The organism is Nitrosomonas sp. ANs5 (genome assembly GCF_050584665.1).
GTDB lineage: Bacteria > Pseudomonadota > Gammaproteobacteria > Burkholderiales > Nitrosomonadaceae > Nitrosomonas.
Genome location: NZ_JBEUDO010000003.1, coordinates 1 through 57,671, shown reverse-complemented (window position 1 = coordinate 57,671; position 57,671 = coordinate 1). Strand labels below are relative to the sequence as shown.

At 52.6% G+C, this 57,671-nt stretch carries 47 protein-coding genes (1 of these 47 running past the window's edge); 34 read left to right on the top strand and 13 right to left on the bottom strand.

Translation table 11 applies throughout. From position 1 onward, the window contains the following. Together ABTW62_RS01460 and ABTW62_RS01455 are read right to left on the bottom strand one after the other, a co-directional pair. On the bottom strand, positions 1-223 hold the beginning of the coding sequence (locus ABTW62_RS01460; protein ID WP_430902802.1) for a TonB family protein. Its footprint begins 671 nt before the window's first position; the window shows 223 of its 894 coding nt (coding positions 1-223); the start codon lies at positions 221-223; its stop codon lies off the left edge, out of view. A gap of 6 nt (positions 224-229) precedes the next feature. Then, the gene (locus tag ABTW62_RS01455; RefSeq protein ID WP_430902801.1) at positions 230-2,086 is read right to left on the bottom strand and encodes a ribonuclease catalytic domain-containing protein; all 1,857 of its coding nucleotides are present in this window, start codon (positions 2,084-2,086) and stop codon (positions 230-232) included. A gap of 532 nt (positions 2,087-2,618) precedes the next feature. Between ABTW62_RS01455 and gltX the strand changes: the two genes are divergently transcribed. From gltX to gdhA, 5 genes are all read left to right on the top strand, one after another. Continuing rightward, the gene (gene gltX / locus ABTW62_RS01450; RefSeq protein WP_430902800.1) at positions 2,619-4,010 is read left to right on the top strand and encodes a glutamate--tRNA ligase; all 1,392 of its coding nucleotides are present in this window, start codon (positions 2,619-2,621) and stop codon (positions 4,008-4,010) included. Positions 4,011-4,461: 451 nt separating this feature from the next. Continuing rightward, complete coding sequence (gene metH / locus ABTW62_RS01445; protein WP_430902799.1) at positions 4,462-8,178, top strand: methionine synthase; 3,717 nt, start codon at positions 4,462-4,464, stop codon at positions 8,176-8,178. A 99-nt stretch (positions 8,179-8,277) separates the two neighbouring features. Continuing rightward, positions 8,278-10,077 (top strand): SLC13 family permease, encoded by a 1,800-nt coding sequence (locus tag ABTW62_RS01440; RefSeq protein ID WP_430902798.1) that lies wholly within the window; start codon positions 8,278-8,280, stop codon positions 10,075-10,077. A 258-nt stretch (positions 10,078-10,335) separates the two neighbouring features. Next, positions 10,336-11,562: a hypothetical protein gene (locus ABTW62_RS01435; RefSeq protein WP_430902797.1), complete on the top strand. Its 1,227-nt coding sequence runs from the start codon at positions 10,336-10,338 to the stop codon at positions 11,560-11,562. A 281-nt stretch (positions 11,563-11,843) separates the two neighbouring features. Beyond that, positions 11,844-13,187, top strand: a complete 1,344-nt coding sequence (gene gdhA, locus ABTW62_RS01430; RefSeq protein ID WP_430902796.1) for an NADP-specific glutamate dehydrogenase — start codon at positions 11,844-11,846, stop codon at positions 13,185-13,187. A 36-nt stretch (positions 13,188-13,223) separates the two neighbouring features. Here the strand turns inward: gdhA and ABTW62_RS01425 are convergent, their stop codons facing one another. After that, the gene (locus ABTW62_RS01425; protein ID WP_430902795.1) at positions 13,224-13,403 is read right to left on the bottom strand and encodes a hypothetical protein; all 180 of its coding nucleotides are present in this window, start codon (positions 13,401-13,403) and stop codon (positions 13,224-13,226) included. Between the two features lie 22 nt (positions 13,404-13,425). On the opposite strand from ABTW62_RS01425, the gene ABTW62_RS01420 reads away from it, so the two are divergent. Continuing rightward, complete coding sequence (locus ABTW62_RS01420) at positions 13,426-15,333, top strand: transglycosylase SLT domain-containing protein (RefSeq protein ID WP_430902794.1); 1,908 nt, start codon at positions 13,426-13,428, stop codon at positions 15,331-15,333. A gap of 11 nt (positions 15,334-15,344) precedes the next feature. Further along, the gene (locus ABTW62_RS01415) at positions 15,345-16,598 is read left to right on the top strand and encodes a multifunctional CCA addition/repair protein (RefSeq protein ID WP_430902793.1); all 1,254 of its coding nucleotides are present in this window, start codon (positions 15,345-15,347) and stop codon (positions 16,596-16,598) included. Here the strand turns inward: ABTW62_RS01415 and ABTW62_RS01410 are convergent. Continuing rightward, entirely contained in the window at positions 16,558-18,306 is a 1,749-nt protein-coding gene (locus ABTW62_RS01410; protein WP_430902792.1) for an ABC transporter ATP-binding protein, read from the bottom strand. The two genes, ABTW62_RS01415 and ABTW62_RS01410, sit on opposite strands and share 41 nt — an antisense overlap. Positions 18,307-18,523: 217 nt before the next feature. Further along, positions 18,524-19,378 carry a diaminopimelate epimerase gene (dapF, locus tag ABTW62_RS01405; protein ID WP_430902791.1) on the bottom strand — a complete coding sequence of 285 codons (855 nt, stop codon included), beginning with the start codon at positions 19,376-19,378 and terminating at the stop codon, positions 18,524-18,526. Positions 19,379-20,631: 1,253 nt separating this feature from the next. On the opposite strand from dapF, the gene gspG reads away from it, so the two are divergent. The 12 genes from gspG to ABTW62_RS01345 all read left to right on the top strand — a co-directional run bounded on the left by gspG (position 20,632) and on the right by ABTW62_RS01345 (position 32,364). Next, a complete protein-coding gene (gene gspG / locus ABTW62_RS01400; protein WP_430902790.1) occupies positions 20,632-21,066 on the top strand; it encodes a type II secretion system major pseudopilin GspG in 435 nt (144 codons plus the stop codon). Positions 21,067-21,085: 19 nt separating this feature from the next. Further along, complete coding sequence (locus ABTW62_RS01395) at positions 21,086-22,270, top strand: type II secretion system F family protein (protein ID WP_430902789.1); 1,185 nt, start codon at positions 21,086-21,088, stop codon at positions 22,268-22,270. Continuing rightward, positions 22,270-23,958: a GspE/PulE family protein gene (locus ABTW62_RS01390; protein ID WP_430902788.1), complete on the top strand. Its 1,689-nt coding sequence runs from the start codon at positions 22,270-22,272 to the stop codon at positions 23,956-23,958. The genes ABTW62_RS01395 and ABTW62_RS01390 overlap by 1 nt, the downstream gene beginning before the upstream one ends. Beyond that, on the top strand, positions 23,939-24,799 hold the full coding sequence (locus tag ABTW62_RS01385; RefSeq protein WP_430902787.1) for a hypothetical protein: 861 nt from the start codon (positions 23,939-23,941) through the stop codon (positions 24,797-24,799). The genes ABTW62_RS01390 and ABTW62_RS01385 overlap by 20 nt, the downstream gene beginning before the upstream one ends. Then, the gene (locus tag ABTW62_RS01380; RefSeq protein ID WP_430902786.1) at positions 24,792-25,328 is read left to right on the top strand and encodes a PilN domain-containing protein; all 537 of its coding nucleotides are present in this window, start codon (positions 24,792-24,794) and stop codon (positions 25,326-25,328) included. Before ABTW62_RS01385 ends, ABTW62_RS01380 begins: the two co-directional genes overlap by 8 nt. 17 nt (positions 25,329-25,345) lie before the next feature. Beyond that, positions 25,346-25,864, top strand: a complete 519-nt coding sequence (locus tag ABTW62_RS01375; protein ID WP_430902785.1) for a hypothetical protein — start codon at positions 25,346-25,348, stop codon at positions 25,862-25,864. 78 nt (positions 25,865-25,942) lie between these two features. Next, complete coding sequence (locus ABTW62_RS01370) at positions 25,943-26,515, top strand: hypothetical protein (RefSeq protein ID WP_430902784.1); 573 nt, start codon at positions 25,943-25,945, stop codon at positions 26,513-26,515. Then, positions 26,512-28,800 carry a secretin N-terminal domain-containing protein gene (locus ABTW62_RS01365; RefSeq protein WP_430902783.1) on the top strand — a complete coding sequence of 763 codons (2,289 nt, stop codon included), beginning with the start codon at positions 26,512-26,514 and terminating at the stop codon, positions 28,798-28,800. Before ABTW62_RS01370 ends, ABTW62_RS01365 begins: the two co-directional genes overlap by 4 nt. Positions 28,801-28,912: 112 nt before the next feature. Continuing rightward, complete coding sequence (locus ABTW62_RS01360) at positions 28,913-29,449, top strand: type II secretion system protein (protein ID WP_430902782.1); 537 nt, start codon at positions 28,913-28,915, stop codon at positions 29,447-29,449. Positions 29,450-29,543: 94 nt separating this feature from the next. Then, on the top strand, positions 29,544-29,918 hold the full coding sequence (locus tag ABTW62_RS01355; protein WP_430902781.1) for a type II secretion system protein: 375 nt from the start codon (positions 29,544-29,546) through the stop codon (positions 29,916-29,918). Beyond that, the gene (locus ABTW62_RS01350; RefSeq protein ID WP_430902780.1) at positions 29,918-30,541 is read left to right on the top strand and encodes a type II secretion system protein; all 624 of its coding nucleotides are present in this window, start codon (positions 29,918-29,920) and stop codon (positions 30,539-30,541) included. Before ABTW62_RS01355 ends, ABTW62_RS01350 begins: the two co-directional genes overlap by 1 nt. Before the next feature lie 92 nt (positions 30,542-30,633). Further along, positions 30,634-32,364, top strand: coding sequence for a tetratricopeptide repeat protein (locus tag ABTW62_RS01345; RefSeq protein ID WP_430902779.1), 1,731 nt, complete (start codon positions 30,634-30,636; stop codon positions 32,362-32,364). Between the two features lie 197 nt (positions 32,365-32,561). Here ABTW62_RS01345 and ABTW62_RS01340 read toward each other — a convergent pair whose 3' ends face one another. Beyond that, a complete protein-coding gene (locus ABTW62_RS01340) occupies positions 32,562-33,629 on the bottom strand; it encodes a PEP-CTERM sorting domain-containing protein (RefSeq protein ID WP_430902778.1) in 1,068 nt (355 codons plus the stop codon). A 495-nt stretch (positions 33,630-34,124) separates the two neighbouring features. On the opposite strand from ABTW62_RS01340, the gene ABTW62_RS01335 reads away from it, so the two are divergent. The 3 genes from ABTW62_RS01335 (at position 34,125) to ABTW62_RS01325 (ending at position 38,953) form a co-directional block, all read left to right on the top strand. Further along, on the top strand, positions 34,125-35,234 hold the full coding sequence (locus tag ABTW62_RS01335; protein WP_430902777.1) for a hypothetical protein: 1,110 nt from the start codon (positions 34,125-34,127) through the stop codon (positions 35,232-35,234). A gap of 426 nt (positions 35,235-35,660) precedes the next feature. Further along, positions 35,661-37,778 (top strand): 5-histidylcysteine sulfoxide synthase, encoded by a 2,118-nt coding sequence (gene ovoA, locus ABTW62_RS01330; protein WP_430902776.1) that lies wholly within the window; start codon positions 35,661-35,663, stop codon positions 37,776-37,778. Continuing rightward, positions 37,775-38,953, top strand: a complete 1,179-nt coding sequence (locus tag ABTW62_RS01325; protein WP_430902775.1) for a MalY/PatB family protein — start codon at positions 37,775-37,777, stop codon at positions 38,951-38,953. The genes ovoA and ABTW62_RS01325 overlap by 4 nt, the downstream gene beginning before the upstream one ends. Positions 38,954-39,048: 95 nt before the next feature. Here the strand turns inward: ABTW62_RS01325 and ABTW62_RS01320 are convergent, their stop codons facing one another. Beyond that, positions 39,049-39,441, bottom strand: a complete 393-nt coding sequence (locus tag ABTW62_RS01320) for a TIR domain-containing protein (protein ID WP_430902774.1) — start codon at positions 39,439-39,441, stop codon at positions 39,049-39,051. A gap of 625 nt (positions 39,442-40,066) precedes the next feature. Between ABTW62_RS01320 and ABTW62_RS01315 the strand changes: the two genes are divergently transcribed. Further along, on the top strand, positions 40,067-42,064 hold the full coding sequence (locus tag ABTW62_RS01315; RefSeq protein WP_430902773.1) for a cation:proton antiporter: 1,998 nt from the start codon (positions 40,067-40,069) through the stop codon (positions 42,062-42,064). 329 nt (positions 42,065-42,393) lie between these two features. Here the strand turns inward: ABTW62_RS01315 and ABTW62_RS01310 are convergent, their stop codons facing one another. From ABTW62_RS01310 to cutA, 5 genes are all read right to left on the bottom strand, one after another. Continuing rightward, complete coding sequence (locus ABTW62_RS01310) at positions 42,394-42,687, bottom strand: P-II family nitrogen regulator (RefSeq protein ID WP_430902772.1); 294 nt, start codon at positions 42,685-42,687, stop codon at positions 42,394-42,396. 190 nt (positions 42,688-42,877) lie between these two features. Then, positions 42,878-44,428: an MraY family glycosyltransferase gene (locus ABTW62_RS01305; protein WP_430902771.1), complete on the bottom strand. Its 1,551-nt coding sequence runs from the start codon at positions 44,426-44,428 to the stop codon at positions 42,878-42,880. A gap of 723 nt (positions 44,429-45,151) precedes the next feature. After that, positions 45,152-45,697, bottom strand: coding sequence for a redoxin domain-containing protein (locus tag ABTW62_RS01300; protein ID WP_430902770.1), 546 nt, complete (start codon positions 45,695-45,697; stop codon positions 45,152-45,154). 106 nt (positions 45,698-45,803) lie between these two features. Beyond that, on the bottom strand, positions 45,804-47,735 hold the full coding sequence (gene dsbD / locus ABTW62_RS01295; protein WP_430902769.1) for a protein-disulfide reductase DsbD: 1,932 nt from the start codon (positions 47,733-47,735) through the stop codon (positions 45,804-45,806). Positions 47,736-47,747: 12 nt separating this feature from the next. Continuing rightward, complete coding sequence (gene cutA / locus ABTW62_RS01290) at positions 47,748-48,065, bottom strand: divalent-cation tolerance protein CutA (protein ID WP_430902768.1); 318 nt, start codon at positions 48,063-48,065, stop codon at positions 47,748-47,750. A 115-nt stretch (positions 48,066-48,180) separates the two neighbouring features. Here cutA and ABTW62_RS01285 point away from each other — a divergent pair, with 115 nt between their 5' ends. Continuing rightward, entirely contained in the window at positions 48,181-48,372 is a 192-nt protein-coding gene (locus tag ABTW62_RS01285; RefSeq protein ID WP_430902767.1) for a hypothetical protein, read from the top strand. 135 nt (positions 48,373-48,507) lie between these two features. Continuing rightward, positions 48,508-49,191, top strand: a complete 684-nt coding sequence (locus ABTW62_RS01280; protein ID WP_430902766.1) for a TIGR04211 family SH3 domain-containing protein — start codon at positions 48,508-48,510, stop codon at positions 49,189-49,191. A 567-nt stretch (positions 49,192-49,758) separates the two neighbouring features. On the opposite strand, the gene ABTW62_RS01275 is transcribed toward ABTW62_RS01280, so the two are convergent. Further along, entirely contained in the window at positions 49,759-50,634 is an 876-nt protein-coding gene (locus tag ABTW62_RS01275; RefSeq protein ID WP_430902765.1) for a thermonuclease family protein, read from the bottom strand. Positions 50,635-50,684: 50 nt separating this feature from the next. Between ABTW62_RS01275 and ABTW62_RS01270 the strand changes: the two genes are divergently transcribed. The 9 genes from ABTW62_RS01270 (at position 50,685) to ABTW62_RS01230 (ending at position 57,398) form a co-directional block, all read left to right on the top strand. Continuing rightward, positions 50,685-52,130 (top strand): alanine/glycine:cation symporter family protein, encoded by a 1,446-nt coding sequence (locus ABTW62_RS01270; RefSeq protein WP_430902764.1) that lies wholly within the window; start codon positions 50,685-50,687, stop codon positions 52,128-52,130. Positions 52,131-52,217: 87 nt separating this feature from the next. Further along, positions 52,218-53,045 (top strand): ABC transporter ATP-binding protein, encoded by an 828-nt coding sequence (locus ABTW62_RS01265; protein ID WP_430902845.1) that lies wholly within the window; start codon positions 52,218-52,220, stop codon positions 53,043-53,045. Between the two features lie 88 nt (positions 53,046-53,133). Continuing rightward, entirely contained in the window at positions 53,134-53,931 is a 798-nt protein-coding gene (mlaE, locus tag ABTW62_RS01260) for a lipid asymmetry maintenance ABC transporter permease subunit MlaE (RefSeq protein WP_430902763.1), read from the top strand. Continuing rightward, positions 53,931-54,398, top strand: coding sequence for an outer membrane lipid asymmetry maintenance protein MlaD (gene mlaD / locus ABTW62_RS01255; RefSeq protein WP_430902762.1), 468 nt, complete (start codon positions 53,931-53,933; stop codon positions 54,396-54,398). The genes mlaE and mlaD overlap by 1 nt, the downstream gene beginning before the upstream one ends. Before the next feature lie 34 nt (positions 54,399-54,432). Further along, positions 54,433-55,053 (top strand): MlaC/ttg2D family ABC transporter substrate-binding protein, encoded by a 621-nt coding sequence (locus ABTW62_RS01250; RefSeq protein ID WP_430902761.1) that lies wholly within the window; start codon positions 54,433-54,435, stop codon positions 55,051-55,053. A gap of 1 nt (position 55,054) precedes the next feature. Continuing rightward, positions 55,055-55,372, top strand: a complete 318-nt coding sequence (locus tag ABTW62_RS01245) for an STAS domain-containing protein (protein WP_430902760.1) — start codon at positions 55,055-55,057, stop codon at positions 55,370-55,372. Between the two features lie 60 nt (positions 55,373-55,432). Further along, positions 55,433-56,347, top strand: coding sequence for an ABC transporter ATP-binding protein (locus ABTW62_RS01240; protein WP_430902759.1), 915 nt, complete (start codon positions 55,433-55,435; stop codon positions 56,345-56,347). Beyond that, positions 56,344-57,099 (top strand): ABC transporter permease, encoded by a 756-nt coding sequence (locus ABTW62_RS01235; protein ID WP_430902758.1) that lies wholly within the window; start codon positions 56,344-56,346, stop codon positions 57,097-57,099. Before ABTW62_RS01240 ends, ABTW62_RS01235 begins: the two co-directional genes overlap by 4 nt. Positions 57,100-57,143: 44 nt before the next feature. Continuing rightward, positions 57,144-57,398, top strand: coding sequence for a BolA family protein (locus ABTW62_RS01230; protein ID WP_430902757.1), 255 nt, complete (start codon positions 57,144-57,146; stop codon positions 57,396-57,398). Positions 57,399-57,671: the final 273 nt, after the last annotated feature.

Sequence of the window (57,671 nt, the reverse complement as noted above, 5' to 3'; positions counted from 1 at the left end):
GGTTGGCCTGGGCCAACACATGGGTGTCGACCGGTTTGGATCCGGATTGGCTATTGACCAGAATCACATCTATTGATTTGGCCACCTTGGTAGATGTTGGCTCGGGAAGCTTGAACGATACGCTCAGCAGGATGAATGCATGGAGTATCAGGGACAGCAGCAGTGCAATATAAATCTTGCGATGTTGCCGAGCTGAATCATTCACAATATCCGTATGCAACATAGGGTGTTAATTTTCACTTTTACTGCGGAAAGTGGCGTTCAATGAGCGTTCGATTAAATCGATTTGTGAAATTTCCAATACGACTGCTGTCCCGGGCGCCAGATCCGGCAGCGAGGGAACCCGGATCGTCAATGGCAAGCGATCAAGTCTAACCAGATTCTCTTTGATGACCACAGCGTCAGCGATATGGATATTTTCCTGCAATAGCCAGCGCAGGCACCAATAACGCTCCATGCCGCGCTGAAACTCCGCATAAGTCGCGTAAGCCAATTCGAAATCCCGCATGGCGATTAATATCGCATCACTGTCCCGGGTGTAGGGGGGAGGCGTTTCGGATACAAACGCGATCAGCTGACGCTGGTTGATGAGATCAACATAGCGGCGCATGGGCGAGCTGCTCCAGGCATATTGCGATACGCCCAGGCCTTGATGCGGAGCGGGAGAGAGGCTCATTCTGACCTTGCCGTTACCCTGGCTGCGATAAATGCCCGCGAGCCCCGCATCCGCAAGCTGTTTGCCCCATTCGGCATTTGCGAAAATCATCAGTTCCGACACCACTCTGTCGATGGGTGCCCCGCGGCGGCGTTCGTAAATCATGACATGATCTTGCTCAACAACAAAACTATAATCGACTTTATCGCTGTTGCTATCCTGTTCCTTGCCGCGCAGTTTTTCCATTTTGCAAGCAAAATTCCAGAGCAACTGAAGTTCACGGGCAAAAGGATAATCCAGTTGATTGTCTCTGAGCGTGTCCTCGTTGAATTGCTGTTCGAGGGTATCGTGGCGCAAATTGGTGGATACCTGGATGGTCTCGATCTTGCTGAAGGTCTCGGTGACGGTAAAGTCATCTGCAACATTAAGATAAAGCGAAAGCACTGGGCAGCGGCGTGATTCACCCAATGTGTAATGCTGAATTACTTCCTCGGGCAGCATGGTAATTTTATGACCAGGCAGATAGACCGTCGATAAACGTCTGGCAGCTGCTTGGTCGAGATTGGATCCCGGCGTGATGCCCAATGCGGGCGCAGCGATATGGATCCCGATCCGGAAACTGCCATAGCTCAGCGGGGTGACTGAGAATGCGTCGTCGATTTCGGTGGTGGCTGCATCATCGATACTGAATGCAGTGACATCTGCCAGCGGCAAATCTTCCAGGTCGGTTCTGATGAAATCTGCAGCATGCGGATCAAACGCGGTCCCTTCTGGGAAGTGCTCATACACGAACTGATTGAAATGATAATCATGGGCTGACGGAATCGCGCCGCATTCCTTCAGCAGTTTGGGTACACTTAATTTGGTGGCATTGCAGGCTGACTCAAGCGCTTTCCATTCAATTGTATTTTTGTCGGGCCGGTAAAGCAGATCGTTCACGAGCGGCTTGAATGCATCCGGAAGCTTGAAGGCCGTCAATTGTTCCACATAACTCGCCTGTTTTTCCGCAGCCAGGCGTTTTTTTTCCTGACTGGCCAGCGCCGCCTGCAAAATTTCCGGTGGCGCAGCCTTGTAGCGGCCGTGCCCCTTTCTGTGGAAATAGATCGGGTGGCTGTTCAGCAGCATCATGACGGCGGCGATTTCCACAGGGCTGGGTGTATGGCCAAAATATTCGGTCGCCAGATCGGCGCCAGTAAATTCCTGGTTCTCCTCACAACATTCCCAGAGGAAATCTACATCCAAGTCATCGACGATCTCTTGTGCCTGCTGCATGAATTCGCACAGAGACGGCGTTTCAAAGCGTAGCAGTACCGCGGCCGCTTTGATTTTCGAGCGCTTGCCATGCATGGCTTCAATTTGTAGCGAGGTCGTATTGTCGGCAAGTATACCGCCAACCTTGAAGCCCCCGGCTTCTTCATAAAAAACGTTCACCAAATCAATCCTCAGGGCGGGCCAGAAATGCAGGTATGTGAGTCATTGTGTTAATAATATGATGCTGACGCGAGTTTAATTCAAAAGATAGATCATAGCGGGAGTGGCGTTGTTCGCAAGGTCGATTGCAGCGGCTGAAACATGCCGAATTCACCCGTGCGCGCGGAGTGAAAAGAAATCCTGCCGTTCATGTTAACATAATGGCCATGAGACAAAAAAATCCATAATGGCAAAAGGGCGTCGGCTGTTTGCAAGTGCAGAATGGTCCTGCATGGCCGACATCGAGGCAGGGCGCGGCCTCGGGATGGATTGCCAGGACATTGGGAGTAAGTGGCGGCTATGTTAAACGGAAACAAACGGATGATCGGGGCGAAATGCGCTTTTGAAGCGAATGTTCCAATTATGAATGGCTTTGCCGCCTATTTCAATGATGTCCTTTTTTTGCAGGTCAGTTTCTATGAAACAATGATCAGCGTCTCCTGAATTAAGTAAACTACTGCATTTTTCTAAACTCCAATCTCATTCTAAGCTGATGGTAAGAACGCGTTTTGCTCCCAGTCCCACTGGCTATCTTCATATTGGCGGTGCACGCACCGCCCTATTTTCCTGGGCATTCGCCCGCAACCAGGGCGGAAAATTCATTCTGAGAATAGAGGATACCGATCTTGAGCGCTCCAGCCAGCAATCTGTGCAAGCCATTCTTGATGGGATGGCCTGGCTCGGTCTCGATTATGACGAAGGGCCCTATTATCAAATGGAGCGCTTGAACCGCTATCAGGAAGTCGCTGAGCAGCTTCTGCAGCATAATCTCGCTTATTATTGCTATGCCAGCAAGGAAGAACTTGATATCTTGCGGGAACAGCAGCGTGCAGCTGGTCTCAAACCCCGTTATGACGGGCGCTGGCGTGACAGCAACCAGTCTCCTCCGGCAGGGGTCAAGCCGGTGATTCGCTTGAAAACGCCCCGGGAAGGGCATGTGGTGTTCAATGATCTGGTCAAGGGTAAAGTCGCTGTGGCCAATCACGAGCTGGATGATTTGGTGCTGGTGAGAAGCGACGGCACTCCGACCTATAATTTTGGTGTGGTGCTCGACGATCTGGATATGGGCATTACGCATGTCATCCGGGGTGATGATCATGTCAATAATACGCCCCGGCAGGTCAACATCCTGAAAGCACTGGGTGCGTCCATTCCTGAATATGCGCATGTGCCGATGATCTTGGGGGCCGATGGCGAGCGGCTTTCCAAGCGGCATGGTGCCGTCTCTGTGACGCATTACCGCGATCAGGGCTATTTGCCGGAAGCGCTGATCAATTACCTGGCCCGTTTGGGCTGGTCGCATGGAGACGAAGAAATCTTCAGTCGTGGACAGTTGATTGAATGGTTTGATCTGGCTGCAATTAATCGTTCGCCTGCAAAATTCAATCCGGAAAAACTAGGCTGGCTGAATCAGCAATATATCAAGGTGGCAGATGATGCGCGTCTGGCGGCATTGGCTATGCCTTTTCTAAAAGTAAGAGGATGCGATCCGGCGGGTGACCCTGATTTGGCCAGGATTATGCATCTATTGAAAGAGCGCGTAAGCACCATCGAGGAATTGGCTGATGCAGCGGTTTATTTTTTTCGACCGATCGAGCCAACCGAAGAACTTAAATCACGCCATTTCAAGGCCGGGATCTATCCGGCTCTGCAGCATTTGATCAGTCAACTTGCTTCGATTGAATGGAAACGGGAGGCCATTCATGGCGAGATCAAGGAAACTATTGCCCGGCATGGCCTGAAATTTCCAAATCTGGCCATGCCGCTGCGCGTGATGGTGACGGGCGAAGTGCAGACACCTGCCATTGATGCGGTGCTGGAGCTGCTTGGGAGAGAAGAGACGCTGAAACGCATGCAGCATCAACTCGACATGTTTCCAAAGTGACATGTAAGCCTGAACCACAGATTGTGGACCACACTGAGATGTTTATAACACGCTGCTTTTTATTTTTTGCTGCGTTGCAATGCGTCTTGCAATTCGATACCGCTGTTTGGCTGGAGGGCGTGTGAGCATTTCCGGCAGTTTTCTCCAGATCCGGACCCTGTTTGTCATGGTTTCTGGTTAACGTTACGTCTTAATACAATTTTTAAATCTGCGCTCCTCAGTTAACAGCTCCATCAAGCGGCAACAACATAAATTTATCCTTTGCGGAAAATGCTCAGGCTAGCTTGCAAGTGTGCTGGATACAGTGAGGATTCACGATCTGGCAGATCCAGGGTTGTCTGGCGATAGCTGGCAATACACATCTCCTGGCAGAGCATGATGTCTTGATCAGCGCCCGCAGTCTGCGCATGCCGGCCAGTCCGGCTGAGGAAGCTAAATTAAAAGGTTTTTTATGACAATGCATGAACAACGTACGGCTTTGCTTAAACAATTGCTTGCTGAGCGGATACTCTTGCTGGATGGCGCGATGGGGACGATGATCCAGAGCTACAAGCTGAGCGAGTCGGATTACCGGGGGGAGCGTTTTGCTGATTTTCCGCACGATCTCAAGGGCAATAATGATTTGCTGTCGCTAACCAGGCCGGACGTGATTCGTTCGATTTATCGTGCCTATCTCGAAGCCGGGTCGGATATCATCGAGACCAATACCTTCAGTTCCAATGCGCCGTCGATGGCCGATTACCACATGCAGGATCTGGTCTACGAGCTCAATCTGACTGGTGCGCGTTTGGCATTTGAAGAGGCGCGGGCGATGGAGAGCAAATCGCCCGGTCAACCCCGTTTTGTGGCCGGGGTGATTGGCCCGACCACCAAAACGGCCTCTATTTCACCTGATGTCAATGATCCCGGCTTCCGTGCGGTTACTTTTGACCAGCTGGTCGACAGCTATTCCGAATCGGTGCGTGGGCTGGTCGATGGCGGGGTGGATATTCTGCTGGTCGAGACCATATTTGATACCCTCAATGCCAAGGCGGCATTGTTCGCCATCGATCAATATTTTGAGACCCATGGCATCCATCTGCCGGTGATGATTTCTGTCACGATTACCGATGCCTCAGGACGCAATCTTTCCGGGCAAACGCCGGAAGCTTTCTGGAATTCAGTGCGTCATGTGCAACCCCTGTCGGTCGGAATCAACTGCGCGTTGGGCGCAGAGCTGATGCGTCCTTATGTCGAGGAAATGTCGAATGTGGCCGAAGTGTATACCAGCGCACATCCCAATGCCGGTTTGCCGAATCCACTGGCGGAGACAGGTTACGATGAAACGCCCGAGTATACCGCGCGTTTGATCAAGGATTTCGCGCAATCAGGGTTTGTCAATATAGTGGGCGGATGCTGTGGGACAACACCGTCACATATCGCAGCCATTGCGCAAGCCATAGCTGGCGTACCCCCCCGCAAGCTGCCGGATTTGCCCAAGAAACTGAGGCTATCCGGGCTGGAGCCACTCAATATCGACGAAGATTCGCTGTTTGTGAACGTCGGGGAACGTACCAATGTGACCGGTTCCAAAGCCTTCTCACGCCTGATTCTGAACGACAATTATGCCGAAGCGCTGGCCATCGCGCGCAGTCAGGTAGAAAACGGGGCGCAGATCATCGATATCAATATGGATGAAGCGATGCTCGATTCGCAGAAAGCGATGGTGACCTTTCTCAATCTGGTCGCAGCCGAGCCGGATATCAGCCGGGTGCCGATCATGCTGGATTCCAGTAAATGGTCGGTGATCGAAGCGGGCCTTAAATGCGTGCAAGGTAAGGCGATCATCAATTCCATCAGCCTCAAGGAAGGCGAAGCGGAGTTTCTGCACCATGCCAAGCTGGCGCGCCGTTACGGGGCAGCGGTGATCGTCATGGCCTTCGATGAGAGCGGGCAGGCTGATACCCTGCAGCGTAAAGTGGAGATTTGTACGCGGAGCTACCAGTTGCTGACTGAACAAGCTCACTTGGCGCCAGAGGATATTATTTTCGATCCCAATATTTTCGCCATTGCCACCGGTATCGAAGAGCACAACAACTACGCGCTCGATTTTATTCAAGCGGTTCAGATTATCAGAAAGACTCTGCCGTATGCCAAGATCAGCGGTGGCGTGTCCAACGTCTCATTCTCGTTTCGTGGCAATGAACCGATTCGTGAAGCGATACACACCGCGTTTTTATATCACGCCATCCAGGCTGGCATGACCATGGGCATTGTCAATGCCGGGCAACTGGGCGTCTACTCGGACATTCCTGCAGATTTATTGGAGCGTGTTGAAGATGTGCTGTTGAATCGGCGGCCTGATGCGACCGAACGGCTGGTGGAATTTGCGGAACATTTCAAAGGGCAGAAAAAAGAACAGGTCGAGGATCTTGCCTGGCGCGAGGAACCGGTGCGTCAGCGTTTGACGCATGCGCTGGTCAAGGGTATCAGTACCCATATCGTTGAGGATACCGAGCTTATCCGGCAGGAAATCGAGCAGCAGGGCGGCAAACCGATTGAAGTCATTGAAGGGCCGCTCATGGATGGCATGAACGTCGTGGGTGATTTGTTCGGAGCGGGCAAAATGTTTTTGCCGCAAGTGGTCAAATCCGCGCGCGTGATGAAGCAGGCAGTGGCTTATCTGTTGCCATATATCGAGGCTGAGAAAAAAATTTCCGGGGATAACAAGCCCAAAGGCAAGATTGTGGTGGCTACGGTTAAGGGGGATGTGCATGATATCGGCAAGAATATCGTGGCGGTGGTCCTGCAATGCAATAATTTCGAAGTCGTTAATATGGGGGTCATGGTGCCCAGCGCGAAGATTCTGGAAACCGCGCGCCAGGAAAAAGCCGATATTATCGGCCTGTCAGGATTGATTACCCCATCTCTGGAGGAAATGGCGCATGTCGCCAAGGAAATGGAGCGCGAAGGGTTTACCGTGCCACTGCTGATCGGCGGAGCGACCACCTCGCGCGTGCATACGGCAGTTAAAATTGCGCCGCACTACAGTGGCGTGACGGTATGGGTGCCCGATGCCAGCCGTGCCGTGGGCGTGTGCAGCAATCTGATGTCGCAGGATCTCCATGCCGGCTATATCGAGCAAGTCAAGGCCGAGCAGGAGAAAAACCGCGCGCAACACAAAAACAAGAAAGGGCCTTCCAAATTATTGTCACTTGAGGAGGCTCGGGCCAATGCATTCAAGACCGACTGGAAAGCGTGCGCGCCCCGGGAACCAAGTTTTTTGGGATTGCGGACCCTTAACAATTATCCACTGGAAACCTTGGTGCCCTATATTGACTGGACACCCTTTTTCCAGGCATGGGAGCTTTCGGGGCGCTACCCGGCGATCTTGCAGGACGAAATTGTCGGCGAGGCGGCCAGCAATCTTTTCCGGGATGCCCAGGCCATGCTCAAAAAAATTATCGAGCAAAAATGGCTGTCAGCCAATGCCGTGATCGGCCTCTTCCCCGCCAATACGGTTAACCAGGATGATATCGAAATCTATGCTGACCGGAGTCGTAGTCAAGTATTGATGACGTATCACACACTCCGGCAGCAAACGGTCAAACCTACTGGACGGCCTAATCTGGCACTGGCCGATTTCATCGCGCCACGCGAGACGGGGGTTGCGGATACGATAGGCCTGTTCGCGGTCAGCGCTGGTTTCGGTATCGACGAACGGGTGCAGGCTTTCGAATCCGCGCATGATGATTACAGTGCCATCATATTGAAGGCGCTGGCTGACCGACTGGCAGAAGCCTTTGCCGAGCATATGCATGCCCGTGTCCGCCGTGAATTCTGGGGATATGCGAGCGCGGAGGATCTTGGGAACGATCAGCTGATTGATGAACAATATCAGGGCATCCGCCCGGCGCCAGGCTATCCTGCATGTCCCGATCATACCGAGAAAGGGCCACTGTTCGCGCTGCTTGAGGCGGAGAAACGGACCGGCATCATCGTGACAGAGTCTTACGCAATGGTGCCGACCGCCGCAGTGTCCGGTTTTTATTTCGCACATCCGGCATCCTCTTATTTTGCGGTGGGAAAAATCGGCAAGGATCAAGTAGAGGATTATGCAAAACGAAAAGGTTGGACGCTGGAAGAAGCAGAAAGATGGCTGGCGCCGGCACTGGCTTATGAACGTTAAGCCCGGATTCTCCGGTGGGCGATCATGCTGCTGCCCATCCAACTGGGGAATCTGGGTGCAATTTGTCCAGAACGAACCAACTTGACTATGATTTGAGGGGTGAATTTGACGGCTGAATGGATAAATCCACTGCTGGTGGGGCTGGTTATTCTGTTTCTTCTACTGACCTTTGTGCGGGAATGGACCAAGCCGGATATCGCAGTGATTCTTGCAGTGGCGGCATTGCTGATACTGGGCCTGCTGGACAGCAACCAGGTGCTGAGTGTTTTCAGCAACAGTGCGCCGATTACGATTGCAGGGTTGTTTATCATCAGCGCGGCGCTTGAAAAGACGGGTTGTGTGGGTAAACTCGTGCAGTGGATAGGCGGGGCGGCAGGAAAGAGTGAACAGAAATTGCTGGCCATCATCATGCTCACGGCGCTGTTGGTTTCTCCCTTCATCAACAACACGCCAGTCGTGATGGTGATGATGCCTGCCATCATTACGATGGCCACGCGGCTGCAGGCAGCGCCTTCGCGTTTTCTGATTCCGCTTTCTTATGCGACGATCCTGGGCGGCATGATGACCATGGTCGGTACTTCGACCAATATTCTGGTCGATGGTGTCGCGCGCGATATGGGATTGGCCGCCTTCGGTGTTTTTGAAATTACCGTGCCAGCCGCCTTTCTTGGCCTGCTGGGGTGTTTGTTCATTTACTTTTTTGCGCCCAAAGTGCTGCCTGTGCGTGAAACGCTGGCCCAGCAGTTTGTCGGGATGAGCGACCGGGCCTTCATGACCGAACTGTTTGTGCCCGAGAACTCGAGGCTGGCGGGAAAAACCCTGGCTGAAGCCAAACTGGGGCAGGCGGGTGTATCCGTGCTCAAGCTATTTCGTGGCGATGAGATAATTTCCTCTCCGCTGGTTGACACCCGCCTGCAGGTTGGCGATCGGCTGGTGGTTCACAGCAAAAGCAGTGCGATGATGGATCTGCATTCGTCCGACCTGGTCGGGCTGCAGGGTAATGCGGGGCATGATCTTGAGACATTGCGGCGCAAGGATGCAATTGTCATCGAGGCGATTGTGGGCTCAAGTTCGCGTTATACACAACGGCCAATCCGTGATCTGGATTTGCTAGCACGTTACGGCATCCATTTGATTGCGGTGCATCGTAAAGATGCCAGTATCGGGGATGTGGTCGATGACTTTCAACTGCAGTTTGGTGATGTGTTGCTGGTGGAGGGCACGGCGACACAGATCAGGCGGTTTTGTGAGAATGGGGACTTGTTTGCATTGACGGAAGGCAAGGTGACAACGCCCCGTCAACATAAGGCGCCCATTGCCCTGGCTGTGATAGCGGGTGTCATGCTGCTGGCCGCTTTCAAAGTGATGCCGATCGAAGCGCTGGCAATCATAGGGGTGGCGGTTGTGCTGGCGACAGGCTGTATTCGTTCGGACGAGGCCTATAAAGCGATCGAATGGCCGCTGATCGTGATGATTTTCGGTATGCTGGCAATCAGTATTGCTATGCGCGAATCGGGCTTGGCCGATATGGTGGCAGGCTGTCTGTTATCGCTGGGCATTGGGCTGGATCCTTGGTGGATGTTGCTGGTGGTGATCTTACTGACTTCCACGTTGACTGAAATGTTAAGCAACAATGCCGTGGCTGTGTTGATGACACCGGTCGTGATCGGTCTTGCGCAACAAATGGGCGTTGATGCACGGCCTTTCGTGGTGGGCGTCATGTTTTCTGCCAGTATGAGCTTTGCGACACCGATTGGCTATCAGACCAATACGCTGGTGTATAGCGCGGGTAATTATAAATTCAGTGATTTTGCGCGATTAGGCTTGCCGCTCAACATACTGCTGGGATTAGGTGCAGCCTGCCTGATTCCATTCTTCTGGCCGCTGACGGGACCTTAATACCATTTTGGCCGGCGGCTGTGCCGGCATTCCGCAGGCTTGGCTGCGACAATTTGTCGCATTCTCAGCGCATGACTCTTGGGTGATAATGAGTTGCCATTTTTTCAGCACGCTTGACAAGCGTGCTGAAAAAATGGCTTTGCAAGCTGGCTCATTTACCCTGGAATTCCTGGTGGATCGCGATTTCACATTTGAAAGCCGTACATGCCAGCCTCTCAAACCGGGATTTTCAGGTTCACTTAAATTAGGTATAGCAATATGCTGCGACTGATTAAGGTGTTGATGCTCGTGTCAGGCTTGTCCTGCATGGTTTTGATCCGCAGTGATGCGCTCGTTCATGCCGGCAACAGCGCGCTGGTCATGGATAATCCTGCCGGAATAGGCGCAAGGTTGCCACGTTTGGCGCCATTGGCGGATGGTTCAACCTTGTTGAGTTGGATCGAGGATGATGAAGAGGGTCATATCTTGAGATTCGCCGTGCATGAGCAAGGTCGCTGGGTTAGACAGGGCGTCGTTGCGCACGGTCAGAACTGGTTCATTAATTGGGCTGACTTTCCTTCCGTGACGGCGATTGACGAGACTTTCTGGGTGGCGCATTGGCTGCTCAAAACGCCTGGTGGGGGCAGTTATGATTACGATATACAGCTGTCGTTTTCCAGGGATGCTGGCCAGACATGGAGCAAACCCCAAACGCCCCATCGGGATAACATCGCGGCGGAGCATGGGTTTGTGTCGATTTTCCCAGTCGAAGGGGGTGTGGGTATCATCTGGCTGGATGGACGAGCTTATAAACAATCACAGCCGGGCAAATTTGCATTGCGTTATGCACAACTCAATGACAACGGTGTGCTAGGACCGGAGGTAGTGATCGACGATGATACTTGCACTTGTTGCTGGACTGCGGCCGTTACTACCTCATCCGGGCCAGTCGTTGCCTGGCGCGGGCGACGTGCAGGGCAAGTCCGGGATCATTACACGGCTCGCATGATGGGGGATCGGTGGACGGCGCCTGCCGGACTCGGTGGCGAAGGCTGGTCGATCGACGGCTGTCCGGTAAATGGACCTGCCTTGGCGGCCAAGGACAATCAGGTAGTGGCTGCATGGTATACTGCACAGGGTGACCGCCCAAGGATTAGCGTGGCTTTTTCCAATGATGCCGGCCGACATTTTTCGAGAGCGATTGATGTCGATGCCGGCAAGCCTGTAGGCCGGGTGAGTCTGGCCTGGTTGGATCAGCAGACGGCGCTGGTGGCATGGCTGACCGCAGTGGACCGGGAGCATAAACAATCGTGGCTGGCCGTACGCAAGCTGACATCCGACGGCTTGATGGGCGCAGTCGTTCCTTTGGCGCCTGTCAGTGCCGGGCGTGGCGCCGGTGTGCCGCAGCTGGTTCGTAACCAGGCAGGATTTATGTTGGCGTGGACGGAGTCCACGCCCGAGTACCGAGTACGCACCATGCAGTTCTCCCCAGGGATCCTGGAATAATGTTTTGTTTCGATTGATTATCCTGGGAACCTCGTTTGGATGAGGTTCCCAGGATAATGCCAGGTCGGCGCTTGCTCGTCGTGCCGGGCTGCCCGTCTCTTGGTTTTATCCATCTTTTGGGTAGAACGGTTTTCTGCAATTTGTCATTGGCATGGCTTCCGGAATTATTTTCAGAAATGGCTTGCAATCCTCTGCGAAATCAGTGAAATTTCATGGTTATCGGCAATATGAGTCATCAGAAGCCGGTTTTTTTTAGACAATTTCATCAGGGAGGGTAAGAAATGCAATACAAGAGTATCGAAGAATTCAGAAACTATGTTGCAGACAGGAATCCGGGGCAGCCTGAGTTTCTGCAGGCCGTTACCGAGGTTATCGAGAGCCTGTGGCCGTTCATCACGGATAACCCACGTTACGCCGAGCATGGTTTATTGGACCGTTTGGTCGAACCAGAGCGCGTGATTATGTTTCGCGTGGCCTGGGTGGATGATCATGGCGATGTCAAAGTCAACCGCGGCTACCGTATCCAGCATAATTCAGCTATCGGGCCCTACAAGGGCGGGACACGTTTCCATCCCTCGGTCAATCTTTCCATTCTGAAGTTTCTTGCGTTTGAACAGACGTTTAAGAATGCGCTGACAACGCTGCCCATGGGCGGGGGCAAGGGCGGGTCGGATTTCGATCCCAAGGGCAGGAGTCCGGGTGAAATTATGCGCTTCTGCCAGGCATATGTGAGCGAATTGTTCCGGCATATCGGTTCGGATACCGATGTGCCAGCAGGAGATATCGGTGTGGGCGGACGGGAAGTCGGATACATGGCCGGGATGGTAAGAAAGTTGACCAATCGTTCCGATTGCGTGTTCACCGGCAAGGGGCTTAGCTTCGGCGGATCGCTGTTGCGACCGGAAGCGACAGGCTACGGTGTCGTCTATTTTGTCGAGGAAATGTTGAAGCATGCCGGCCGTTCTCTGGATGGCGCGCGTGTAGCGGTATCCGGTTCCGGGAATGTGGCGCAATATGCGATCGAGAAGGCCATGGCATTTGGGGCCAAAATTGTCACGATTTCGGATTCCAGTGGCAGTGTTGTCGACGAAGATGGCTTTACACCCGAGAAGCTGGCTGTGCTTGCGGAAGTCAAGAACCACCTTTACGGGCGGGTGAATGAATATGCCGAGCGGGTCGGCGCCAAGTTTCTGCCTGGCGAAAAGCCCTGGCATGTGCCAGTGGATGTCGCACTGCCCTGCGCGACTCAGAACGAAATCAGTGATGACGACGCGGCTATCTTGATCAAGCATGGCGTAAGCTGTGTGGCCGAAGGTGCAAACATGCCTTGTACGGCAGGGGCTGTGGCACGTTTTGAACATGCGAAAGTTATTTTCGCTCCGGGGAAAGCCAGTAATGCCGGCGGGGTTGCGACATCAGGCCTTGAAATGAGTCAACAGGCCATGCGGCTTTTCTGGACACATGAAGAAGTGGATATGCGATTGCAGGAAATCATGAGGGCCATTCATCAATCCTGTATCGATTATGGCACTAAAAACGATGGAAGCGTCAATTATGTGGATGGCGCGAATATTGCTGGTTTCGTCAAGGTTTCCGATGCAATGCGGGCTCAAGGTGTCATCTGACGGTGGATGAGCGGTTGTACGCTTCCCGGCATTGCATCAAACTGATCCGAGCAAATTGGTGATAACCTCTTTTATCCAGACATCGATGCATAATTTTCCCTGTAGGCTAAAGTGTGCAGCAAAGACAACCCCGGAGAAAACCGGGGTTGTCTTTGCTTGACGGCCGGAGATTGCCACAATCGAGCAGGTGGTGGATTGGGTGATGGTTTGTGTCATGGTTTTAACCGATGGATAGGTGATGAAAAAAATTCTAGCTGGATTTATGCTGATATTTTGGGTCGAGACGCTGGTTGCAGGTGTTGACGATGATTTTTTGGCGATCCGGGAAGCGTTCCGAGTGGGTGATGCGGTGCGTGTCGCCAAATATGCAGACCGCATGAAGCATCATGTGTTGTCGCCTTATGCTGAATACTTTCAGTTGCGTTTATCGTTGGAAGACAGCAATGTCAGTTCAATCAGAGCATTTCTGGCGCGACATGAGGGCAGCCTCGTGGCCGATAAAATGCGAGGAGACTGGTTGCGTTTGCTGGGAAAACGCCAGCACTGGGCAGTTTTTGCCGAAGAATATCCGAAACTGGTCAATCAGGATGATACGTTGAGGTGCTACGCCTTGCAGCATCGGCTACTCAACCAGGATGAGGCGGCTGTCGAGGCGGTGCGTGCACTCTGGCTGACGGGACGCAATATGCCGGATAGTTGCATCGCGACTTTCGATAAGCTGATCAAGGCTGGCAAAATATCGATAGAGGATGTCTGGTCCAGAATCAGATCGGCGCTTGAAGCCGGCAATACCGGTGTGGCTAAATATACAAACAAGTATCTGCCGCGTAACCTGGCGCTCAATTTACAAAAAGTCAACGCCGCAGCCAAGGATCCCAGGCACTTTTTCGACAAGCAGGCCAGCTACGGGTCGCGTGCTGAACGGGAGGTTGTATTGTTTGCGCTGCTGCGCCTGTTGCGTAGCGAGACCAATCAGGCTTTCGCACGTTGGCACAAAGTTCGCGATCGTTTTCCGGCAGTGGATCAATCCTATTTCATGGGTAATCTCGCATATTGGGCTGCGATCAGGCAGGATGAGCGGGCCCTAAACTGGTTTGCGGAGGCTACGCGCGGCAAACAGGTTTATCCGCTTTCCGATGTCAAATTGGCCTGGCAGGCCAGGGTGGTCCTGCGTGCGGGCAACTGGACATTGTTGCTGGACAGTATTGATCATATGCCGGACGAGATGCGCCAGGAAGATGTTTGGCGCTACTGGCGTGCGCGGGCGCTGAATACCACTGGCAAGCATGCAGAGGCCAACGCGTTGCTGGCGCCTTTAAGTCATGAACATGGCTTCTATGGACTGATGGCCAAGGAAGAGCTCGGCGCGATGTTCAGCGTGCCGGCAACTGCATATCAGCCCCGGCCGAATGAAGTCAGTGCCATGGAAAAAGTCCCTGGAATCCGCCGGGCCCTGGCGTTGTACCAACTGAATCAAAGGATCGAAGCAAATCGTGAATGGATCTGGACGATACAGGATTTCACGGATGAGCAACTGCTGGCAGCGGCCAGGGTAGCCCAGCGCCATGGCATCTATGACCGCGCCATCAATACGGCAATCAAGACAGTGTCACGCCATGATTTCAGTTTGCGTTATCTCGCACCTTACCGTGACCAAATGCGCGCGGTGCTACAGCAGCATCAGCTGGATGAAGCATTTGTGTACGGGCTTATCAGACAGGAAAGCCGGTTCATCGCGGATATCAAATCGGGTGCGGGCGCCATGGGTCTGATGCAGCTCATGCCGGCCACGGCCAAATGGGTGGCTGGCAAACTCGGGGTGAAGCATTTCAAGGTCAATGCGGTGACCGATATCAATACCAATCTGCAACTGGGTGCTTATTATCTGAAGCATGTGCTGACCCAGTTTGATGATCAGCCGTTATTGGCCGCTGCTGCCTATAATGCCGGCCCGGGCCGGGCAAAACGATGGCGGGATTCGACGCCGTTGGAAGGCGCAATCTACGCAGAAACGATTCCTTTCAATGAGACGCGGGATTATGTCAAGGTGGTGCTGAGTAATTCAATGTATTACGCCAGTCATTTCGAACATCAGCATCGGCCGACTTTGAAACAGCGACTTGGCATCGTCGCACCGAAAAATTAGTCATTTCATCTATGAAGGTTTATCGAGTAGGGGGTTCCGTACGGGATGAATTATTGGGACTGCCGATAAAAGATCACGACTATGTCGTGGTGGGGGCGACACCGGAAAAAATGGTGCAACTGGGTTACCGCCCGGTGGGCAAGGATTTTCCGGTGTTCCTGCACCCCGGAACGCAGGAACAATACGCGCTGGCAAGAACCGAACGCAAGATTTCCAGGGGCTACAAGGGGTTTGAGGTCTACGCCGCGCCGGATATCACATTGCAGGAAGACCTGGCCCGGCGTGATTTGACTATCAATGCCATGGCCAAGGACGAGGAGGGCAATATCGTCGACCCCTTTGGAGGGGTTGCCGATCTGCAGGCCGGTATTCTGCGTCACATAGGTCCAGCGTTTGTCGAGGATCCTGTGCGCGTGTTGCGGGTCGCGCGTTTTGCCGCGCGTTTTGGGTTCCAGGTTGCGCCAGAGACGCTCGCGCTGATGAGCGAGATCGTGCATAACGGCGAGGCCGAAGCCTTGGTGGCAGAGCGTGTCTGGCAGGAGATTGCCCGTGGATTGATGGAGCGGCATCCATCGCGCATGTTTTATGTGCTGCGGGAATGCGGCGCGCTGGCGCGCATCCTGCCCGAAGTCAATGCCCTGTTCGGTGTGCCGCAGCCTGCGCAGGTGCATCCCGAGATCGATACCGGTCTGCATGTCATGATGGTCATTGATTATGCAGCCTCGCAGGACTATCCGCTTGAAGTTCGGTTTGCGGGATTGATGCATGATCTGGGCAAAGGCATCACGCCGCCCGATGAATGGCCGCGGCATACCGATCACGAAGCGCGGAGTGCGGCACTGGTGGCGGCGCTGTGCGAACGTATGCGGGTGCCTAAGGATGTGCGTGATTTTGCTTTATTGGTGGCACGTTACCATGGCGACGTGCATCACGCATTGGCGCTTTGTCCGGTCACGATAGCCGATATGCTGCAAGCAACTGATGCCTATCGCAAGCAAGAGCGCTTCAAGACATTCTTGCAAGCCTGTGCCAGTGATTTTCATGGGCGCCCTGGTTACGCAGAAAAAGCTTATCCGCAGTCGGAGCGTCTGAAACAAGCTTTCCTCGCTGCACATAGCGTCGATGCAGGGGCTATTGCCATGCAATTAGGCCGCCAGCACCCAAATGATCAAGCCTTGCCCAGGCTGATCAATCAACGCGTGCGCGAGGCGCGTATCGAGAAAATCAGATCGTTTCTTGACCCTGTGCCGCATCCCGCCCAATGAGCGCAGGATTGGCGTCTGGATGAGTATTTGACAATAATTCCGCCCGACCGTCAGAGAGGATGAATACCCGGTCTGCCGCTTGAATGACCGCAGGCTGATGGGAAACGGCGATGATTGTAAATTCTTGCGCCAGTTTTTGCAGTGTTTCACAAATGACGCGTTCGCTTTCTGGATCCAGCGCGCTGGTGGGCTCATCGAGCAATAACAATTTGGGCCGGTGGGCAAGCGCCCTGGCAATGGCAATACGTTGACGCTGTCCGCCCGAGAGCAATCCGCCTCGCTCGCCAACGATGGTATGAATGCCGTCCGGGAATGCGCTGATGAAATCCCAGGCACCAGCTTGTTTCAGCGCATGTTCCACATCTTCAATCTGGAGGGTGGGTTCGCCAACGATGATATTGTTCAGGATGGTATCGTGCAGCAATACAGTGTCCTGGGAGACATAGCCTATCATGTGCCGCCATTGGCGAAGATCAATGTTGTGCAGCGCGACACCATCGACCAGAATTTCACCCGATTTGGGTTCGGCCAGTCCACAGAGCAGATCGAGCAGCGTGCTTTTGCCCACTCCCGAAGAGCCAATCACAGCAGTAAAGGATCTGACCGGTACTTCGATACTCAAATCCTTGAAGATGGGTTTCCGGTCGTAATAAAAGGCGATATGGCGTAGACTCAGCCCCTGTTCCAAGGTTGGGGCCAATGTGCCGGTGGTGCGCTCGGCTTCTTTGCGCGCATCTTCGGCTGCATGACGCAGCGCCCAGTAGGCGCTTTCCTGAACTGCAAGTTGCTGGTAGCGGCGTTGCATCTTGTTGAGCAATCCCAGGGTTCTCGTCAGTAGAAATACCATGACCATGACTTCAGGCAACGAGAGATTCCAGACTATCAGCGCAATATACAGGCCGCTGGCGGTCAGGGCTGCGAGTATGGGTTCTTGCAGGGCAAGCAGTGCGGCCCGGTTCGTGACCTCCTTACGGGTGGCCTTTTCCAGTTGCTGGGTTTGATCATGCAAAATGGCATCGGCCACATTATCGCGGGCCATCGCTTTCAAGGATTTGACCGATCCCAGCACATCGGACAGATAAGTCAGCAAGTGACGCAGGAGTTGTGTCTGTTTCGCACCCGCCCGTTTGGTTGCCCTGACCAAGCGATGTAAGACCATGAACAGAGTCATGCCGATAATCAGTGAACCCAGTGTCGCTTCCCAGGATATGAACAGGGCAACGATGCTATAGACCAGGACCTCGATGGCCAGCGCCAAGACATTGACGCTGTGCTCAAAACCGTTGGCCGCCCGATAGGCTTCGGTCGCGACCGAATTGGCCAGTGCGCCGACGGGCTGGCGCAGGTAATATTGCCAGCGGCTGGCGAGCAGTGCCTCGATCAGATTCAACCGCAAAGCAGTCGCGACATGTGCCACCGTATGGCCCACCTGTCGATTGGTCAGAAGCAGGATGCAGCCTTTGACCAGCATCCCGCTGACGATGAACAATAGTATGAATTCCAGAGTGGGTTCGATGCCAACCCGATGGAAAATTTGAACGATGAATTTCCCAATATTGGAATCGATCGATTCTCCCACGGCAATGGAGAGCAGTGGCAGCAGTGCAGTCAGGCTGAGTGCTTCTGCGACGCCTGCCAGCAGTAGTGCAATCAGTACAAATGCACTACGCTTGGGAAAAACCATGATATACGTAATCAGAGTGCGCATGACGGGCGTGGAGGTTTGTTGACTATATTCAGAGGATTGGCCGGAATTCTACAGATATTTGCAGGAAAAAGCAGGCATGGCTGGCCCGTTGATGATTCGCTCATGGGGCGAGTATGACAATAACCGCTTATTCTTCTCATTGCAGTATGCGGTCTAACTAAAGGACGGTTAACCAGGCGATCCAGGTTCCGCTCAGGGTGATATGTCGATTTATAAGCTAATCGTGCCGGTGTTGCCCGCTGTCCTGTAAATCAATGACGCCCTCAAATACAGTGACTGCCGGGCCGGTCATCCAGACCGGCTGATTCTCTCCCAGCCAGCGAATCCGGAGATTGCCACCGCGCATGCTGACGTGGACCTGGTTGTCCAATACGCCGCGCAGGATACCGCTGACAACTGCTGCGCAAGCACCGGTGCCACAAGCCATTGTTTCACCAGCTCCGCGTTCGAATACACGCAGTCGGATATGGTTGCGATCGATAACCTGCATGTAACCCGCGTTGACCCTTTGCGGAAAAGCAGGATGAGATTCGATCATCAGCCCTTCACTCGCTACCGGTGCTAGCTCGATATCGGGCACGATTTGCACCGCATGCGGGTTGCCCATTGACAGCACCGTGATCTCGACGCTGTGGTCATTAATTTTCAGGGGATAGGTTGGTGCGCGTTGTTGGGCGGCAAAGGGTACTTCTGCAGGATCAAATCGCGGAATGCCCATATTCACGCTAATCTCGCCATTTGTTTCGAGCGTTGGCGTGATGACGCCCCGGATGGTCTCGACGCGAATAGTCTGCTGGTCGGTCAGGCCATGGGCATGTACAAAACGGACAAAACAGCGGGCGCCATTTCCGCATTGCTCCACCTCGCCCCCGTCGGCATTGAATATACGATAACGAAAGTCCGCATCTCCCCGGGCCTTTTCAACCAGCAATAATTGATCAAAACCAATTCCCAAGTGGCGGTCTGCCAGCTGCCGGATGACTTCGGGGGAGAGCGAGACAGACTGGCTGATGGCGTCTATCACAACGAAATCATTTCCTAGTCCATGCATTTTCGTGAACTTTAGTTTCATGGGGGTGATTCTATCCCAGAATTTCTGGTTGGACGGACTGAAATATGCGGTTTCCAAAATCATAACCATTGTAGCGAGATATGATTGCCAAAAAGCATCTGGATGGCCGCGGCCCGTTGGGCCTCGCCAAGACGGTGGTCAAGTTGTGTGTGGTGGTCATTTCTAGCTGCCTTGGCGAGCGCTACGAAGCCATCTAGGAGGCTGTCCGAGAATAGCGATCGTAGCGAGGGCGGGGCTGATTGAGTTGGATTTTTCGATCATTTGAGGCGAATAGTCGTTCTATTTAACGAAAAGGATCGTAAAATCCGGCCAATCAGGCTCGTCCGTAGTAGATCAGACTATTCTCGGACAGCCTCCTAGTCCAACGTCAGTCTGGCCTTGATGATGAGTGTATCGACATGTGTCATTGCTGTATGATCATTCAAATTCAGCATTTCCAAACAGCTTTTTAGTAACTAACTGTGCAAAAATCAGCTGGTAGCGCCATTGCCAATCGGCTGAGTGTGAAAACAACCATCTGCAGCTGACAGCCAGAATCAGGGGCAGCGATCGTGACATGTGAAATAATCAGGTAATATTTGCCCGGTAGACTACCGGTACCGATCGTAAAGTGGTTTCAGGCATTATCGAGCCGAATGGCAACCAACCATGCAGCCAATTGCATAGGGCAAATGCTTGCCGGGCACGAGTGTCGCGATCATGAACTAGCTGGATGGAAAACTTGTCGTATCATACGTTGGCGTTTGCTTGATGAGAATCACGGTTGAGCTTTCCTAAAGCCAGTCTGTGCGGGACGCATGTCTACATTACGAGTTGACCCGGACAGATCAGCAGGCAGTGGCGCGCTTGTTTTCAGAACAGCTTGGAGGTGCCCTTAATACTGCCGGGCAACCGTAAAGGCAGTGGATTGTTCTCGGACAGCCTCCTAGAGACAGAGCTGGCAAAACAGGAGAATCGCCATGGGTAGAAAACCATGGCTTATTCCCGCTTGACCAGGATTGGTCGCAACTCTACTATATGGCGCAAACAATAATGTAATGTCCTACGTTGCCGTATGTGACAAAACGCTGGACAGGTCTGGCGATGTTGCTAGCTTGGCAGTCTTGTCGCTTGCAGATGCAGGATATAGCGCTTAGCCAGTGTTCCAATAAAGTGATCAGCCCCGTCTATTTCGGTATCATACTTCTTTTGCTTGTGTATTCTCTGTCGAGAGATTTTCTGAGAAAAAATCTAAATTCAAAGGTTGTTAAAATATGAAGCATGTATTTGTTCGGACGCGTTTGGGTCGTATGCGTGGGTTTACATTGCTGGAATTGCTGGTGGTCATGGTGATTATCGGTTTACTGGCCGCTTATGTAGGGCCCAAGTATTTTTCACAAGTGGGTAAGTCCGAGGTCAAAATGGCGCAGGCCCAGATCGATTCCCTGGAAAAAGCCCTGCATCAATACAGACTGGATGTGGGCGCTTACCCTTCCACTGAGCAGGGTTTGAATGCCCTGGTGATGGCGCCTGGCAATGAACCCAGATGGCAGGGGCCTTATTTGAGCAAGCGCATCCCCGAAGATCCATGGGGTAGGCCATACCAATATAAATATCCCGGCGAGCAAAATGACTTCGATTTGTTTTCATATGGCAAGGATGGTCAAGCGGGCGGTACTGGCGAGGATGCGGATATCACTAACTGGTAACGGCAAGTAGTCCCGACGCATGCGATATACGGTCAAAGCGCTGCTTGCCAAGCAGGGCACTGTGTCACTCGAGCTCGAAGCCGCCAGCGAGGCGGAGGTTCGCAGCCAGATCAGTGCGCAAGGCGGAGTGGTATTGAGCATCAGGCGGAAGTTTACCAGCCTGCTGCCCCAAACCGGTTCAAGATTTCCGCTGAGCCATTTTTCGCAGGAATTGCTCGCGTTACTGACGGCCGGACTCAGTCTGGTGGAAAGCATAGAAACGCTGGCTGAGAAAGAAGAGGACAGTTCGGTACGTGAATTACTCCACAAATTGCTGGCGAGACTGTACGAAGGGGTAACTTTCTCGCGGGCGCTTGCATCCTATCCGCAAGTATTTCCCGCTTTATACGTGGCGACAATCCGGGCAAGTGAACGCACCGGTGATTTGGCCGAAGCCTTGACACGTTATCTGGTGTATCAATCACAAATGGATTTGGTCCGCAAAAAGCTGGTGGGCGCCTCCATTTACCCAGTCTTGCTGTTGGTGCTGGGATTACTGGTGGCGATGTTTCTGCTGGTTTTTGTCGTGCCCAAATTTAGCGCGATTTATGAGGATATCGGCTCGGATTTGCCCTGGATGTCAATGCTGCTGATTAAGTGGGGGCATCTTGTGCAGGAGCATGGCTGGATATTGGCGGGTATCGTGACAGTACTGCTGGCAACAAGCTTTTACGCGCTGGCGCAGCAACAAGTGCGCGCACGCTTATTGCAAACGTTATGGCGCATACCGGCGATTGGTGAAAGAATGCGGGTGTATCAACTTGCGCGCTTCTACAAAACGCTGGGGATGTTATTGCGCGGCGGTATTCCTATTACCCAAGCGTTGGAAATGGTTAGCGACCTGCTGCAACCACACTTCCGGCCCCGAGTGAAAATAGCCGCTGCGCTCATTCGGGAAGGCCGGCCGATTTCCACTGCCATGCAAAGTGCCGATTTGACGACTGCAGTGGGCAGCCGTATGTTGCGAGTCGGCGAGCGCACAGGGCTCATGGGTGACATGATGGAACGTATAGGTAATTTCCACGACGAAGAAATTGGGCGCTGGGTCGAGTGGACGACCAAGCTGATCGAGCCGGTGCTGATGGCGGTGATTGGAACGGTCATCGGCGGTATCATCATCCTCATGTATCTTCCAATTTTCGAGCTGGCAGGAAGTATCAATTGATGCCGACAACTGCAGCGCTTACGGAAGTGCCCCGTTTTGATTCAGGTCAGCTCGCACTGGCACGCGAGCAAGCTTTGGCGCGTGGTGTCTCGTTGATCAAGGCGCTTGAGGAAACGTTCCAGGGCACACCAGATGAGTTGGTCGCCGCATTGGGCCAGGCCTTGCATATGCCTGTCTTGGCCATGGAAGATCTGCACAGCCTGCAACCGGCTTTTGACCGTCTGCCGTTTGCGCAAGCGGTCAAACAGGAATGTGTGTTGCTGCAAAAAGCGCAAACCTACCTGCTGGCGACAGGCGACCCATTCCGTCCCGGTTTGCGTGCCTGGGTGGAGGAGTATGTGCCGGTAGATGCGCTCTGGCACCTCGTGCATCCTGCCGACCTGGCCGCATTCTTTGTGCAGCAAGAACAGAATATGCGCGCGATGGATAATGTGCTGCCTTCTGCGCAAGAGCAACTGATGCGGACCGGCGTTGAGGAGCTGTCGCTCAAGACGATACATGAAGGCACCAGCCAGGTGGTGCGCCTCGTTCATTCGACCTTGTACGACGCGCACAAATCGCAGGCCAGTGATATTCATCTCGAGACAGCACCGGGTGCGTTGTCTATCAAATATCGTATCGACGGGGTATTGACTACGGTTGGGGTCATGCGGGGGGCAGATCTGGCCGAGCAAGTAATCTCCCGTATCAAGGTCATGTCCGAACTGGATATTGCCGAGCGCCGTATTCCGCAGGATGGGCGTTTCAAGGTTTCGATCCAAGGGCGAGAAATCGATTTCCGGGTGTCCGTCATGCCCAGTATCTTTGGTGAGGATGCGGTACTGCGGATTCTCGACCGTCAGGCGCTGACCGATCATGTTGAAGGGCTGACACTCAATCAGCTTGGGTTCAATACAGTAGCGATTACCAGTATACGCCGCCTCAGTTCAGAGCCATACGGCATGCTGTTGGTGACTGGCCCGACCGGCAGCGGCAAGACAACTTCGCTGTATGCTGCGATTTCGGAAGTCAATCACGGCAACGACAAAATCATCACCATTGAGGATCCTATCGAATATCAGTTGCCGGGCGTATTGCAGATACCGGTCAATGAGAAAAAAGGCCTGACTTTTGCGCGCGGCCTGCGCTCTATTTTGAGACATGATCCCGATAAGATCATGGTTGGTGAAATTCGCGACGCCGAGACCGCGCAGATTGCCATCCAGGCAGCCCTCACAGGGCATCTGGTTTTTACAACCGTGCATGCCAACAATGTATTTGACGTGATTGGGCGCTTTGCCCATATGGGTGTGGATCCCTACAGCTTTGTTTCTGCCCTCAACGGTATCGTTGCGCAACGCTTGGTGCGCCTGCTGTGCCCGCATTGCACTGTGACGGAGCGGCCTGACGATCAGCTGATTGAAGAATCGGGCATCACGCTGGAAGAAGCGGAACAATTTATTTTCCGATCGGCGAAAGGGTGTGGCCAGTGTCGGGGGAGCGGATATCGGGGGCGCAGCGCGATTGCCGAGATCTTGTTGTTGAATGATGAAATTCGCGAGCTGATCATCGCCCAGGCGCCGATACGCCGCATCAAGGAGGCAGCGCGGCGCAATGGCACGCATTTCCTGCGGGAAGCGGCGCTGGAGATGGTCAAGGCAGGGCAAACCAGTTTGCAGGAGGCCAATCGTGTCACCATTGTGGCGTAACCAGATCCAGGTTTTCCTGGCACCGGGCGAGGTGAATGTTGTGGGTCTGTCTGCCGGCATCAAACCCGTGCAGTTGTTCAAACAGACACGAACATGGACGCCAGCGGCTGACCCTGCGCAATGGCAAGCGCCCTTGCAGGCGCTGGAAGAGTTGATTGGGGAAATCCGCGAGGACGCCAGTATGCCCGCCATCAAGCGCGGTAGCGAGTGCACCTTCACGCTATCGAATCATTTTGTCCGCTACGGTATCGTTGCGCCGCAACCATCACTGGCAGATTCCGAGGAACTGTTGGCGTATGCAAATTTCCAAATGCGCGAAACTTACGGTGAGCGTGTGGATGACTGGGCCCTCAGTGTGAGTCTGTGGGATCCTTGCCACGGAGCATTGTGCGCAGCGATTCCGCTCAATTTGCTGTCGGATCTCGAGGCACTCACGTTGCGTCATGACATCAGACTCCGGCAGACCGAGCCTTACCTCGCCGCCGCCCTGGACCACTGGTCAAGCGAGTTGCCGGGTAAACGATTATGGTTTGTCTTGATCGAGCCGGGACGCTTTTGTCTGGTTTTGTTGGTGAACGATAGCTGGCGTTGTGTGCGCAATCAGCGTATTGTGCAGCCTCTTGAAGAGGAATTGTTGTCGGCACTGGAACAGGAAGCGATCATTTCGGGCCAGCGGGAATCGATCGAGCAAGTATATGTCTATGCACCGGCATACATGAATTGGGAATTGACCAATGTTGGCGGCTGGCAATTCACCTGCTTGCCGAGCGAGAAACAATCCGCGCCCGCTTGTTTCCCCCAGGCCGTAGAGACTGATCATAGCGGGCGGAGTCATGCGTAAGCTCAAGCTAACATTTCCCTATAGCGGGCAGCGCAGTGCGGCGGTGGAGTATCTTTTGCTGGCGATGGGATTGCTGGCGTTGCTTGCAGTCATCTATCAGCTCAAATCGACCATGGCGGACATCACTTACTGGGAGGCACGCGAAGCGCGCATGACCCAGCAGCAGCAACATCGCAAGCTGCCTAGAACCCCGGCTGCGCGCATCAGCCAGACAACTCAGCAGGAAATCAAACTGGCCAGCGAAATTCTGCACCAACTCAACCTGCCATGGGAAAAGTTGTTCGATTCCCTGGAGCTTGCCGCCAGCAAAGAGGTGGCGCTTTTATCCTTGCAGCCCAACGTGGCCAGCCGCGTGATCCGCATGTCGGGCGAGGCGAGAAATCTCACCGGGCTGGTTGAATATGTGGAGGCCCTGGAGCGCGAGCCTGTTTTCAAGAATACGCATTTGCTTAATTATAAAGTGCGGCGGGATCATCCACGCCGCCCGATCATTTTTTCTGTTACGACAACGTGGCGCGATTCATATTAGAACAGTGGCAGCCCAGGATGCGCTGGTATATCGCGCGTCTGGGCAATATTGGAAAATTCGGGGTTGGACTGTTCGTGTTGGCCTTGATACTGCTATTTGCGGCGGTTGTTCCCCAGCGGGAAGCATTGCAACAACTCATCACCAAAGTGGAAACGATGCAGCGGCTACAAACCGATGTGGCAGGACCGCTCAAACTGGATGATAACCAGGCTTTGCAGGCTTTCTACGATTTCTTTCCGCGCAGCGATTCCTCGCCTTACTGGGTCAGTGAGCTGGATAAAATCGCCAAGCAACGCGGCGTGGAGTTGAGCAGCAGCGATTACCGCCTGGTCGCAGAGCAAAATTCGAAGTTGGCACGCTATGAAATCCAGCTGCCGTTGCAAGGGAGCTACCCGCAAATTCGCGGATTTATCGCCGATGCGCTGCGCGCCATTCCCGCCTTGGCGCTGATTGATATCACTTTCAAACGTGAGGCGATCCAGGCAGGGCGACTCGATGTCCGCCTGGGTATGCATTTATACTTGAAAGTGGATTGAGGCCAGCATTTTTCTTGGCATATGAACACACACAGCCTTTTCTCGTTTATTTGATATCAAAAATTGTGATGACTCCATATGGCTAGTGAAAGCACTCGCAAACTCATACTCTGGGGGGCATTGGCGCTTACCCTGCTGGCAGTGATATGGGTGGAAGATGAACCGGAAATGGAGGAGCCGATCGAGACGATACGGCCAGCAAAACGTGTTGCAGGAAACGCGTCTGGAACGGCAAAATCCCATGAATCACTCCCCGTCGAACAATTAGGGAAGCGCGCATTCAGTGCCGAGGCGGATGATATTTTTGCGGTGACTTCCTGGGAGCCCAAACGACCGCCTGCTGGCAGTGGTGCTTCATCCCCATTTGGCGCCGAGCAGTTGATTGTGCGGCCTGCTGCGCCTGCACCTGCACCCGCGCCGACGGCCCCCCCCTTGCAATTCAAATACCTCGGCAGAGTCAGCGAGGGGCAAAAAACCCGCATTTTTCTCACACAGCTGGATAAAAACCATGTGGCCGCAGTGGGCGAGCGTATCGATGACAAATATCGGGTCGATAGAATCAGGGAAGATGCCATCGAACTGACCTATCTTCCGCTGGGAATCAAGCAAACACTACTGATTAACGATAAAAATCCGGGAAGGATTCAATGACTATCGGGAAATATATTTCCATGCTGCTTATGTTCGCCCTGCTTGCCAGTTGTGCGACCTATACCACCAGAAATCCGGCTTTTATCGAGGGGAAACAGCTGATTGCCGAGGGCAAGCTGGAAGCTGGCCTGGGTAAACTCGAGCAGGCTGCGCAGGAGGAACCGGAGAATGTTGAAATACGGACTGTTCTTTCCCGGGAGCGGGATGCGATTCTAGGGCAAATTTTGTTCGAGGGGGACAACGCCCGGGCAGCCGGTGATTTTGAAGTGGCCGAGCGGCACTACCAGCGCGCGTTGGAAATCCATCCGAGAAGCGAGCGTGCACAGGTCGGGCTGTCCGGTATCGATCAGGACCGTGGCCATAGCATACTGATCAAGCAGGCGAAAGAATTGCTCGCGCACGATGATCTTGAGGGTGCCGAAAAGATTGTCCGGCATGTGTTGGCGGAGAATCCAGTGCAGGTCGAGGCAAGACTGTTCATTAAACAATTGAGCGAACGGATCGCGCGTGCCGAGAGTTCGGAGCTGGCATTGATTTCCGAATTCAGCAAACCGATTACCATGGAGTTTCGCGATACGCCGCTGAAAACGGTCTTCGAGCTGATTTCCCGCACGGCTGGCATTAACTTCGTGTTTGATCGCAACGTGCAGCAGGAGGCCAAGACTTCAATTTTTGTACGCAACAATCCCATCGAAGACGTACTCAAATTGTTGCTCATGACCAATCAGCTGTCTTATAAAGTGCTCAACGAGAATTCGTTGCTGATTTACCCGGATACACCCGCCAAGCACAAGGATTATCAGGAATTGGTTATTCGTAGTTTTCATATCGCTAATACGGATGCCAAGCAAATGGTGGCCATGATCCGGGGACTGGTCAAGGCACGTGATATCTACGTCAACGAAAGGCTGAACCTGTTTGTTATCCGCGATACGCTGGAAATGGTTCGGCTGGTGGAGCGATTGGTTGCGATCAATGATTTTCCCGATCCTGAAGTGATGCTGGATGTCGAGATATTGGAAATCAACCGCAATACCTTGCTGAATCTGGGTCCGAATATTCCCGACCGGGTTGGTTTCAGTGCGGTGCCCGGCGTGCCGGCGGTGCTGGACCGGGGGGGCGTCAATCCTGCACAATTCAATCAGCTGGGATTCGATGGACTGAAAAGTTTTACAGTCAATAGTCAGATGGTTATCGATCTCAGGAAAGTGTTGACCGTGAATGATATCCTTGCCAATCCGCGGATTCGCGTAAAGAGCCGCGAAAAGGCAAAAATCCTGATCGGTGACCGGATTCCGGTGATCACATCCAATGTGACGGGTGTGGCCGCGACCGTTTCGCAATCGGTGACTTTCGTCGAAGTGGGGCTTAAGCTGGATGTGGAGCCCGTTATTTCCCAAAATGACGAAGTGTCGATCAAGGTTTCACTGGAAGTGAGCAATGTTACCGATACCATCAATCTGGATAATGGCGGACAGGTGCCTGTTGTGGGGACGCGGACCGCAGAAACACTGCTTTCGTCCAAAAATGGTGAAACCCAAATACTCGCCGGGCTGATCCAGGATCGAGACAGGAAAGGCTTTACCGGGTTACCGGGGTTGATCGATATACCGGTACTGGGCAGATTATTTTCTAACCAGAGCTTGAACCGGGAAAAAACTGAAATTGTGCTCTTGGTGACACCGCGTATCGTGCGTAATATCATTCAGCCCAATCATTTCGAGAGCGAGTTTCATTCCGGGACAGCCAGTACCGCTGGCAGGATGCCCGTGAAGATTCGTAAAACCTCGCCACAATCCCTGGCCATGGCAGCCTCCGGTGCCGCGCGCGGTGGTGGCCGCACGATGTTTGAGCAAGCAGTGCAATCCGCCGGGCTTGGCGATGCATCCGATCCAGCGCTCAATCCGTTTGCGGCCGCTGCTGCACAAGCCCGTGCCGCCACGCCTTCTGTGACCCTGATGGCGCCAGCAAGCGTGGCAATGGGCCGGGAGTTTACCGCGACCGTCCGGCTGGTGACCCAGAATACGATGCTAACTGGTGAAATGGATCTGACCTATGATCAGGACATGCTGGAGTTGATGGATGGTGGCGAGAAATCCGGATCACGCAATCTCAAGCTGGGGCGGGAGCAACCGACAGGCATGACGACCGTGCTACGTTTCAAGGCGATCAGTGCCAATCCGGGTGCGACTGAAATTTCTCTCCAGAATCTGCAGGTGCAGGATGAAAAAGGTCAATCGGTTGAAACTGAACTGCCATCGGCGGTCAATGTCGAAATCCAATGAGGCACAACATCATAGGCATAGCCGGGTGATTGGCAGTGCCAGGCAGGGTGGGGCGATACATATTTCGATGGAGAGCCATTATTGCTGTTGGAACAAGGAATAGAGGAGCCCCATGCTGCACAATGACCCACGGCTGGCCAGCCGGCGATGGCTGAAACGTCTTCCGCGGCCACTGCACACAACCTGTCGTGGGTTCACGCTGGTTGAGTTGATGATCGTGGTTGCCATTATGGCAATACTCGCTTCTGCTGCCATGCCGCTCCAGGAGATGACCGTCAAGCGGGAGAAGGAGCGAGAGCTGCGGGTTGCATTACGGCAAATCCGGACTGCGATCGATGCCTACAAGCTGGCAGCAGATGAAGGGCAGGTGGAGAAAAAGGCTGACGAAACCGGCTACCCCCGGAAGCTGGAGGATCTCGATATGGGGGTGCCGGACATCAAGGATCCGAACAAAAAGAAAATATATTTCTTGCGCCGTCTGCCGCGTGACCCCATGTTTCAGGATCCGGATGTCCCCGCTGCGGAAACCTGGGGGAAGCGAAGTTATGGGAGCGCGCCAGATAGTCCCGAGGAAGGGGATGATATTTACGACATTTACTCATTTTCGGAGCGGGTGGGGCTGAACGGGATTCCGTATAATCAATGGTGAGTGCCGGCAATATTATTGCTCTCTGGTCGGTATGCGCGATATCAGACGATGCCCGTTCATTTTTCATAGCAACTAATGAGTAGGTGAATTTTTTATGCGATTACGTGCGCCCGGCTTTACCTTGATCGAATTACTGGTGGTCATGGCCATTATCGCCACCTTGCTTACGATTGTTGCGCCGCGCTATTTCGCTTCTGTCGACAGGGCCAAGGAAACCGTGCTCAAGCAGAATCTCAGCATCATGCGCGATGCAATCGATAAATATTATGCTGATACCGGCAATTATCCGGATGATTTGCATCAATTGGTTGAGGAGCGCTATATTCGCGCGATACCGGTTGATCCGATTACCGATCAGGCTGTCTGGGTGGAGATTCCACCACCCGATGACGAGATGGACGGTGTGTACGATGTGCGCACCATTTCCGATCGACAGGCACTGGATGGTACATTCTACGAATCGTGGTGATGAAGCGGTCTGCAGCAGTTCAGGGATATATTTATTTGTGGACATTGTTTGCCGTCATGTTGGCCGGCGTCATGCTGGCTGGTGCGGGGCAAATGTGGCAAACTGCAGCCAAACGGGAAAAAGAATTGGAACTGCTGTTCGTGGGGGATCAGTTCCGGCGGGCAATCGAATCCTATCACGATAGCTCCCAGGCCGGGGGAACCAGCCGTTACCCGGAATCACTCGAGCAATTACTCAAGGACGAACGTTCGCCGGCAATCCGGCGGCATCTTCGAAAAATTTTTATCGATCCAATGACCAACAGTCATGAGTGGGGATTGATCGAGCAACAGGATGGTGGCATTACTGGTGTGTATAGCTTGTCTACCGGGACACCACTCAAACGTGCCAATTTTCCAGAGGAATATTCCATTTTCGAGAAGGCCAAGAATTATCAGGATTGGAAATTTTCTCATGCCAAGGGTGCGGCTGCAGGACAAGCTGACCAACCTGCGGCAACACCGGAATCTGATTCGCCGGCAACACCTTTCAATCCTTTTTCCCAGAGTCAACCTGCAGCGGATGCTGACCCCTTTGCGCCAGGTCAATCTCCTGCTGGCGGCAATCCTTTTATTCAAGAATAGCGCCAAAATCAGTTAGACTGCCAGCAAGTGAGAACTAGGCTTGCTGTCCGGGAGTCTCAATATTATTTATGGTTGCAGAAGGCTGAAACAAGATGAATGTCATATTGATTAGCGTAATGTTATTGTTGAGCGTGGTGGGATGTACCCAAATGCCGAAGGCGGGAAATAGTGCCACGACGAATTCGAGCCAATCCAGTTTGGCGGTATCGGATCAGGCTGCTGCGCCTTCAGAGCTGACTGCCGAGATCCTGTTTGATTTTTTAGTGGGGGAAGTTGCGCTGCAGCGCGATCACCTGGATGTCGCGGTCGAGAGTTACACCCGGCTGGCCAGACATACGCGTGACCCAAGAATCGCCGAGCGCGCAACCGATATCGCTTTGCATGCGCGGCGGTTTGACGAAGCCCGTGAATCGATCAATTTGTGGGTGGAACTGGAGCCTGATTCAATTCATGCGCGTCAGGCTGCCGTGGTGCTGTATGTAGGCGCTGGCCAGCTTAATTACGCGCGCCCTCATCTCGAGAAATTACTGATTTCGGAGCCGGAATCGATCGACAAGGCTTTCATGCAAATTAACAAGCTGCTTTCCCGTCACGGCGACAAGAACGAAACCTTGAAACTCATTCGTCAACTTGCCTCGGTGCATAATGAGCTGCCGGAGGCGCATTTTGCCGTTTCCCAAGCAGCATGGGCCGCCAATCAGCTCGAACTTGCATCCGATGCCATGAAGCAGGCACTCAGGTTGCGCCCCGGCTGGGAGATGGCTGCGATTCATCAAGGACGAATTCTGCAGAGAATTGCCAATGCTGAAGCATTTGCATTCTATGAGCAATATCTCAAGCAATTTCCCAAGGCCAATGACATGCGCATTTCCTATATCCGCATGCTCATGGAAGATAAGGATTACAGTCAGTCACGGCAGCAATTCCAGAAACTGGAAAAGGAAAATCCGTCCAATCCCGATATCGCGCTGGCCATCGGTTTGTTGTCCGCAGAGTTGAATGATTTCGATCGCGCGGAAAAATATTTCAAGCAAGCGCTGCAACTCGGTTTTGAAGACACAAATAGCGTGAATTTCAATTTAGGGCGTGTCAATGAGATCACTCAACGCGATAGCGCTGCGATGGATGCATACCGCAGGGTAACGGGCGGGGAGCGCTATATTCCAGCCCAGATCCGGTATGCGTTTTTATTGGCCAAACAGGAGGGTATTGCACCAGCCAGACAGCATTTGCAAACAGTGCGCGCGAGCGACGAGCAGCAATATATGCAACTGGTTTTATCAGAAGCGCAATTGTTGCGGGAGAACCATGCGGATCACGAAGCCTACGATTTGTTGAGCAAGCACTTGCAAAAAAATCCTGATCAAGCTGACTTGCTTTACGAGCGGGCGCTGGTGGCGGACAAAATCGGCAAATTGGATGTGCTGGAGCGGGATTTGCGCCGGCTGATCGAATTAAAGCCGGAGAGTGCGCATGCCTACAATGCATTGGGCTACAGTCTCGCCGAGCGTGGCCAACGCCTGCCGGAAGCGCTGGAATTGATCCAGAAGGCGATTGCACTGTCGCCGGATGATCCTTATATCATGGATAGCCTGGGGTGGGTGTATTACCGCATGGGCAACTTGAAGAAAGCACTCAATTATTTGAATCTGGCTTTCGCGGCACGCCCGGATCCGGAAATTGCGGCTCATCTGGGTGAGCTGCTATGGATGAATGGGGAAAAGGACAATGCTGAGAAAGTGTGGCGCTCGGCACTGGAAGCCTATCCTGGCAATGAAGTCCTGCTGGATACCATGCAGCGATTTTTGCAGCCGCGTAGGTGATTGGCCTGTGAAAGTAAGTGCGGCAGCAGGGCATAGGGGTGCGCTTGTGTGCACCATAGCTCGCGCTGGGTATTTTTGAATTCATGTTTCCTAGTGAAGATTGCAGGAAAGATAAACCGCATGTCTGAGATGCCGGACACTACTGGCTGCAATGCCAGTGTCCGGCAGTTTATCACCGTTATGTTTTAATCGATGTATTAAAACCTGCCTTGATTGGCAAGGCGGCGTCGATAAACCAGCATCAATCCCAATGCCAGCGCAACCAATGCCAGACTGCCTGGTTCAGGCACTTGACCGGCGGGTGGCAGCGGATCTTGAATTGCCTCCATCATCGCGTAGGAGTGCGAAATGATGATATCGCCATTAAGTGTCAATGTGTTTTCAACTGTGGCGCCAAGTAATGGTGCTAGACTCGCAAATAGACCGGTATGGCTGAAGTTATCGAACGAAATGCGCATTGCATTGACTGCTAACGAGCAGAAGCCGTTCGTGCAATCTTCAATCTGTTCGTTCAGAATGATGCTGAGTCCACTGAGAAGGCTGCTGGTAATGCCCGCAGTGCCGCTGGTCAGTATATCCGCGATCACATCGATATTGACATCCAGAATTTGATTGTTCTCGCCAGTATAAGCACCCAGATCCAAGCTGACAAGGCCGCCTAATAAGTTCAGGTTGGTTTCTTGCAGTATGGTATTGCCGGTTGCCATCAGGCTGCCAAAATCTCCCGTAACCTGGGCAGTCGACTGGAGTGTTGTGGCGCTCAGGCCCAGAAGATTGAGAAGGGGAACGCCGATATCAAGCTGGTTGACCGCTGCACTCGCTCCGGTTGTGAGATTGCCTGGCAGGCCGTCAACATTGGAGTTGGCTTGTGTGGTAAGCAGGCCGGTATTGACATTCGCGACGCCCGACAGGGAGGCATTGATTGTTGCCAAGCTGTTGGAATCGCTGCCAGGCACAGGAGATGAGACGGTCGATGGTGCTACCGGGCCAAGTGTCGCGTTGGCATCGATAGCAGCCAGCAGATTATGGGTTATTGGCTGAACGATAGGACCTATGATTGGGAGATTGCCTGTGACAGTATTAATTGTCGTGCTGACAGCGGGAGCGCTGGCATGTAGATCGATATATAAAGCGTAAGCATCGCTTTCACCCCGAATAACTGTTGCTTGGCTGGTTGTGCTGCCGATCAGCAGGCAGATGCCGGAAAATGCCTGAAAAGCTTGGCTCCGGTATTTCCGCCTGTTAGATTTAACAGTAGATTGCATGATTTTTCTCCTGACGAAGAGGGTTAAAAATATTTTATTTTTTGTAGCTAACAGATTTCTGTTGCCAATAAGAAGTAAGCAATATATATGCCAGTAATTTTAATTCTCTGATTCGGAGAGTGTTTTTTTATGTGAGCAATTGTTGATCGGCTTGTGCCAAGGGGTCTGTGTAAAAGAAACTGACATCAATTCTGTGGCGTACGCCAACGGGCCGGATTTCTGCAAAGCGGACATTTATTTAACCCGAAGAATTTGAGCGCAAAATCCGTGAATTAATTTTTTTGTGAATTTTGTGCTATTGCATTAAACGACGAACACCGCGTAAGCTTGAGTGTTGCTATAGAACAAGTCTTCTCACAACCTGTTTGGTAAAAAAATTGGGAATATATACAATTCTCTGCAGTCATTTTGACCTGTTTTTGTAACTTTGCTACATTGGTTGCGGGCAAGCGGGGGAGTATTTCTTGAATAATCCAGATAATATAGAGGATCTCCATGAATCTAAAATCGCTCCTGAATCAGCTGGGCCAGCGCAAGAATGGTCTGGCAATCAGCATCTTGCTGCCGACGCATCGTACTTTTCCGGACAACAGACAAGACCTCATCACACTCAAGAATCTTATCAAGGAAACCGAGGAGCGGTTGCAGACCCACCTGGATAAACGTGAAGTCAAGGCAATTATCGACGCCATCAACGCAAAGGTGGATGGGCTTAACCATAACTACAATCTTGATAGTCTAGGTATTTTTGCCGACCGTGAAGAAGTGGCGCTCATGCATTTTCCATTCACGGTCAAGCAGCGAGTTATTATCGATGACACATTCGCCATCCGTGATTTGGTGAGGGAAAGCAATAGCTCGATCAATTACTACATACTGGTTATTTCACGGGCAACGGTACGCTTGATAGAAGCCTTCGACGATCGGTTGGTTGCGGAATTCGATTCTCAGACTGCGTTGCGAGCGGGCAGTTTTCCGATCGACAATACCCTGCTCTTTGCGCCACATGGCCTTGATCGGGCTCAGATGCCCAATGATGCCGGCAATCTCAAGCAATTCTTCAATCGTGTAGATAAAAGCCTGCAGGAAGTTCAGAATCATCAGGAGCGTGAGCGTTTGCCGGTCATTGTGGTCGGTGATGTCCGTAATCTGGCATTCTTTAAGGAGGCCTGTGACCGGCCGGGCGATATTGTTGGAGAGGTCGATAATGTGCCCGAGTTAAAGGCGCCCGCAGAAAAAATCATAGCGGATGTGCAGACCACAGTGGCCGACTATCGCAGGCGCAGAGCCGAAATCGCATTGCAGCATATCGCGCAGGCACGTGGTGCACATCAATTACTCACGGATTTTTCTACCATTTATCGTGCCGTCGACGAGGGGAACGCATTCCGTTTATTCGTGCGCACCGGTTATGCGCAGCCGGGCATTATTGATCTTGCGAAAAAAACGGTTATGCCGCAAGCTGACCCAGCTGCGCCAGGTGTCACCGATGACGTTGTGGATGTATTGATCGAACAGGTGCTTCAGAAAGGTGGAGAGGTCTGTTTCCTATCTGCTGAACAATTGGGCGACGAAAAGCCAGTCAGCCTCCAAACGCGATACTGATCCATCCATCGATAGACCCGGGGCCCAAGCGCGCAGGTCTTCGTCGTTACCGGTGAGAAGCATCGAGTGATGCTTCTCACCGGCATGCGCCTTGCCGATACAGCACCGCTTTCAAGGATGTGCTGAATGATTTTGGTAATCTCAGTCGATCGCTGTTTGATATCACGGCAGCCAGAATGGCCCTCGCGCACAACGTTACCGCCGTTATGGCGAGGCCCAACGGGCCGTGACCATCCAGACTCGGTAACTAACTTTGTCTCGCCGTAATGGCTGTGGTGTTGAAGGGGCGGACCTGAAACAGGCATTCCCAAATAGCTTCTAAAAACAAGAATTGCTGTCACGCCTCCTGCTGCCCATGACCCGGGCGGCGGGAGGCGTTATAATCTCTAGTTTTGAAAAGTGCAAGAGCATTGCCACAAGTGACCTATGTCTTCCAAAAATGATCTTTTTCAACGAACACCGCTGCTGAATGGCGAATCTATCGACGCCAAACGTGAGGTGTTGCGCGCGTATTTTCACACTACCCTGGATCGCTATGAGCAACTGTTTGAGACTTTGCGTAGCCAGGAAGCCTACTATGTTAAACCCATCACATTGCGTCACCCTCTGATTTTCTATTTGGGACATACAGCAACTTTCTTCACCAATAAGCTGGTGTTAGCCGGATTGTTTACCGAGCGCATCAATCCCAAACTGGAGTCGATGTTTGCGGTGGGCGTCGATGAAATGAGCTGGGATGATCTGGATACGACCCACTACGATTGGCCAACTGTCGAAGAGGTCATGGCCTATCGTCGTACCATGCGCGCCAGAGTCGACCAGCTGATCACTACCATGCCGTTGAAACTGCCAATTTCATGGGACAGTCCATGGTGGGCCATTGTCATGGGGGTGGAGCATGAACGGATTCATTTGGAAACATCGTCCGTTCTTATCCGGCAGCATAAACTCGGTTACGTACAGCCCCATCCGGCATGGCAACCTTGCCGCATAAGCGGGAACGCGCCGGAGAACCAAATGGTCGAGGTGGCGGCCGGTAAGGTGGTGATTGGCAAGAGCAAAAACGATCCTTATTATGGATGGGATAACGAGTATGGCCATCATGAGGCCGAGATACCTGCTTTTCAGGCCAGCCGCTATTTGGTGAGTAATCAGGAATTCCTGGCATTTGTCGAGGCAAAGGGCTATGAATCGGATGCATGCTGGGAAGAGGAAGGGCTGGCCTGGAAGCGGCATATGCAGGTTACTTGCCCGACCTTCTGGGTACGAAAAGGGGAACAGTGGTGGCTGCGTCTGATGGCGGAAGAGGTGCCCATGCCTTGGGATTGGCCGGTAGAGGTCAACTATCACGAAGCCAAGGCCTTTTGCAACTGGAAGGCGAGAACCACCGGGCAGTCGGTACGCCTGCCGACGGAAGATGAATGGTATCGGCTGTATGATGTTGCCGGCCTGAGCGAAGTGCCCGCCGATACGCCGGCGAAAGGTAATATTCATCTCGATTACTATGCATCCAGCTGCCCCGTCAACGAATTTCAGCAGGGGGATTTTTTCGATATTGTGGGAAATGTCTGGCAGTGGACGGAAACGCCGACTTATCCTTTCGCCGGTTTCGACGTGCATCCGCTTTACGACGACTTTACAACGCCCACTTTTGACGATCGGCACAATCTCATCAAAGGCGGATCATGGATTGCCTGTGGCAACGAGTCTCTAAAATCGGCGCGTTATGCTTTCCGGCGGCATTTTTTTCAGCATGCGGGGTTTCGTTATGTAATATCCGATGCGCCCACCACCTTGCCCAGTTCGCATTATGAAACCGATAAACTGCTATCGGAGTATGCGGAATTTCACTATGGAGATAACTATTTCGATGTCCCCAACTTCCCGGCGGCCCTGGCTAAACTGGCAATCAGTGCCATCGGTAGCCGACCGGCGCACAAGGCGCTCGATCTAGGGTGTGCATCCGGCCGTGCCACCTTTGAACTGGCCCGGCATTTCGAGCATGTCACTGGCGTGGATTTCTCGGCGCGTTTCATCAACCAGGGTGTCCAGCTGGCCCAGCATGGTGTTTTGCGTTATACGCTGACGGATGAAGGTGAGCTGGTCTTTTATCGTGAACGCACACTGGCCAATCTGGGGCTGGAAGCTATCAAGCACAAGGTTGAATTCTTTCAGGGGGACGCCTGCAATCTCAAGCCGATTCTGACCGGTTATGATTTGATTCTGGCGGCCAATCTGATCGATCGTTTGTATGATCCCGCCAAATTCCTGAGTATGATCCACGAGCGGCTCAATTCGGGCGGGCTGCTGTTGATTGCTTCACCGTATACCTGGCTGGAGGAACATACCAAACGGGAAAACTGGGTGGGTGGCTTCAAGCGCGATGGCGAAAGCTTCGGTACACTCGACGGGCTCAAGGAGATTCTGGGCAAACATTTCAAATTGATTCAGGGACCATTGGAAGTTCCGTTCGTGATTCGTGAAACTCGCCGTAAATTCCAGCATACCTTATCGGAAGCGACCATCTGGGAGAAAATCGATTGAGTGATGGCTTCGATCGCGAGATCGACCGGACAGGCACATCGAGCACAAAATATGATGGTCGCTCGATGATGTTCGGTCATGCAGAGGTAATGCCGATGTGGGTGGCGGATATGGATTTTGCCGCGCCTGCTGCAGTCACTGAAGCATTGGCCGCGCGTGCGGCCCACCCGATCTATGGCTATACGTTGTTTCCTGACAGTTTATACGCTGCCCTGATCGACTGGCTGAAAGTGCGCCATGGCTGGCGGGTCGAGCGGGACTGGATTGTTTTTTGTCCGGGTGTGGTACCTTCGCTCACTACCGCTATTCTGGCGCTTACCCAGCCAGACGAGCCTGTCATTATTCAACCGCCCGTATATTTCCCATTTTTTTCCGCTGTGACAAAAACCGGCCGGCAGCTCAATGCCAGCCCATTGCGGCTCGAGCAACAACGCTACAGCATGGATTTCGAGGGCTTGGCCAAACAGGCCGAGACGGCACGTATGTTGTTGTTTTGCTCGCCGCACAATCCGGTCGGCAGAGTCTGGCAGCGGCCGGAGCTGGAACAGCTGCTGGCTATCGCCAAACAGCATGAGTTGATTGTCGTGTCGGATGAAATTCATGCCGACTTGGTCTATCCGGAGAGCAAACATCATATGTTGGCCAGCCTGGCTGACTGCCCCGAACAGATTATTACCGCGGTCGCTCCCAGCAAGACCTTCAATATTCCTGGGCTCAATCTGTCCGCCTTGATCGTACCCCATACCAAGTACCGGGCGGCAATCAGCGAGTATCTGGACATGATTCATGTCAGTGCTGCCAATCCTTTCAGCATCGTCGCGTTCGAAGCCGCTTACCGTCACGGCGGCGCGTGGCTGGACGCGTTGATGGCCTATCTCGCCGAAACACGTGATTTCATTCGGCAATATCTGGCCGAGCATCTTCCCGAAATCAGGCTGATCTCTCCCGAAGGCACGTATCTGGTCTGGCTCGACTGCCGGTCGCTGAGTTTAAGCGACGATATGCTTGCGCAGTTTTTTGTATCGCAGGCTGGAATCGGCCTCAGCCCCGGGATTTTGTTCGGTAAGGAAGGCAGCGGTTTTATGCGCATGAACATCGGCGCACCCCGGCATCAGGTCAGGCATGCACTGGAAAAGATAAGGCAGGCCGTTGACCAGAGAAAACAGCGATCCTGACGGTCGCATTAATGCTGCCCGGCTGGCTCTGTCAGCAGGATATTTAGTCCCACAGTATGCTGAACAATTGCCAGCATGCTGTGGGACTAAATATCCTATAGCCTATTCAGGAACAGCTTGACGGTGGACATATCCCATGGACTGATATCCTCGTCTCTGATCAGGTCGGGGAATTTTTTCGCGGGAATATCACATGCCTCATCGTCGCCGACCAATAACACGCGCATTTGTGCATCATAGGCGCAACGCAATTCCCATAGCTGACCATCTGCCCGGATCGTATTGGCTGTAATGATCCCGATCGCACCGTCACAACCGCTTACGACCTCCTGGCATTCAGCTTTCCATGCGCTTTCCCATGATTTCTTTTGTGGCATGAAGACACATTCCCATTGCTCGTTAATTTTTTTGATTTCGTCGATCAGCTGGTCCTTGAGTTCGGTATCCTTGAGTGGAAAGCTGATAAAAACCCGGTTGGTTGAAGCCACGGTGATATCCTCCCTGTAATAATTGTAGATTGTAATCAAGGGATATAGACCTTTATCCCCACTTTGTCTGCTAATTGGCAAAAAATATAGCACCCCCTCCAAGCGAACGTCAATCGATACGAGACGTCCGGGATCCGTAAAGCGACTCATTGGGGCAGGTCAACAGTGGCTGGGCATGAGGCAGGTATTCTCGATTCCCTGATTGTCCACATTATTTATGGTCCACATATTGTGATCAAAGGCATAAGTGATTATCTTCAATGTTCACCCGGCTGGGATCAAATGCCACAGGCCGAGCGGTACGCTTTGCAAAGCAAGGGACAGCGCCTTTGCAACGTTCTGAAAGGGAGCGGCTATTGCAGAGCTGCGGTGCTTTGCCCTGCAGCTTGAAAACCGTACATTTCAGCCTGTCCAGCTGATCTAGGAGGCTGTCCGAGAATAGCGATCGTAGCGAGGGCGAGGCTGGTTGAGTTGGATTTTTCGATCATTTGAGGCGAATAGTCGTTCTATTTAACGAAAAGGATCGTAAAATCCGGCCAATCACGCTCGTCCGCAGTAGATCAGTCTCGGACAGCTTCCTAGGATCATCGCATGCAGCCCGAATCAAAGATAAGATATATTTACAATGCTAGATGAAACACTGATTCAATTATTGCTCTTGTTGGGTGCGACCGTCGCGGTCGTGCTGAGCTTCCAGAAAATACACATCCCTCCCAGCCTAGCCTACTTACTGGTGGGTATCTTGCTGGGACCTCACACGGCCGGACCAGTGATCGATAATGGTTATATTGGGCTGATCGCCGAATTTGGTATCGTGTTCCTGCTGTTCACGATAGGTCTCAGTTTTTCTTTGGCGCATATCTATTCCTTGAGGCATATGATACTGGGATTGGGTTCTGCACAGGTCATGTTGACAACCATCATTGTTGCAGCGGGACTGTGGTTGCTGGATGTCGATGCCCAAGTCGCGTTTGTGATCGGAGCCGTATTTGCGCAATCTTCTACAACTATCATTGCCAAGCAACTGAGCGAGGTGGGGGAGGAGCATGCTCGTCACGGCAGGCTGGGGATTGCGTTATCGGTATTTCAGGATATTACAGCCGTACCGTTCGTGATCATCATCCCCGTTCTGGGGGTCGCGGCCTCCGATGCGGTTATTGGTGCGCTTGGCTGGGCGCTGATCAAGGCGATATTGGCGATAGCCATCATGATCTTCAGCGGCCGATACCTGCTCAAGCCTTTGTTTCACCTGGTCACTCAGAAGCGCTCGGCGGAATTATTTACACTGACAGTTTTATTTGTCTGCATTCTGTCTGCCTGGATTACCAAGAGTTTCGGCTTGTCGATGGCATTTGGCGCATTTCTGGCGGGTATGATGCTTGCTGAAACCGAGTTCAGACATCAGGTCGAAGCCACCATCCGCCCGTTTCGCGATGTGCTGCTGGGGCTTTTCTTTATCAGCATCGGTATGTTGATGGATCCAGGTGTCTTGCCACAAATCTGGCTGCAGGCACTTGCAGGTGCTGTGGCGCTCCTGCTGATCAAGTTGCTGCTGGTCACAACGATTGTTAGGCTGGCCAGAGTCGATTGGAACACCGCATTGCGAGTCGGTCTGATACTGGCAGTTGGTGGTGAATTCGGCTTCGCCTTGCTGGCAATTGCCATCGGTTCAGAAGTGATCGCCCAGCAATTTGCCCAAATAGCGCTCACCTCGGTACTGATTTCGATGGTCATCGCACCATTTATGATCCGTTATAACCGGGTGCTGGCTGCTGAAATAATGCCGCTTCCGGTAGAAAATAAATGGGAGGAAGCAGGGGAGGGCGATTCGATCCATCCCCATGATGCCAGCAACCACGTCGTGATTTGTGGCTTTGGCCGAATTGGCCAACTTGTCAGCCATTGTCTGGAAGCGGAAAACATTCCGTATATCGCGCTGGATATGGATGCTGCACGGGTGCGCGAGGCGCGTTTGGCTGGTTATCCGGTCTATTATGCCGACTCAGCCGAGTTGAGCGTACTGGAAGCTGTGAATATTGCATCGGCGCGTTTGCTGCTGATCAGTCACGATGACACGACCGCAGCGCTGAAAACACTGGAAAATGCCAAACTTCTCAAGGCTGATTTGACAGTGCTGGTGAGAACACGCGATGAATCGCATCTTGCTGAACTCAAAGCGGCGGGTGCTACCGAGGTGATTCCCGAAACACTGGAAGCAGGCATGATGTTGATTTCTCATGCACTACTCGCGCTCGAAAGACCGCTTAACACAGTCGCCCAGTATATTCAGGAACAGCGTATGAATCGCTATCAGATGTTGCGCGAGTTGCTCAGCGGTAGTGGGACATCCTTTGAACGGTCCGAGGAAAGGCTGGCAGACAGACTATATCCCATTTCGCTTGATGACAAGAGCCCGGCAGTTGGCCGCAGGCTGGCCGATCTGGTCATCAATGCGGACAATCTGGTAGTGACGGCCTTGGTTAGAAACGGTCGGAGGACACTGTCGCCCTCCCCGGACACCGTGCTGCAAGCGAGCGATGTGCTGGTGTTGTTTGGTTCGGCAGATGATCTCCAGCGTGCCGAGATATCGCTGACAGGGAGCAAGCGGCCGCCAATTGGGTGAGGACCTAGGAGGCTGTCCGAGAATAGCGATCGTAGTGAGGGCGAGGCTGGTTGAGTTGGATTTTTCGATCATTTGAGGCGAATAGTCGTTCTATTTAACGAAAAGGATCGAAAAATCCGGCCAATCAGGCTCGTCCGCAGTAGATCAGTCTATTCTCGGACAGCCTCCTAGTACTCCGTTCCGCCAAACCGCTTACATGAAATCGCGCCTTCGCCTGTCATGCGTTGTTGCAAATCCTCGCCATAGCTACGGCTATGACTGCGGTTTGCGCCTAGCCTGGCAGGCGAATCCATCGATTTCATTCGTAAGCTAATTGACGGTACGGAGTACTAGTTCAGCGGATGTTTCATTTCAAGTTTTTTGATATGCTCGCTCAATCCGAGCGCTTTGTCTACGTCGAGCTGAATGGCGATACCAGTCCCCAGGCTCTCATCAAGATTGCCGGCTTCGGTGACGACATTCAGTACATGGTCTGCACGCCGTGCCTCGGCCAGAATCATGATGACAGCGCGCGGGTCGAGAATTTCAAGCCCGAATATCCCAATTACTTTTTCCAGTCCCTCACCACGTGCATTGTTGATGATAGTGGCGCCGGTAGCACCCGCTTCGCGGGCGGCATCCATGACCTGTGCAGTTCTGTCCTAGTCTACAAATACGATGATCAATTTAAAGTGCATTGACAACTCCCAATTATCTCGAGTGATGCCCTTATTCTGACAGTATTTTTCTGCAAATGACACTGGTCAATTTCCGGTCATTTGAATCGTGCGCGGTGAGCATTCAGTTTTTTGAGCGTATCATAAACAATATGCCTTATTTTATAGGCGAGTTGCCGGAAACAATTTCCGATGGCTTGTCCTCAGCCTGACTGGATGTTGGCTGGTCAAACATCGCTTCAAAAATCAATAGTTTGTGCTCTCCGCGCCGCCGTTCCGCCATGCGCCCATTTTCCGCCGGGGTGGTGGGATGAGGGGTGTTTCGAGTGTCTTGCTCACGGCGTTCAACGAAGGGGCGTAATTGAATGCCATACTGTTCCTTCATGCGTGCCTGCAAGGCGGCCGTGAATTGCTCGGTTTCCTTGTGCGGTGTGTCGTTGCCATCCAATAATCGTATGTTGATCACCACAGCATACTGAGTCAATTTTTTTCCATGCGCTGCTTGCTGTTCCATCACATGTACCAAGGAATTCTCGTTGTGCCTGAGTTCGCCCGAAAGCATGCGAACCAGATTCTCTGCTTCCTGGGCCGTATGGCTGCCCAGGAAAAGGCCATAGCTTTTGGTGGGCGCCAGCCCCCAGAGCGCATGCAGATAACGCAGCGCCGTGATGAAGTGCCATGGGCGCAGCGTCAGGTAGAAGTATCCGCCGAAAATGAGCAGGAAGGCGAGCAGCATCAGAACCTCGGGGATGTCCAGGTATAGACCGGCCAGGCCAATGCTACCGAGCAGCAGGTGGATGAAGGCGATCGTATATACGGCGTCCCCAACTCGATAACCTGCGCTTAGCATGATGTGGTGCAGGTGATTATGGTCAGGTTCAAATGGCGATTTTTGTTGCCTGACTCGACGCAGCATGATGCTGATGGTATCCATGAGCGGGATGGAGAATAACCACAGTGCCGTGACTGGTGTCATGGCGCGGTCGATGCCTTGGGATAGATCGATGAGCAGCCATGCGATCAGAAATCCGAGCAGCATGCTTCCGTTGTCTCCGAGAAAAACTTTGGCACGCGCTTGAAACGGATGCCGAAGATTGAAGCATAAAAATGCGACGGTTCCGCCGCTGACGGCAATGATCAATACCAAATTGGGTTGATCACCGGCAATATAAGCTACAGTGCCCAGCAGCAACAGGCTCATCAAGGTTACAGATCCGGATAGTCCATCGATGCCATCAATCATGTTGAGCGCATTGATACCACCGATGGTGGCAAGCAGCGTAAACGGAATGGCGAATAGGGCAAGCGGAAATATTTCGCCGGCCAGCAGGTGTCCGAGATCGCTGATCACGACACCGCTTACGAGCGTCATGATTAGCACAACGAGGGTCTGAATGATGAAGCGCAGCTTATAGGAAAGCTGGAAAACGTCGTCAATGAACCCTAAGATAAAAATAATCATGGCGCCAAGTCCCAAACCCAACCATTTCATGGCATGTTCAGGAAAGTGACTGGCCAGAAAAACCAGAGCTATCGAGAGGGCAACTACAATACCTGTTCCGCCGACGAAGGGCGTGTGGGTTTCATGCTGTTTATGCTGGCCGGGGCGATCCAGGATACCGTGCGCAAGTGCCAGAGAAATGGCGAGCCGAACCGTTAACCCTGCCAGTAGCGTACTGATTGCGAACAAAATGAGAGTGTCTGTCATGGCTGAGAATATGAAGTGAGAGAATAGAAACCCGAGATGGATACAGATTGATTACAGTGGTGCCAAGGTGATGTCGAATAAGCGTCACCCGTAATGACTCAAATGACGGCTTTGGATATATAACGGCATCAATGGAAATTTCTGTAGCCCTCATTGCTTCTGTTCGCTGCATGAACAGATTACTCGAGGCGTTGCTTATCAATTGAAACTGTATTTTTCGGTTGGCTGTTATGATTTATAGCCAACATATTGAGATAAGAAGAGAAAATAATGAGTTGTTATGCTTCTGAACTGTTTTCAGTTACAAAATGTACCGTGCACGTATCCAGCAGCAGCAACCCAAATGTGTACAAGGGTGCGCTTGCGCACCCTAAACTAGTACTCCGTTCCGTCAATTAGCTTACAAATGAAATCGATGGGTTCGCCTGCCAGGCTAGGCGCAAACCGCAGTCATAGCCGTAGCTATGGCGAGGATTTGCAACAACGCATGACAGGCGAAGGCGCGATTTCATGTAAGCGTTTTGGAGGAACGGAGTACTAGGGCACAGGAAAGGGCGCTGCAACGCTATCCTGTGCCTGGCAACTGCACATTACCGCTGGTCCAGTTGAGAGATCCGGACTGAAGTCAGGCGATGTGTAGGATTTTTTCCGTGCAGCGTCTGGCATCGATTGATGTGATTACCATCGATATCTATGCCGGTTTGACTGCATCGGGCGCCTTCTTTACAGCATGGGCTTGATGATTGCCTCGATTTGCGATTTTTTGATGCGCCCGAGTCGCGTGTGCACGATTGTGCCACTGCGATCGATTGTGGCCGTGTAGGGCAGGGCGCCTTGAGGATTGCCCATGGCCTCAGCCAATGAGAAGGCTTCGATATCTCCGACCAGCACAGGATAGTTAATGCCAAATTCTTCGCTGAATGCAGCCACTTTTTCCATATCGTCTATGGCCACGCCAACGATTACCACGCCCTGATCACGATAAGCGGTATAGGTCTCGATCAATTCGGGGATTTCATCGCGACAAGGCAGACACCATGTCGCCCAGAAATTGACGACTACGATTTTCCCCTGCCATTGCGCAGCGGATTGGAGTGTTCCATCTATATCGGGCAGAGAAGCAGCGAAGAAATTATCGGCGCCCGCTTTCTTTTCGCTGCTGGTCAACGACATGGCGTTGTCCATATGCCAGGACTTATAGGCAAAACCGGCAGCCAGCGAGAAGATTGCCACAACGATGTAAAACGATAATTTATTTGACTTTGACATGCGCTATCCAGGGAAATAAACCAGGTTGAATGAACAGTGGTTTTTTACAAGCGTAGGCGCTTACCGCTGCGCCTCTCGTATGTAATCAGCCAAGCTGGTGTGAAGATTAGAGCAGAACTGCATCGAGTACCGTAATGAAATCTTCCTTGTTGAGGTAGCCGATGATTCTGATGTCGTGAATTTCACGCCCCTGCGGATCGATAAACAAAATTCCGGGTGGGCCAAACAGTTTGAAGCGTTTGAGCAGTGCGGCATCATCCGGGGTGCCGTCGGTAACATCGATTTGCACCAGCACCACATTCTTCAATCTTGCCTGGACCTGTGGATCGCTAAAAGTGAAGCGCTCCATTTCCTTACAGGAAACACACCAGTCAGCATAAAAATCGATCATGAGGTAGCGGCCCTGGGATTGCTCGATGTATGCATCCAGTTCGGCGACCGTTTTGATCCGCTTGAAAGGCAGGCTTTCACCGGCTGTTAAATCCTGTTCGGCCAGCTGTCCTGGGCTGGTGGTGGCAAGGTTGAATTTGGAGAGTGGCTGCAGCACGTCACGGCTGCCGGAAAGCACGCCGATCAACAATGCAACCCCGGTCAGCAGGGCGATGACGCCCACCCCCTTGAGGAACCTTCTGACGCCAGTTGCCTTTTCGGGTAGTGGATCGAGTGCGTGCAGATAGATCGCGGAAATGATCAGCAACGCTGCCCATAACAGCATATGGATGACCTCGTTGATGACGGGTGAGATCAGCCAGATTGCGACCGCGAGCAGCAAAACGCCAAAGAACTGCTGGATCGATTTCATCCACGAGCCCGATCTTGGCAGCAGTGCGCCTGCGGAGATGCCCAGCAACAGGAGCGGCACTCCCATGCCGAGTGCCATGACAAACAGAGCGGAACCGCCCAGCATGACGTCGCCAGTCTGGCTGATGTAGAGCAGGGCGCCGGCTAGCGGCGCAGCCACACAAGGACTAACAATAAGCGCCGACAATGCCCCCATGCCGAATACACTGGTGAGATGTCCGCCTTTCAAATGTCCGGTCTCTTCGGCGATTTTGCTCTGGATGAAAGAAGGTAACTGAAGCTCATAGAAACCGAACATCGAGAAGGCGAGCGCAATGAAGACCAGGGCAAACGTGCCCAGCACCCAGGCGTTCTGCAGTGCGGCTGACAGCATGGCGCCGGACATGCCCGCGGCCGCGCCGGCAATGGCATAAGTAATGGCCATTCCAAGTACATAAGCAAGAGCCAGCGTAAACCCGCGCAGTTTGGATAAATGCTGTCCCTTGGTGGCGATGATGCCCGACAAAATCGGGAACATGGGGAACACACAGGGTGTAAACGCCAATAGCAGGCCAATGCCGAAAAAACCGCTCAGTATCAGCCAGAAATTCCCGCTGGCAAACATGCGTTCGATTTTGTAGGATTCGGTTTCATATAAGGGCGCTTTGGCCGGGGTCTGGAATAACTCTGCCGCCGGGTCGGGGTCAGCTGCCGCGGCCTCTGCGCTGACGATGTCTGCCACTGCGTCGACTGTGGTCTTGAGCGCTGGCAACAGCAGTTCATGCACCTTGTTGATCGGGGCATAGCAGACGCCGACCGGTTCATTGCAGCCCTGATAGGTTGCGGACAGGATAAGCTGACTGGGTGCGGCAGCCCCGCGCTGCAACGAAATGACTGCCTGCAACGGCTGATAATAGACTTCTGTCTGGCCAAAGGTCAGGTCATCCTTCATTTTTCCGGGCGGAAGCGTGACCTTACTGACCCGAATACCCTCGCTTTTCGATTCGAATACGATTTTGTCGCGATAGAGGTAATATTCCTTGGCTGGCGTCAAATGGGCAATCAATGTCGTTTCGTCGCGCACTTCAAGCGACAATTTGAATGCTTCATCCGGCGGCAGGAGTTCCTGTTGCGCTTGTCCGAAGCTGGTGCCAAGTCGTTGTAAAATCGTCATCAAACCCGATGATTGATTTTCCTCAGCCGCGACATGCGCGCTCGTGAGGCTCAACAACAGGAAAATTATTTTTATCCAATGCATCTGCTAACCCTGTTAAACATTTGTTTCATCGATTACCCATTGTAAATAGGCAGGCAAACCGTTACCGATAGGGACAGCCAGAATCTCGGGGAGTTCGTAGGGGTGCAGTGATTTGATAGCTTGTTCGATCGCGTCATAATGCCGGGCTGCGGTCTTGATCAAGAGCGGAATCTCGCCGGCGGTTTCGATCTGGCCTTGCCATCGATAAAAAGAGGTACATTCTGGCAGGACATTGACACAGGCGGCAAGTCTGTCATTCAGCAGTTTTTCCGCCAATGCTTTTGCGCCGGCATGATCCGGAAAGTTAGTCAAGACAAGTATGACCTGCATCGATCGGTTGTTCCCTGGGTATCTATCGCCTTATCCTGGCAGCTTGAATTTCTATGATATTCTATTGTAAACGCAATTTCTCGTAACAAGACAAGATAATGAATCTATTCCTACGATGAAAAAACTGTTTTTGCTGCTTCAGGTGATCACCAGTATTTTCCCTATTGGCGTATTTTTTACCTACATCCTCATGGATGAAGGCGACCAGTTTACCTACGAGCACTACCTGGTTACGGTCATGAGTGCTTTTCCATTTTTCATGGTGCTCTTGATAAAATATTTCTTATCGGGATTCGAAGATAAGTAAATTTCCCAGAATCCGACCATGGCCCTGCGGTGAAATCCGCACCGGCCGCAGCAGCTTGCCTAAACTTGAAGCTACGCTGATTTTTACTGGGGCGGTTGCTTGCATATTCCGTTCCACGAGCCAAATGCATACAAAATGAAAAAATTACTGTTTTTCCTTCCGCTCGTTTTTATTGTTGAAGTGTGTTGGCTTCCATCATTGGCGCAGGCTGAAACGCGCTATGCCAGCGATCAGATCGAAGTGCTGCTGCGTACCGGGCCCAGTCACCAGCATGCAATCGTACGCATGCTGAAAAGTGGTGTTGATCTGGAAGTCCTGGAGCATGACAAAGTGAAAGGCTATACCAGGGTACGGGCAACAGGCGGTGCTGAAGGATGGGTGCTGACCCGGCATCTGATGACCGAGCCTTCAGCCAGAGAATTGCTGGCGCAATTGAGTGACCATTTTTCCCAATCCGAGAACGACCTGGACAGTCCGACCGCTCAAGCCGACCTGATTCGGCGCGAGTATGATGCGCTGGCACAACAGACAGTCACGCTGGGCAAGGACAACAAGCAAATGGCGCATGATTTAGCGAAAATTCGGCAAACGGCGGCCAACGCAGTCAATCTGGACAGACAGAACCAGGAAATGCGTCAGCAAATAGTCGAGTTGCAGCAACTGATAGGCCGGCTCGAGCAGGAGAATCAGCTGCTTGGAAACCAGGTCGAGCGTGACTGGTTCTATGCTGGGGCATTGGTGTTGTTCATGGGTCTTTTGATGGGATTGATCATCCCCCGCATCCAATGGCGCAAGCGGTCGCACTATAGCGATTTCTGAATGCTGCCTAGTACTCCGTTCCGCCAAACCGCTTACATGAAATTGCGCCTTCGCCTGTCATGCGTTGTTGCAAATCCTCGCCATAGCTACGGCTATGACTGCGGTTTGCGCCTAGCCTGGCAGGCGAATCCATCGATTTCATTTGTAAGCTAATTGACGGAACGGAGTACTAGGCTGCAGGGAACCGGTTTTCCTTTATCGGTAGACTCGGCGGCCGGGACTGGAAAAGGTCTGGATAGCCGCGCCCCATTGGGTCTTGCCATGAACTGTGCTTCAAGTATCGTAGGGTGCGCTTGCGCACCGTCCAGCCGATGTTGAGTTACGGTTGCAGGGAAAGTCAGTTTTAGGGTGCGCAAGCGCACCCTACCGCACTCTGCCGACGCCATGTTGAATGGCATCATGCCCGTTGGCGTTCGCTATGAATGGTGGTCAAGGTGTGTGTGGCGGTCATTTTTTACTATCCGACTTTGCGAGCGCAGCGAAGCAATCTAATCCAACGCCAACCTGGCCTTGATGCTGGGTGCCTTGCCAGGCAGGCAGCGGGTGAGGTCATTCATGACAGAAAAATTATCGTATGAGCAATGCGCTGGGGTGATGAATCCGAATCGAGAAGTGGTCGTTTCTGCGATTGATCCAGCCACGCACCTCAACAGGTTTGTTCAAGTAGGTTTTTAAGGGTGGAAACAGCGCCAGGTCGCTGTTGGCTATGCGAAGATCAATTTTGTCGTTGATGATCAAGCGGCTGTATTGCCGGCTTCGCTTGAGCGCAGTCACTTTCGCCCGGTAGCGTTGCCAGCCAAATGGTTTCTCGGTTATTTTGGTCAGGTCGCGCGGCGCATAGTGTGGCATTGACCAGATGCCGAGTTGCTGTCTTTCGGCTCGTTGCTGCGCCTGGATCAAGGCTTCGGCATGGCGCAAATTTGGCGGCAGCAAGGTGACGACAGCCAGGCCGTGTTCCAGTAGTGAGCGGTTGATATGCTCTCCGTTGGGGAGATACACATGGGCGAGTAGTCTTTTGTAGCGATCCTGTTTCTGCTGATCGTGCTCCAGGTAAACATTGCGTCCCTGCAGTTTATGATGCAACCAGTTTTTCGCAATAATGCCTCCCGGTTCATTGGGCCGATGCCGGCTTTCGACTTCGGGTGTGTTGATTCCCAGTAGCCGTACGCGCTTGTTTCCTTCGATGATGATCGTGTCGCCATCGATCACCTTGACTACCCGGCTCCAGTTGCGGGCGGGTTGAACGTTTAACTGTAGCGGTTTTGCGGCAGGGGTAGGGATGTCCGAGTAGGTGATCCGGCCGCGCGCATCCTCACTGCGATAGACGCCGTTCGCGACACTCAGTGGGCCCGGCAGAAACAACAGCGCGATCGCAAGGCAAGCCAGCTTTTTGAGTGGTGACAGCAGGTTCGAATGTAGGTGGGAGGGTCTGGTAAAATGCATGAATAAGCCTACCCAGGCGTTTCACCCATTTAAAGAGAGAAAAATCCGGTATGGAAATTGACAAGGCGATCGATGCAGCGTTTGAGCCCATATCAAACGCTGTCGCATCGGTCATTTTTTTTAGCGTATCAGCGATGGAGCTGGATATCAAGCTGATCCTGGTATGGCTGGTGGTGGCTGCCCTATTTTTTACCTTGTATTTGGGGTTTGTGAATGTGCGCTATTTCGGGCATGCGATCAGCTTGCTGCACGAAAAAAATGGTGATCCAAACGTTGATGGAGAAATCAATCGTTTTGATGCCCTGATGACTTCGCTGTCGGGAACAGTGGGCTTGGGTAATATCGCCGGCGTGGCTTTGGCGATTTCGGTAGGCGGGCCAGGGGCGGCATTCTGGATGGCAGTGATGGGCATCTTTGGCATGTCGACCAAATTCATGGAAGTGTCCCTGGGGGTGAAATATCGGCAGCATGGTTCCAAACGTCATCCTGAAAGAATCTCGGGTGGACCGATGTATTACCTGCGCAGCGCTTTTGACCAGCGCGGCCATACCCGCCTAGGCCGATTCATGGCAGGTTTGTTCGCCGTTTGCTGCGTGGGGGGGACGCTGGGTGCGGGCGGACTGTTTCAGGTCAATCAGGCCTATAATCAGGCAGTGATCATTACCGGTGGAGACAGCGGTTTTCTGGCCGACAAGGGATGGCTGTTTGGACTGATCACCGCGATATTGGTCGGCTTGGTCATACTGGGCGGCATTCAGTGGATCGCGGCGGTGGCGGGACGGGTGGTGCCATTGATGGCAATCACTTATATTCTGACCGGTTTGGCCGTGATTGCCATGCATTATGAAGCGATTCCCGCTGCATTGCAGACCATACTGGAAATGGCCTTGTATCCACAGGCCGGTTTGGGGGCATTGCTCGGTTCACTGCTGATCGGCGTGCAGCGTGCTTCATTCTCGAACGAGGCCGGCCTGGGGTCATCGGCGATCGCGCATGCGGCGGCCAAGACCAATGAACCTGTCAGTCAGGGCATAGTTGGGATGTTGGGGCCTTTTATCGATACGGTGATCATTTGCATGATTACTGCCTTGGTGATTGTGATCTCGGGCGCCTATCTGGATGGCAACGGCATGGAGGGCGTGGCGTTGACTTCCCGGGCGTTTGCCACGGGCATTTCCTGGTTTCCTTATGTGCTGGCGGTGACAGTTTTTTTGTTTGCCTACTCGACCATGATCTCCTGGTCGTATTATGGCCTGAAATGTGCAACCTACCTGTTTGGGGAAGATGACAGAGTCGAAGTGCTCTACAAAATAGTGTTCTGTCTGTTCATCGTCGTTGGCGCATCCGCCGAATTGTCGAATATTATACTGTTTACCGATTCCATGGTGCTGGCCATGTCGATTCCGAATATCATCGGTCTGTACCTGCTGGCACCGGAAATCAAGCGTGATCTGAATCGATACATTTTGCGTATTAAACAGGAAAATACCAATTGATCATCCGTATGGGCGCCTATCGTAATGACATTATCGAGAACCGGGCTTGAGTGAGATATGACAAAAAACCAACCGATGGATCCAGCCATGGCAACCGAACCGCTGATTGAATTCAAGGATGTGAGTTTTGCCTACGGTACGAAACAGATACTGAAAGGTGTCAATATGACCATGTCCCGCGGGCAGGTTGTCGCCATCATGGGAGGAAGCGGGTCTGGCAAGACCACCTTGCTGCGTTTGATCGGCGGGGAAGTCAAGCCCTCCGGGGGAACTGTCAGTGTGGCCGGACAAGTCGTGCATCAGCTTAATCGAAACCAGCTGTTCCAATTGCGCCGCAAAATGGGCATGCTGTTTCAGTTCGGTGCATTATTTACCGACCTATCGGCATTCGATAATGTCGCGTTTCAGATGCGTGAGCATACCAATCTGCCCGAAACCATGATCCGGGATCTGGTACTCATGAAACTGCATGCGGTCGGCCTGCGTGGGGCGCATCAACTGATGCCGGCCGAGCTTTCGGGGGGCATGGCGCGCCGGGTCGCATTGGCCCGTTCGATTGCGCTCGATCCGATGTTGATGATGTACGACGAACCCTTTACCGGGCTGGATCCGATTTCACTCGGCGTGATCGGCAGCCTGATCCGTCATTTGACGGATGCGCTTGGCATGACATCAATTCTGGTCACGCATGATGTGCAGGAATCCTTGCAGATCGTCGATTATGTCTATTTCCTGGCGGATGGTGTGATTGCCGCACAGGGGACACCTGAAGAAGTGCGCCAGTCGAAGACACCGTTTGTGCACCAGTTTATCCACGGCGAAGTCGATGGTCCGGTGCCCTTTCACTATCAGGCGCAGCCCTATGCCAACGATTTAAACATGGCTGCTTCGGCTGACACCGCTATCGAATCCTGAAACCGCAGAATGAGATAGTAATCTGGCGCGCAAGGTTATTTCTATCAGCCTACTCACTGAAGTCAGGGATTGAATCTGGAGAATTATTTTGATTAAAAATATCGTGACTGGCATTCAAGCGGTTGGACATCGGGTGATTGATAGCATCTGGCGTCTGGGTTGCGCGAGCCGCTTTTTCTTGCTGGTGCTGTTGAAGTCACCGCCCAGTTTCCTGCGTTTCGGCTTGATCACGCGCGAAATTTATTTTGCTGGCGTACTGTCGCTGGTCATCATTCTGGTTTCGGGGTTGTTTGTCGGCATGGTGCTGGGGCTGCAGGGCTATGAGACTTTGCAGAAATTCGGCGCCGAGTCGGCTGTGGGTACATTGGTGGCCTTATCGCTGGTGCGGGAGCTGGGCCCCGTCATCGCCGCCTTGCTGTTTGCCAGCCGTGCCGGCTCGGCCATGACTGCGGAAATCGGGCTCATGAAAGCCACCGAGCAGCTGGCCGCGATGGGCATGATGGCAGTGGATCCGGTTGCGCGCGTGGTGGCGCCCAGATTCTGGGCCGGGGTGATTTCCATGCCGCTGCTGGCTGCAATGTTTACCGTCATGGGGGTGTTCGGCGGCTATCTGGTGACCGTGATTTTCATTGGCGTGGATGAAGGCTCGTTCTGGTCGCAAATGCAAGATGCCGTTGATTTTCGATATGATATTGTGAATGGCGTCATTAAAAGCTGCTTCTTCGGGGTGGCGATCACGGCCATTGCCGTGTTTGAAGGTTTCGATGCGCCGCCGACAGCGGAAGGGGTGTCCGGCGCGACTACCCGAACTGTAGTCACTTCCGCGTTGACTATCTTGGGGATGGATTTTGTTTTGACCGCATTCATGTTCAGAGGAGTGAGTTGATGCAGCGGACCATGATGGATTTCTGGGTAGGTTTGTTTGTAATCGCCGGAATAGGCGCTTTGCTGATACTGGGAATGAAGGTAGGCAACTTGACCACTTACCAGACAGGCGAGAGCTATACGCTGGTGGGAAATTTTGAAAATATTGGCGGTCTGAAAGTACGTGCCCCGGTCAAGAGCGCCGGGGTGGTGGTGGGGCGGGTGGCCGATATTCAATTCAGTCTGGAAACTTACGATGCGGTGGTGACGATCAATATGGATGCGCGTTACCAGTTTCCGCAGGACACATTTGCCAGCATTCTCACTTCGGGTTTGCTGGGCGAACAATATGTCGGTTTACTGCCCGGCGGGGATGACGCTATGCTTTCGGATGGAGACCGGTTCATGAAAACCAATTCGGCCATTGTGCTGGAAGACATGATTGGCCGTTTTCTTTTCGACAAGGCATCAGAGGATAAGGATTTTTGATCTAACTAATATCAAACGATAGGTGGCAAAAAACATGAAAGCGCTTTTCAGGCATCTCCTCATATGGGTATTACTGTGGGTGGTTGTTCCCGCTTCTGCCCAGAATAATACCCAGCCGGATGTGTTGATCAGGAACACGGTGGATGAGGTGATCGCAATTCTCAAGCAGGATGACGGCATCAAGGCCGGTGACCAGGACAGAATATTAAGTCTCGTCAGGGAGAAGATATTGCCGCATTTCAACTTTACGCGGATGACCCAGCTTGCAATGGGTAGAAACTGGCGTGCGGCGACCAACGAGCAGAAAAGAGAATTGGTGCGGGAATTTCGTACCCTGCTGGTGCGGACCTATTCCAACTCGCTAACCAATTACCGCGATGAAGTGATCGAGGTCAGTCCCACCAAAGTCAAACCCGATGATACCCGTGCAGTCGTCAGAGCTCAGGTGATACAGGGTCGAGGACGGCAAGCGATCCCGATCGATTACTCGATGGAGAAGACGAGTGACAACTGGAAAGTGTACGACGTGACGATTTCCGGAGTCAGTCTGGTCACCAACTATCGCAGCAGCTTCAACACCCAGATCAGGGATGGCGGCGTGGAAGGGTTGATCGCCACGCTCGTGGAAAGAAACGAATCGTTGAAAGGTCAGTAGGGTGGCGGACGGGTTTGAGAATAGCATAAGTGCAGCAGATGATAAGTTGATGGTTGATGGACCGATCCTGTTTGAGAACGTGATGCGTGTCATGCAGGCAGGCGTGGTTAGGATAGGTGGCAGGCGTCTGGAGATTGACTTTACGCACGTTACTGAAGTTGATTCTTCAGCGGTAAGCATGTTGCTGGAATGGTTGCGTACGGCGCAGGCAAAAGGTTGTCAACTTCGTTTAGTGAATCTGCCAGAAAATTTGCGCAGCCTGATAAAGCTGTATGATGTGGATGACCTGCTTCCATTGGATAACCGCAATCAATCCTGATCAACGACTTTGGCTGGCCAGTTTTTTAGGCAATTCCTCGACAATGATAACGTTGGTGCAATGACTCCCGCTATTGAAATACAGCAACTCGGTAAACGTTATCGCGCGCTGACCGCCCTGGACAATATCGATCTGGTGATACAGCCGGGAGAATTTTTTGCCCTGCTGGGTCCCAATGGTGCAGGTAAAACCACGCTGATCAGCATCCTTGCCGGACTGACCCGGCCCACCCATGGCAGCGCCAAAGTGATGGGCTATAACGTCTTGTCCGAATATCGTGCTGCGCGCAAAAGATTGGGGGTGGTGCCGCAAGAGCTGGTGTACGATCCTTTTTTTACGGTACGCGAAATGCTCGTCATTCAGTCGGGCTATTTTGGGATCAAGGGCAACGATGCCTGGATCGATGAAATTCTGTACCGTCTCGATCTGGCTGACAAGGCGCATACCAACCTGCGCGCACTGTCTGGCGGCATGAAACGCCGGGTGTTGATCGCCCAGGCGTTGGTGCACAAACCGCCGGTAATCATTCTGGATGAACCGACGGCAGGGGTGGATGTGGATCTGCGCCAGAGCTTGTGGCAATTTATCCAGCATCTCAATCAAGAAGGCCATACGGTGGTGTTGACCACGCACTATCTGGAAGAGGCCGAAGCATTATGCAACCGGGTTGCCATGCTCAAGCAAGGCAGGATTGTCGCGCTCGACAGTATGCGCAATCTCGTGCGCAGCATTCAGGACTATACCCTGGAGTTGCGTTTGTCCGCCGATACCTTGCCGGTGGCATTGGCAGCATGGCCGGTCCATCACGATGGCAGTCTGTATAGTTTCAAATTAAAAGATTATGCCGAAATCGAATCGGTGCTGTCGATTCTGCGTGAATCTGGGGTCCGGATACTCGAAATGCAGTTGTTGCAGCCCGACCTGGAAGATGTGTTCGTCAATATTATGGAAAACGTTCCGGCAGGTGCTTCATGACAGGTTTTTATACCTTGCTTTACAAGGAGTTGATGCGGTTCTGGAAAGTCAGCTTTCAAACGATATTGGCGCCGGTGTTGTCCAGTCTGCTCTATCTCTTGATTTTTTCCCATGTGCTGGCGGACAGGGTGGAAGTCTATGAAGGGGTTGCCTATACCGTGTTTCTGATTCCGGGACTGGTGATGATGGCGGTTTTGCAGAATGCTTTTGCCAATTCCTCCTCCAGCCTGATTCAATCGAAAATAACCGGCAACCTGGTATTCATCCTGCTGGCACCACTTTCCTATCTGGAAATTTTTTTGGCTTATGTTGGGGCATCGATGTTGCGTGGGCTGGTCGTGGGACTGGGGGTATACGGTGTCGCCACATGGTTTTATGGGGCGCCTCCTGATTTGTCGGTATGGGCGATTTTATTTGCGTTGCTCGGTAGCGCTCTGCTGAGCGTGATCGGTGTCATTGCCGGCATTGTGTCCGATAAATTCGATCAACTGGCCGCATTCCAGAATTTTCTCATTCTTCCCCTGACTTTTCTTTCGGGGGTATTTTATTCGGTACATTCATTACCCCCCGTCTGGCAATTTCTGTCACACCTGAACCCTTTCTTTTATATGATCGATGGCTTTCGATACGGGTTCTTTGGTGTGTCCGATATTTCGCCTTATATCAGCCTGATTGTCATGGCGGCGAGTCTGGCAGCGATTTCAGGCTGGGCACTGTGGCTGTTGAAAAGTGGCTACAAGCTGCGCCACTAAAGAGTTTGTGTCATTTCTGAATCTACTATCAAGAGGAATACAATATGGTTACCGCAGAATCCATCGAACAAACCATTCAATCCGCCTTGCCATGCGAGTGGATCAGGGTAGAAGGCGATGATGGTCATCATTTTCATGCCGTCATCGTCAGCGCCCAATTCCAGGGCAAAAGCATGATCCAGCAGCACCAGCTGGTTTATCGTGCGCTGGGGGACCGGATGCGTGAGGAAATTCATGCGCTATCGATGAAAACCTATACCCCCGAGCAATGGCAAGTTGCCGAGAAATCGTTCACCTGATCACGCTTGCGCCCGGATGAATGACAGCGCCTCGCAGAGACTGTTTGGGAATTTCTGTATGAGGACAGCTCCGTCAACATCATGGCGAAAAGTATCTGGATAGCCGCAGCCCGTCGGGTCTCGCGTTGAACTGTGCTCCAAATCAAGCCAATTCCGGAGAAAAATTAATATTCATTGCTGCCACAGGCAAGGGTGCGCTTGCGCACCAGTTCTTGCTATGCAAAGCGATGGGCTGCCGGTGTCCAGAGAGTTAGACGGTGCGCAAGCGCACCC

Bases quoted from the DNA above. Each gene is read 5' to 3' on its own strand.
- gltX (WP_430902800.1), top strand. From the start codon at position 2,619: ATGGTAAGAACGCGTTTTGCTCCCAGTCCCACTGGCTATCTTCATATT.
- metH (WP_430902799.1), top strand. From the start codon at position 4,462: ATGACAATGCATGAACAACGTACGGCTTTGCTTAAACAATTGCTTGCT.
- ABTW62_RS01435 (WP_430902797.1), top strand. From the start codon at position 10,336: ATGCTGCGACTGATTAAGGTGTTGATGCTCGTGTCAGGCTTGTCCTGC.
- gdhA (WP_430902796.1), top strand. From the start codon at position 11,844: ATGCAATACAAGAGTATCGAAGAATTCAGAAACTATGTTGCAGACAGG.
- ABTW62_RS01425 (WP_430902795.1), bottom strand. From the start codon at position 13,403: ATGACACAAACCATCACCCAATCCACCACCTGCTCGATTGTGGCAATC.
- ABTW62_RS01420 (WP_430902794.1), top strand. From the start codon at position 13,426: ATGAAAAAAATTCTAGCTGGATTTATGCTGATATTTTGGGTCGAGACG.
- ABTW62_RS01415 (WP_430902793.1), top strand. From the start codon at position 15,345: ATGAAGGTTTATCGAGTAGGGGGTTCCGTACGGGATGAATTATTGGGA.
- ABTW62_RS01410 (WP_430902792.1), bottom strand. From the start codon at position 18,306: ATGCGCACTCTGATTACGTATATCATGGTTTTTCCCAAGCGTAGTGCA.
- dapF (WP_430902791.1), bottom strand. From the start codon at position 19,378: ATGAAACTAAAGTTCACGAAAATGCATGGACTAGGAAATGATTTCGTT.
- gspG (WP_430902790.1), top strand. From the start codon at position 20,632: ATGAAGCATGTATTTGTTCGGACGCGTTTGGGTCGTATGCGTGGGTTT.
- ABTW62_RS01395 (WP_430902789.1), top strand. From the start codon at position 21,086: ATGCGATATACGGTCAAAGCGCTGCTTGCCAAGCAGGGCACTGTGTCA.
- ABTW62_RS01390 (WP_430902788.1), top strand. From the start codon at position 22,270: ATGCCGACAACTGCAGCGCTTACGGAAGTGCCCCGTTTTGATTCAGGT.
- ABTW62_RS01380 (WP_430902786.1), top strand. From the start codon at position 24,792: ATGCGTAAGCTCAAGCTAACATTTCCCTATAGCGGGCAGCGCAGTGCG.
- ABTW62_RS01375 (WP_430902785.1), top strand. From the start codon at position 25,346: ATGCGCTGGTATATCGCGCGTCTGGGCAATATTGGAAAATTCGGGGTT.
- ABTW62_RS01370 (WP_430902784.1), top strand. From the start codon at position 25,943: ATGGCTAGTGAAAGCACTCGCAAACTCATACTCTGGGGGGCATTGGCG.
- ABTW62_RS01365 (WP_430902783.1), top strand. From the start codon at position 26,512: ATGACTATCGGGAAATATATTTCCATGCTGCTTATGTTCGCCCTGCTT.
- ABTW62_RS01360 (WP_430902782.1), top strand. From the start codon at position 28,913: ATGCTGCACAATGACCCACGGCTGGCCAGCCGGCGATGGCTGAAACGT.
- ABTW62_RS01355 (WP_430902781.1), top strand. From the start codon at position 29,544: ATGCGATTACGTGCGCCCGGCTTTACCTTGATCGAATTACTGGTGGTC.
- ABTW62_RS01350 (WP_430902780.1), top strand. From the start codon at position 29,918: ATGAAGCGGTCTGCAGCAGTTCAGGGATATATTTATTTGTGGACATTG.
- ABTW62_RS01345 (WP_430902779.1), top strand. From the start codon at position 30,634: ATGAATGTCATATTGATTAGCGTAATGTTATTGTTGAGCGTGGTGGGA.
- ABTW62_RS01340 (WP_430902778.1), bottom strand. From the start codon at position 33,629: ATGCAATCTACTGTTAAATCTAACAGGCGGAAATACCGGAGCCAAGCT.
- ABTW62_RS01335 (WP_430902777.1), top strand. From the start codon at position 34,125: ATGAATCTAAAATCGCTCCTGAATCAGCTGGGCCAGCGCAAGAATGGT.
- ovoA (WP_430902776.1), top strand. From the start codon at position 35,661: ATGTCTTCCAAAAATGATCTTTTTCAACGAACACCGCTGCTGAATGGC.
- ABTW62_RS01315 (WP_430902773.1), top strand. From the start codon at position 40,067: ATGCTAGATGAAACACTGATTCAATTATTGCTCTTGTTGGGTGCGACC.
- ABTW62_RS01310 (WP_430902772.1), bottom strand. From the start codon at position 42,687: ATGGATGCCGCCCGCGAAGCGGGTGCTACCGGCGCCACTATCATCAAC.
- ABTW62_RS01305 (WP_430902771.1), bottom strand. From the start codon at position 44,428: ATGACAGACACTCTCATTTTGTTCGCAATCAGTACGCTACTGGCAGGG.
- ABTW62_RS01300 (WP_430902770.1), bottom strand. From the start codon at position 45,697: ATGTCAAAGTCAAATAAATTATCGTTTTACATCGTTGTGGCAATCTTC.
- dsbD (WP_430902769.1), bottom strand. From the start codon at position 47,735: ATGCATTGGATAAAAATAATTTTCCTGTTGTTGAGCCTCACGAGCGCG.
- cutA (WP_430902768.1), bottom strand. From the start codon at position 48,065: ATGCAGGTCATACTTGTCTTGACTAACTTTCCGGATCATGCCGGCGCA.
- ABTW62_RS01285 (WP_430902767.1), top strand. From the start codon at position 48,181: ATGAAAAAACTGTTTTTGCTGCTTCAGGTGATCACCAGTATTTTCCCT.
- ABTW62_RS01280 (WP_430902766.1), top strand. From the start codon at position 48,508: ATGAAAAAATTACTGTTTTTCCTTCCGCTCGTTTTTATTGTTGAAGTG.
- ABTW62_RS01275 (WP_430902765.1), bottom strand. From the start codon at position 50,634: ATGCATTTTACCAGACCCTCCCACCTACATTCGAACCTGCTGTCACCA.
- ABTW62_RS01270 (WP_430902764.1), top strand. From the start codon at position 50,685: ATGGAAATTGACAAGGCGATCGATGCAGCGTTTGAGCCCATATCAAAC.
- ABTW62_RS01265 (WP_430902845.1), top strand. From the start codon at position 52,218: ATGGCAACCGAACCGCTGATTGAATTCAAGGATGTGAGTTTTGCCTAC.
- mlaD (WP_430902762.1), top strand. From the start codon at position 53,931: ATGCAGCGGACCATGATGGATTTCTGGGTAGGTTTGTTTGTAATCGCC.
- ABTW62_RS01250 (WP_430902761.1), top strand. From the start codon at position 54,433: ATGAAAGCGCTTTTCAGGCATCTCCTCATATGGGTATTACTGTGGGTG.
- ABTW62_RS01240 (WP_430902759.1), top strand. From the start codon at position 55,433: ATGACTCCCGCTATTGAAATACAGCAACTCGGTAAACGTTATCGCGCG.
- ABTW62_RS01235 (WP_430902758.1), top strand. From the start codon at position 56,344: ATGACAGGTTTTTATACCTTGCTTTACAAGGAGTTGATGCGGTTCTGG.
- ABTW62_RS01230 (WP_430902757.1), top strand. From the start codon at position 57,144: ATGGTTACCGCAGAATCCATCGAACAAACCATTCAATCCGCCTTGCCA.